Raw genomic sequence first — 49,967 nt, forward strand, 5'->3', positions numbered from 1 at the left:
ATCTCCTCAGCAATCTCACTACCACCCGGCTCACGAGTTTCAACAACCTCCCGATCCGTTACCGTCGCCAACTTCTTAATCAAAGCCTCGATCACAGTCGTCTTACCAGCACCATCCGGCCCCTCAAAAGAAATAAAAAAACCAGCCATACATTTACCTCCAGAGTGCGGAGAACAACGGGTTGATGGCATTAATTTAAATGGAAAGATTGGTGCGTGTAACGCAGCAAGATTTTCACTTAAATTATTTGCCATCAGTTGTTCGCAGCACGTTTCAATTCGGAGTGCGGAGAACAACGGGTTGATGGCATTAATTTAAATGGAAAGATTGGTGCGTGTAACGCAACAAGATTTTCACTTAAATTATTTGCCATCAGTTGTTCGCAGCACGTTTCAATTCAGAGTGTGGAGAAAGTCGGGTTGACAATGAGCATTAAGAAAGTAATGAAGAAGTTCGTACTTTGAACTTATTCATTACTGGCTTAAGCGGAATTGTCAGACTTTCGTAGCACGTTTCAAATCTAACTTTACATTTCCTGTCGTCCTTCGACAGCGCGTTGTAGCGTCATTTCATCTGCATATTCAATGTCAGATCCAACGGACAAGCCGTGAGCCAAACGGGTTACTTTAATACCAGCAGGTTTGATTAGGCGCGCCAAGTACATCGCCGTGGATTCGCCTTCAGGTGATGCGTTAGTTGCGATAATGACTTCGTTAACATCTGTTTTTTGCAAACGTTTAATTAATGGTGCAATATTCAAATCCTCTGGTCCTTTACCATCCATCGGTGATAAAACACCATGCAAAACATGATACAGTCCTTGATAGTCGTTCATTTTTTCCATGGCCATAATATCTTTAGGCTGCTCAACGACCAGAATTTTAGACTGATCACGTGATTTATCCCGACAAATCTCACAAGGATCTTCATCGGTAATATTGCCACAGATTGAACAGTAATGCAGGTCGCGCTTGGCCGCTAATAAACTATCCGCGAATTCTTTAACGTCTTCTTCATCCATATCAATGGTAAAAAAAGCCAAACGTGTCGCCGTTTTACTACCAATTCCGGGCAATTTCATGTAACTTTCAATTAATTTAGCAATTGCTTCTGGATATTGCATTCAATTCACGCTTGCTTACATGAGGCCACGAGTATATTTACCCATGGTCTTTTCTGTAGTGGTCTCAATTTCGGTCAAAACTTGATTAGTTGCTTGAATAATCAAGTCTTGCAGCATTTCTGGATCTTCTGGATCAATTACCTTCGGATCAATTTGTAGATCAGTAATTGCCCGTTTACCTGTCATGGTAATCTTAACTAAATCATCACTGGAAGCGGCCGTGAATTCACGGGTTTCCAATTCAGCCTGTTCCTTTTGCATTTCTTTTTGCATCTTTTGCATTTTACGCATCATACCGGCCATATTACCTGGATTTGCTCTCATTAATTATCGTTCCTCTCATTTTTAAAAATCGTGTTCTTAATCATCAATATTGTTTTATTATCCCACATTTAACTTAGAAATTAACACTTAATTGGACTCAACTTTAACAATTTGATCACCAAATAATTTCGTTGCTTCAGCAATAATTGTCGGTTGCTTAGGCGCTACCGGTTGCGCGTCTGAACTTGATGAATCTGATTTATTTTGATGCAAGGTCGCAATATATTCTTTGCGGATCTTGGGCCATTGATCTTTCTGAACCAAAATAATATCGGCTTCGTTTTTCATCAATGAATTTAATTCGCTCTTGAGCGCGTCTTGTAACTCATGATCGGTATTCGCTGTCCGCAAAGTAAACTCATAAGTGAACGCGACAACAATTGCGTCGGCACTAGCAGCTACCGGTTGGGAAACCTTCATCATCGCTCGCTTAGCAGGTGGCAACTTTGATAACAAATCTGGCCACACATCACGCACGGCGGTCAAACTTTCCTTCGTGGCGTTTTCCAGAACGTGATAAACCTGCTTATGACTGACTTTACTTTCAATCTTGTGGACAGGACTCGTTACTGTTGTTCTAGCGGAATTAAATTCGGCAGCAGCACTATCATTCTTCGCTAACTTAGTGATTTGTTGCTTTAATTCAGCCACTTGACTTTGTAACTGGGTCACCTCAGCACTATTATCCGGCGCCGCTTGAACCTCAGTAGTCGTAGTCGCCGCGTTTGCCAATTTAACCGTCATCACTTCAAGGAATAATTCACTATGAGCACTGTTCTTTAATTGCAATTGAATTTCATTCGTCATATCAATCATGCGATACAATTGTTGACTTTGGATTTTCTTCGCCGCTGCAATTAAGTTATCTGCCAATTGACGATAAGATAACTGAGTCAATAATTGTGCATCGTTCTTCTGCAACAAGAGATCCCGCAGCAACTCAATAATTCCTTCAATCAAGCGGTTAGCCGAACAACCGTTAGCAAACAGCGTATTGATTGTCTGCAACGCAGAAGTAACCTCTTGATTAAAAACCGCCGTTAAATAGTTAGCTAATTGCTGATCGTCGGCGTCTCCCGTAACTTCCAATGCGTTCTCAAGACTGACATGATCGTTACCAAACGAGAGCACCTGATCAAGAATACTTTCTGCATCCCGCATTCCCCCATCGGCAGCGCGGCTAATTACCGCAATGGCCTTGACATCATAACTAATTTTTTTCTCATCAAGAATCCGAATTAATTGTTCTGAAATGTCCTCTGCAGAAATCCGCCGAAAATTAAACCGTTGCATCCGCGAAATAATCGTGGCCGGCACTTTTTGAATTTCAGTAGTTGCCAAAATAAACACGACATGAGCTGGTGGCTCTTCCAATGTTTTTAAAAGTGCGTTAAAAGCACCTGTCGATAACATATGAACTTCATCGATAATATAAACTTTATACTTAGCTTGGGTCGGTGGATATTTAACTTTATCGCGGATATCGCGAATTTCATCAACACCGTTATTGGAGGCCGCATCAATCTCAATAATGTCAGTTAACCGACCTTCATTAATCGCCACACAATTCTCACAATGATTACAAGGCTCACCATCTTGGCTGTCCAAGCAATTAATCGCCTTGGCAAAAATCTTGGCACAAGAGGTTTTACCCGTTCCCCGCGGACCAGCGAATAAATACGCATGGCTAATTTGATCAGTCGTAATTGAATTTTTTAGTGTTTGGGTCACAATTTTTTGTCCCACAACCTGTTGAAAATTCAGCGGCCGCCAAACACGATATAATGCTTGATATGCCATAAAACTCCTTCTTTTCAATGCAGAAATAACTTGATTTATGATAATTAACTTCAAAAATCTAATTTAAATAACCTGATTTAACTTTAACAAAAATAGCCCCTAATTACCAATTGACTTTAGGATCTAATTATAGTCACAAATCGCACTCAACCGTTAATTTAACAACTTTTATTACCACTGCATTGCATTAAGATAATCAATAAATTTAATTATTAGCAAAAGCATTTAGGCATGACTATCTTTCAGTACTCAACAATATTAAACGAAAGGAACTGAGATTTCTCCCAGCTCCCTTTTAAACTCATATCAAGATGTAGTGGATTGTCGTAGTGCAAAAATATCTGGCGCTAAAAACATCGCTATTAATCAAAATAGTGATAACTAAAACTGTTTTATTGCGGTTCTTCGCGCTTGCGCAAAGGTTGCATACGAAACGTGATGGATGTCGTGGCGGCGAAGAAATACTTAGCGCTGGAACGTAGTGGGCGTCGATTTGAGCCGATTAAAATCCCAATCGTCTCAAATACGAGCCTTATTGTAGTCGATAAATCGTCAACAATAATGTCACTACTGAGCGGTATTTCTTCGCCGCCACTAAACAAACAAGAGGGCAACCTTTGCGCAAGCGCTGAATTAATGAGTGATTAAATTACCCCTAAAATTTTGAGAAGTACAAACTTGAGGTTTAATCACACCACCACTCGTTTGTCAGTGCCGGAGGGAAATCGCGGTCAGCCGCGGAATTGTTGTTGGTGATTTATCACTTACAACAAAGCTCGTATTTAAGACGAATTGGTTTTTATTCGGCTTAAATCGACGCTCGCAGCGTTCCACCAGCGTATTTTCCGCAGGCACGAAGAACCGCAACATCACAGTTTTAGGACTTAGCATTTACAAGGAAGTTGTATTTAAGATGAATTGCATTTCATCCGGCTCCAATCAATGCCCACAGCGTTCCACCGCGTATTTCTCGTAGGCACGAAGAAGCACAACATAACAGTTCTAGGGTTTGTCATTTTAATGACGCTCGCAATATTTCACCGACATATTTTCCGCAGGTACGGAGAACCACGACATCACAGTTCTAAGACTTACTTAGTTATTGCTTGGGCCCGACCGTTGCCAAAGTCTCGTCAACTAATTCCTGCAAGCTAGTAATACCATATTTAGTCATGGCAGCTGGTAAGGCGGCAATAATATCGGTGCAGGCTGTGGGGCAACCATAATTAGCCGCTCCGATTTGAACAGCATTCGCGCCAGCAATTAACATTTCCAAAACATCTTCTGCCGTAAAATTACCACCGACACCAATAATCGGCAAACGCGACTGTCGACGAACCTGACGAATCATCCGAATAGCGACTGGATGCAACGCTGTCCCTGACAAACCACCAGTACCGTGTGCTAATAATGGTTGCCGTGTTTTTAAGTCAAAACTTAAGCCAGTCAGCGTGTTAATCATCGTGAAACCATCAGCACCGCCACGTTCTGCTGCAGCAGCAATCACCGTCACGTCGGTAACATTAGGCGTTAACTTCATCAAGACCGGTTTATTAACTGCTAATTTTATTTTATGCGTTAATCGCTCAACTACTGCTGGATCCGTTCCAAAAGCTAAACCGCCTTGAGAGACATTGGGACAAGAAATATTGACTTCCAAAAAAGCCACATTAGGTGCACTGGCCATTTTTTGAGCAACAGTCACATAATCTTCCTCACTGGCACCAGCAATGCTCCCAATAATCGGTAAATCCGGATAGTTAGCTGCTAACCAAGGTAATTTTTCATTAAGGACAGTTTCAATACCAGGGTTTTTCAGACCGACAGCATTTAGCCAGCCGCCAGTCGTTTGCGCCGTTGTGGGCCAGGCATTACCTTGACGTGGCTCGAGCGTGGTAGATTTGATAACTAACGCACCTAATGCGCCTAAATCTAATTTCTGAGCCATTGCTTGACCATAAGCGGCTGTGCCACTGGCTGGCATAATTGGATTTTTCAAGGTAATTCCCGGTAATTGCACAGATAAGTCTGTCATGACCACTAACCTCTTCTAAACTAAATTTTGAGTAACAAAGGATTGCGCTTCAAGAACTTGTAAAATTGCTGCGACAGTATCTAACGATGTGAACAATGGTAAGCCGTGCATAATTGCCGCGTTACGAATCACAGCACCATCGGCTAAACTTTGATGCTCATCTGAAATTGTATTAACAACTAATTGAATCTTGCCAGCAGCAATTTGTTCCAGAATGCCATCTTCATGATCAATTCGGCCCACTTCAGTAACCCGCACTTGATGAGCTTGGAAATATTGAGCGGTGCCACTCGTCGCAATAATCTGATAACCTAATTCTCGGAAACGTCGGCCCAGATCGAGTGCTTCGGCTTTATCGCTGTTTTTAACCGTAAAGAGAACAGTGCCATGCGTTGGTACATGAGTTTTGGCTGCCTCGAACGCTTTATAAAGTGCCTTAGCCATATTCGTATCACTACCCATGACTTCACCAGTTGATTTCATTTCTGGCCCTAACAAACTATCCACATCAGCTAATTTTGAAAAGGAAAAAACAGGCGCCTTCACATGCACCATTGCTCCCGGTTGGACTAAGCCGGTTTGATAGCCTTGATCTGCTAACGAAATGCCTAAAATTGCTTTAGTCGCAACTTGAGCCATTGGAATATCGGTTACCTTGCTTAAAAATGGGACCGTTCGGCTGGCACGGGGATTAACTTCAATCACATAAACTTGGTCATCATGAATAACAAATTGAATATTCATCATCCCGATACAGTTCAGCTCCTGAGCTAACTGTTGCGTGTACTTAACAATTTGTTCCTGAACACTTGTTGATAAAGATTGTGGCGGATAAACTGCCATCGAATCACCAGAATGTACCCCAGCGCGTTCAATATGTTCCATAATACCGGGAATCAAAACTGTTTCGCCGTCACAAATTGCATCAACTTCACATTCTTTACCGACTAAATATTGATCGACTAAGACAGGATGATCCTGCGAAACCTGAACCGCGTTGTGCATGTAGTAGTCTAAGTCACTGGCTCGTTTAACAATTTCCATCGCTCGACCGCCTAAAACATAACTTGGGCGCACCAAAACTGGGTAGCCAATTTCGGCAGCAATCGCCAACGCGCCAGCGGCATCAGTCGCTGTACCACCATTTGGTTGGAGAATCTGTGCTTGTTTAATCACTTGATCGAATTCATCACGATCTTCGGCACGATTAATGTCCTCAACACTAGTTCCCAAAATTTTAATTCCCCGTGCCGCCAATGGTGCAGCTAAATTAATCGCCGTTTGGCCACCGAATTGGACGATCACCCCTTCTGGATGTTCCAAATCAACAACGTTGAGCACATCTTCCAACATTAGCGGCTCGAAGTATAATTTATCAGAAACAGAAAAATCCGTTGAGACCGTTTCTGGATTACTATTCATAATAATCGCTTCATAGCCAGCTTTTTGAATGGCCTTAACTGAGTGGACGGTGGCATAGTCAAACTCCACCCCCTGACCAATTCGAATTGGTCCAGAACCAATTACTAAAATTGATGGTTTATCAGAAACGCTACTTTCGTTTTCTTGCTCATAAGTCCCATAAAAATACGGCGTCGTGGACGCGAACTCTGCCGCACAAGTATCGACCATCTTGTAAACAGGTAAGAGCTGATGATCTTGCCGGAATTGTCGCACTTGATCAGCTGTCATCTGCCATAACTTTGCAACCACCGCATCAGGATAGCCATTTTTTTTAGCCGTAATTAGCGTGTTTAAATCTCGCGGATTATTCCTTAATGATTGTTCCAATTCGATGATGTGCCATAACTTATCTAAGAAAAACAAATTAATCTTCGTTAATTCACTAATTTCCTCAATTACATAGCCACGTCGTAAAGCTTCCGCAATATAAAATAGCCGGTCATCTTGCGCCTGAATCAAGCCACGACTTAATTGTTCCTCAGAAATGTCATGCAATTCCGGTTTGTCCAAGCCAACTAACCCAATCTCTAACGAACGAACAGCTTTAAACGTTGCTTCTTCAATGTTACGACCAATCGCCATTACTTCACCAGTGGCTTTCATTTGCGTACCTAATCGACGATCAGCATGACTAAATTTATCAAAAGGCCACCGCGGAATTTTACAAACGACATAATCTAAAGCCGGTTCGAATTCTGCATAGGTTGTTTGGGTGACGGGATTTTTAATTTCATCAAGTGTTAACCCGACCGCAATCTTTGCTGCCATTTTGGCGATTGGATAGCCTGTTGCTTTAGAGGCTAAGGCACTAGAACGGCTAACGCGCGGGTTGACTTCAATGATGTAATATTGATAACTATCCGGATTTAGCGCCAATTGAACATTACAACCACCTTCAATTTTTAAAGCCCGAATAATCTTCAAAGAGGAATCGCGGAGCATTTGTACTTCACGATCTGATAAAGTTTGTACTGGTGCGTAAACAATTGAATCGCCAGTGTGAATACCAACCGGATCGAAGTTTTCCATGTTACAAACAACCATGGCATTGTCAGCCGCGTCACGCATCACTTCAAATTCGATTTCCTTATAGCCGGCAATACTCTGTTCGATCAAAACTTGAGTGACTGGCGACAAGCTTAACCCGTTTTCAGAAATTCCAACTAACTCAGCTTCATTATTCGCAATGCCGCCACCAGTACCACCCATAGTAAACGCCGGGCGCACAATGACTGGATAACCTGTTTGGTTGGCAAATTCCAAGGCATCGGCAACGGTATGCGCAATTGCCGACTCAGGAACTGGTTCACCTAATTCATTCATTAATATGCAGAATTTCTCGCGATCTTCGGCTTGATCAATCGCCGTTAACTTAGTACCTAACAGTTCAATCTGCAATTCGTCCAGAATGCCGGACTCGTTTAATGCCATGGCCATGTTTAAGCCCTGTTGCCCACCCAACGTTGGCAAAATCGCATCCGGTAATTCTTTGCGCAAAATCTGAGCAACAAATTGTAACGTAATCGGTTCAATGTAGACCTTATCTGCAATTTCTTGATCGGTCATAATCGTCGCTGGATTAGAATTAACCAACACCACTTGATACCCCAATTCTTTAAGGGCTAAACAAGCCTGAGTACCAGAATAGTCGAACTCGGCAGCTTGGCCAATAATAATTGGGCCGGAACCAATCACCATAATTTTTTTGATATCTGTTCGTTTAGGCATGTTAATTTAGCGCTCCTTTAGTTGCGGATTTGTGAACATCAATCAGATCCATGAATTCATCGAACAAGTGGGCTGCATCATGAGGACCAGGTGCCGCGTCAGGATGATATTGAACTGAGAAAGCTGGATATTGGCGATGCCGTAAGCCCTCAACCGTTTGATCGTTAATTTCTTCGTGTGTTACTAACAGGTCAGTATTATTTAACGATTCTCGGTCAACCGCATAGCCGTGATTTTGTGAGGTGAAATCAATCCGACCAGTGGCAATTTCGCGAACAGGATGGTTGAATCCCCGATGACCAAATTTCATTTTGAATGTGTCGGCACCATTAGCCAGCGCGAACAATTGATGCCCCAAACAAATTCCAAAAACTGGCACAACTCGTTCAACTTCGCGAATCATCGGCAAGGCTGCGGGTACATCTTTAGGATCCCCAGGACCGTTAGACAACAACACCCCATCAGGAAATAATCCTAAAACTTCGGTGGCTGTTGCTGTTGCCGGTAAAACCGTCACGTTACATTGACGCTGACCTAGTTCACGCAAAATCGAATGTTTCAAACCAAAATCGATTACGACAATTCTGCGGCCCATCGCTGGACTGGGATAAGGTGTTTGCGTTGTGCTCGTTGCAACCTGATTAATCGGCAAAATTGTTGTTTGTAACTTGGCTACCGTTTCCGCAGTTGCTTGATCAACCAGCGTCGCTTTCATTGTCCCTTTTTCACGGATGTGTTTCGTAACTGCGCGCGTATCAATACCACTAATTCCAGGAATACCTTCGTTTTTTAAATAATCGTCTAACGATAAGTCCGTCCGCCAATTACCGGTGCGACGAGCCAATTCATGAACGACAACCCCTTTACAAGTTGGTTTAATGGATTCACTGTCATCACGGTTGATGCCATAATTTCCAATCAACGGGTAAGTGAACATTAAGATTTCACCGTTGTATGATTGATCACTAATTGATTCTTGATAACCAGACATGCCCGTGTTGAATACCAATTCACCGACGGCAGCCACATCCGCGCCAAAAGCCTCACCTGCGTATTGTTGACCATCATCTAAGACTAAATATCGCTTCATGCTCTTTGCTCCTATCTCACGTTTAATGATGGTTTCTTAGCTAAAGCCCGCTAAGAAACCTCCTGATGTTCGTGGCGGTGTCCATTCAACTTAGGCGAAGTTCGCCTAGTTGAAACATGGCCCTATCTCACGTTTATGATAGTTTCTTAGCAAAACCCGCCAAGAAACCTCCGATATTCGTGGCGGTGTCCATTCAACTTAGGCGAAGTACGCCTAGTTGAAGCATGGCCCTATCTCGTTGTTGAAGCTTGGTGCTGTTGATATACGATTTTGCCGGCAACTATTGTCATGACGACTTGTCCGTAAACTTGTTCGCCAATAAATGGTGAATTTTTGCCTTTTGATTGCATATCTTCAACTTTAATTTCGTACGGCTGCGCTAAGTTCAAAATCACCAAATCTGCTGTCTGGCCAACGGCAATTTTACCGGCGCCTTGTAAATTAAAAAGTTGCGCCGGCTTCAAACTCATCCACTGTAACAGTTGCGTTAACGTACAAATTCCCGGCCGTACCAAATGGGTGTAGCATTCTGCAAAAGAAGTTTCTAATCCTGTAATGCCAAAAGCAGCAGTTAACATGGAACCGGTCTTTTCTGCGGCTGTATGCGGCGCGTGATCAGTGGCAATTAAATCAATCGTGCCATCTAACAAGCCATTCAAAAGTGCTTGCCGATCTTCAGGACGACGCAACGGTGGGTTCATCTTCAGCATCGGATTATCGTAAGTAATCATCGTTTCATCTAAGAATAAATGATGAGGACTAACTTCGGCAGTCACTCGAACACCGGCCGCTTTTGCTCGGCGAATCAAGTCAACACTCTGAGCGGTTGAAACATGGCAGACGTGATAATGAACACCAGTCTCGGCTGCTAAAACTAAATCGCGCGCTAATTGCGCTGTTTCGCTAATCGTCGGAATGCCAGGTAATCCTAATTTATCTGCGACTGGGCCAGCATTCATGACGCCGTTTCCTTTTAAAGCGGCATCTTCAACATGAGCACAAATTGGCAAAGCAACAGCTTGAGCAGCTTGCATCGCATCATACATTTCTTTAGCCGTTTGAATGCCAGAACCATCGTTACTAAACCCGAAGGCACCGGCGTTTTTTAATTCTTGAAAATCAACTAACTGACCTGCAACACGGTTCATGGTAATCGTGGCGTATTGCTTAATGTGGACGACACCATCGTCATGATTTAAAACCAGCATCTTTTTGAATTGTTCAACATTATCTGGTACTGGTTCAAGATTAGGCATGGCACACACTGTCGTAAAACCACCATGGGCAGCGGCTAAACTTCCTGTTCTGACCGTCTCCTTATCCGTAAAACCCGGTTGGCGAAAATGAACATGAAGATCAATCAAGCCCGGCGCTAAGACTTGACCGGCTAAATCGATGACTTGATCAGCCCCATTGATTTGATCTTGTAAGTTCTGCCCAATCGTGCTAATTTTGCCAGCATCCAACAAAACATCTGCTTGAATAACTTCTGTTGGTAACGCAACATAACCGTTTATCAATAATGTCTTCATTTTGATCCTCCTAACTCAAAGGGCGTAATTAATTGCCGGGCTGCTAAAATATCTGTTATAATCGCCATCCGCATCAGCATGCCGTTCGTCATTTGTTTAAAAATCCGTGAATGTTTACTCTCAACCAAATCGCTGTCAATCTCCACACCGCGATTCACGGGGCCCGGATGCATGATAATCGCCTGTGGTTGCAAACGTGCAATCCGTTCCTTAGTCAATCCAAAAGCTTGATGATATTCAACCGTATCAAAACCATCTTCCGCAGTTTCACTCAAACGCTCGTGTTGGACTCGTAATAACATGATCACATCAGCGTCCATCACCAATTGATCTACGGTAACGTGAGGACCAAACTCATTAAATTCATTGGGAAACCAAGATTCTGGCCCGGCAAAAGCAACTTGCGCATCCAATTGCGTTAAAAGTTCCGCGTTGGAGCGTGCAACGCGTGAATGGGCGATGTCACCAATAATTCCCACTTTTAGACCGGCAAAATGACCGAACTCTTGATAAATCGTCATCATATCTAGTAATGATTGCGAAGGATGTTCGCCGGAACCATCACCAGCGTTAATTAAACTCAAATCCAAATCTGCGGCTAAAATTGGTGTATAGTAAGCATTCTGTTGATGACGAACAACGGCGAGATCGACGCCGATGGCTTGAATTGTTTTCAAGGTATCAAGTAAACTCTCGCCTTTAGTCATAGAGCTACTACTTGGTTGAAACGAAATCACGCCTAATCCTAACCGTTGTTCAGCCATTTCAAAGCTAGTGTGCGTGCGCGTACTATTTTCGAAAAACAAATTCATAGCATACACAGGCCGCTTTAATTGAATTTGTAACCCATTTTGAAAAGCCGTGGCTAATTTAATCTTATGTAACACGGCGGCTGCATCTAATTGCTGAACACTGACTAAATCATGATGACTATTATTTCTGACCATTTCCAACACCCCTTCATGATACGAAAAAAACACCTAACCACTTGTTTGCAAGTAAATTGCATCCAAAGAGGCTAGGTGTTTTTAGTACGCCAATGACAACCTAATCTGTTCCTCTCTGGAAACAATTAATTAGTTCTAATAATTAAATTTATTCAGGTAGTTTATCAATCGTGACGCTATCAACGCCATCGACTTCACTGACTTCAACGTGAATTTGTTCATCCAATGAAGTCGGAATATTCTTACCAATAAAGTCTGGACGAATAGGTAATTCGCGATGACCGCGGTCCACTAAAACAGCAAGCGAAATCTTAGCAGGACGACCAAAATCCATTAGCGCATCCAATGCAGCTCGAACAGTTCGACCGGTAAATAAAACGTCATCAATCAAAATGATATGTTTACCAGTAATATCAACAGGAATATCAGCCGCTTTGACGTCTGGATCATTGGCCACACCAACAGCATGATAATCATCACGATACAATGTAATATCTAAGCTGCCAACTGGTACTTTAATATCTTCCAACTGTTCAAGACGTGTTGCTAATCTCTGGGCAAGATAAATCCCCCGCGTTTTAATCCCAACGAAAACCAGATTGTCGACACCTTTATTTTGCTCGATGATTTCGTAAGTGATCCGCGTTAAAACGCGCCGCATCGTCATTGCATCTAAAATTTCTCTAGCCATTAAACCACACTTTCTCCCAAACTTTTAGGTATAAAAAAAGCTCTGTCTTTTCCAATGAAAAGCTACAGAACGGCCATTAATTCTTGATCCATCCTTACTAGCCTCACGGGACTAAGTTAAAGGTATCTCTTAACTTGTCCCTAAGTCTAGTGGAATCTTGTCAGCATGTCAAGTGTAAACGCAAACTTTGCTTGGATAATGCTAACAGTTAGTTCGATACACCGCGAAAAATACTAAGTTCTAGAACTATTATTGTTGCGGTTCTTCGTGCCTACGGGAAATACGCTGGTGGAACGCTGCGAGCATTGGTTTGAGCCAAATCAAGCCCAATTCGTCTCAAACTCAAGCTTTCTTGTAAATGGTAAACCATTAACAAGAATTCCGCGGCTGACCGCGATTTCCCTCCGGCACTGACGAAAGAGCGTTAGTGCAACTAAACTTCTAATTTATACTTCTAAAAATTTGAAGTGTTCTAGTCACTCGTCAATTCAGCGCTTGCGCAAAGGTTGCCATCTTGCTTGTCTAGTGAGGGAAAATAAATACCGCTCAGTGGTGAGATTGTTGTTGCAGCTTTAGCTGTTACAACAAGACCTGTCTTGGAGACAATTTTGGAAAAATTGGCTTCAAGCAGTGTCCACCACGTTCCAGCGAAAGTATTTATTTTCCCTCACGGTACTCGCCACGTTTTATTAGCAACCTTTGCGTAAGCGCGAAGAAGCATAATACAACAATTTTAGTTTCGACTGTTTTAATTAGCAACGCTCACTACGTTCCAGCAACAAGTATTTATTTTCCACCGCGTCACCTTGCACGTTCTGTATGCAACCTTTGTGCAGGCGCGAAGAACCTCAACACAGTTTTAGTGCAAAATCTTGAGTCACTATCAGTTGAGACACGCATCATAATTTTGGGCAAAAAAAATAAGGCACATGATCCAACAACCTTAGTGCTGCTTCCTTCCGGATCTGACACAATTCGAGAGCGGATCATTGCCCTAGCCTTTCGGCACTTATCATTGTACAAAACTTTAACTAAAAAAGCTAGTTATTTCTTTAGTTTTTTGCGTGCCTTCTGGCTGGCACGAATTTGCCGGAAGAAGTCTTGTAGCATTTGCTTTGACTCAGTTTCATTAATATGGGCAAATACTCGCGGTTGATGATTAAACCGTTTATCTGACAACAAATCGACTAAACTACCCGCGGCTCCTGCCTTTGGATCTGATGCAGCATAATAAACTTCAGCAATTCGACTATTAATAATTGCACCTGCACACATTGGACACGGTTCTAAGGTCACAAATAACCGCGCTCGTTCTAGCCGCCAACTACCGACAGCCTGACAAGCTTTTTTAATCGCCATTAATTCTGCATGGTCTGTAGCATCCTGGCTAGTTTCCCGCAAATTGTAAGCTCTAGCAATGATTTGACCATCCCGTTCAATCACAGCACCAATGGGAACTTCGCCAATATTTCCGGCCAATTGGGCTTGCTGCAGGGCTTGATCCATGTACTCTTTTTTTTGCGCTGACGTCAGCGCTGCAAGTGTTGCCAATTTTGACTGACCTTTCTCAAGAAAAATGTTAAACTTAATTTAAAGATGGTGATTTGATGAATAACAATGAATTGTTAACGCGGATTCGCAACGCGTTTCCTAATGCAAAACCGCTCAGTGGCCCTAGCACAGATACACCAGAGGAAAAAGTTCTCTCTTTTGCTGGCGCGTGGCTAACCTTTCGGAAAAACGATTTAACGGCTGAACAACTAGCAATTTTACAAACATTAAGTGATCAGAATTTCGATGACCAACGTTCTACTAATCCTTGGTATCGTTTTTTGACGCACCAAACTAGTGACACACCGCAAACTAATGATCAAGATAAACAAGTCCGTTTAATTCAAGCACACTTTACTTTTCATGACACAACCAACACTGATGAGTTAACAGAATCGCTTAAAAGCCTCTTTAATCACATTATCACGAGTTTCTTCTTGAACGCCAGTACTTTGATCATTGTTCAGTCAAAGGACGTTCAATCGCTTTCTAGCGCCGAATTGGAGAGTATCTTACAAACAATTGAAAGTGACTTCTTCGTTAAAGTGCAACTTTTCTTAGGCAATTATTGGCCGGTCGATCAACAACTCCCCCTAATCTTTAATGAAGAACAAGCTGTTTTCGCGAAGTCGACTGTACCAGTCAGCACGTTATCATCGCTTGCCTTAGATTATTATGCGCGCCCGCAATTGCGTAAATCATCATTGGCGCAACAGCTAACCGCGACAATTCGCCAAGAAACCGACATTCAAGACGTTATCACTGCTGTCTATCAGAATGCTGGTAATTTAAGTTCGGCGGCCAAGCAACTTTTCATTCACCGCAACACCTTGCAATATCGATTAGAACGTTTCCGGGAAGTCACTGGTTTTAATCTGAAAAATATGGACGACTTAGTCTTGTGCTACTTACTGATTACCTCGTTTACCGATTAAAATTGCGACCGTGCCTGTAAAATATAATAGCCTTTATCACGTTTGATTACTTCGACGTTAGGGTACACCGTTGCTAAATTCTTTTTGGCGGAAGGTGCACCCTGTTTTTTTTGCAAGACGGCGAAGAAGCTGCCGTCGACCTTTAAAAACTTTTGACTGGCTAATAAAATTTCAGCGACCACTTTTTTGCCGGCGCGAATGGGTGGATTGGTGATGATGAAATCAAACTTGGCGTCAGCCGACAAAGCTGCATAAGCATCACTGGCCTTAACCGTCACTTGATCAGCCACTTGATTCTTGACCGCGTTGTCGCGTGCCAAGTCTAACGCCCGCTCGTTAACATCGACCATGGTGACTTGCGCGTTAGGAAATAACTTTGCCAAAGATAAACCAATTGGCCCATAGCCACAGCCTACGTCGAGAATTGAAAAACTTTGGTCAGCCTTTGTTTTAAGCACTGGCAAAATCACCTTCAATAAAACCAACGTCCCATAATCAACCCGTTGCCGTGAAAAAACGCCGCTGTCTGTCGTCAATGTTAAACTTGCGTCTGCTAAATTTAATTGCACTTCTTGCAATTCGTGTGCCAAATCTTCGTTATCTTCAAAATATTGATGTGCCATTTTATCTGCTCCAACTTATTCTCAATTTCCCAAATTTCATTAAATCATGATTTAAAGCGGTCCCTAGTAGTAAGTCCATTGCTTCATTTTACCGCATCGTGTGTGCAGTTGCTATGAAGAATTATTGTTAGGTTGAGTGATGCCGCAATGCTGACCAAATTTTTAACAACAAAAAAGACAACCACTTCATTTAGGGTTGTCTCACTATGAAAATTATTGAGAAGATAAGCATTGCTACTGGAGTTGAATCGTCGTTAAATGGCACTAAGATCAACAGACCCGGTGCCATCACAATCGAGGTTCGCTATTTCTTTAAGGCGGTTATAATCGGTTTTTTCTTGTTTGATCAGCAGATAGAGCATGATTGACACTAACGCTTGATCATCCTCGAATGTTTAACACGCAACGTATATAACTGAAAGCCAAAGAGCCAGCAAACCATTATCACAGCTGCAATGATCAGTGCCGGTCTCAGTGTAAATTTCCAAAAAGCAAACCCGATAATCAAAAGTAATATTGGACTCAAGCGTTTAAAGCGTTGCAATTGTTGTTGTGGACTAAGATCGTGCCATAATTTCATTTCGTTGCCTCTTTCTGTGATTGGACAGTCACGGTCACGGCCAATAATGCCCTATACGGTTATTTTTTCAAGCTACTACTGCCAATGATTAAACTTTCAGAACGCATTAAAGATCAAATTAGTTACGAAAGAATTTAACTATCACAACAGTGTACGGTAAACATAATATTAGACAAGCAATGATTGGAATCGAAATGGACAACCATAAAGGAAAGCCCGCCCAAAATTGTTTCAATGATAACCCAATTATCATGACGATGGCATAGCCAATGTATGCGATCCACTTGAGCATCTACCCACCTGCTTACTGGCAGTAACTTAATTGAGTGACTTTTTGCACAATATCATATCTTCATCATACAATTTAATAAAAAATAGTCAATCTAAGATTTACCAATTCCAACTGTTCATATTCAATTTTTATTTCTTAGCATGAATTTACCTTGAAACTGGCTTTGATGGCTGACGCTAACACAACATTATTAGTTTCCACTACTAATCTTCAACAACCAATTTATTCAGTTTTTCATTCTCAACCGAGTGTTCACCTTGCTGTCTGATCAAAAAATAAATCAAACTGATTTGTGTTGTTAATCAGTAAGCGTGATGCAGCTTTTCTAATCTTTATAACGCACTAGCTTGCAAGTTCAATTGTTTTAGACCCGACGCTCCCGATTCTCCTGATTATCTAAGTAACTTAAGTGCAATGTAACCACAAATAAATGTGATCATCATAAAAACGACTGTCACAAGTATGACCAACAATATTTTTTGACCACGCGCAGAATTATTATTCTGTTTTTCTTCAACGGGTAATTGCTGATTGTCTAGAAAAGCAAGAATTTCTTGATAGGTTCGTAAATCATTCAGCTTCTTGAGATTCTCAATCCTAAATGCCGCGAACAGCAAAACAGCAATAAGCGGCAACATGATCAACAAAGCCCACCAATCAAAGATTAAGATAGCAGGTATGGTTAGTACTGCCAGCGACAGCATTGCACCGAACATCACCGCACTCCACTGTTTCAATGCAGCATGATTAAGCTCATGTTTCATCATCTTCACATCTCCTTTAACTAATTCATCTAAGGAAACATTAAAGACTTCACCTAATAGCAACAGATTTTGAACATCAGGGTAACTGCGTTCATTTTCCCAATTCGAAATCGTTTGCCGCGATACAAAAATCTTTTCAGATAAATCCTCTTGAGAAAGGTGCTGCGCTTCTCGATGTTTCTTAATTTGAAAACTCAGATCCATTTCTAACATCTCCTTTAATCTCAATTTAGTCAAAGTTCGATTAAGCCGCTAGCAAATGTCGTTGTCATTGCGCAAAAAAGTATGTCAAAAGTTTTTGACAATCTGATCATGACCGTTATAGCGCCTCTCCGTACGGAAAATCTTAACGGCATTCTATTTAGTTGACTGCTACAATGATAAAAAAAGGGACCTGCTTTTTTGCACGTCCGAAGTAACACCACGATTAACCGGTGAAACTGTCTATTTCTCTTTAGCCTGATTCACGGTGACGTTTAATCATCATGAAATCAGCTATTGATTTGCTTAAATATTTGCTAGTATTTGTGAACAAATCTCCAGCCCAAATTGATGTGAATCATCGCCCCAGTTACGCTCGTCATAATCTTCTAGATTTGCTAGTGAATCCGCAGTAAATAAAATTTGCGCAAAATCAACATTACGAAATTGTGCACACGCCGCTAAAGCCGCACATTCCATCTCGACAGTTGCTGCACCTAATTTGCGAAATTGCGTCACCTTTTCGGAGGTCTCTCTGAAAAATCCATCCGTCGTCCAAGTGATGATCTCATCACTTGTCATCCCTAAATTAACAATTTCCTTTTCAATTCGCGTTAAAAAGGCGGACTCGAGGTTAATCAATCTACCGGGTTCGACATAGTGAAATGACGTCCCCTCGTCTCTGATGGCACGAGTGGGAACCAACATTGTGTTTTCCGGTAGGTCCTCTAAAGCACCGGCAGTCCCAAATGCCAAGACATTTTCAACACCGTAAGCAATTAACCAATCAAGTAATTGCGTTGCTGCAGGCGCACCGAGAGGAGCTTGACAAAGGGTCAGTTTTTCATGACCAATCTCAACTTCATAAACATCAGGACAAAAAGAAATAGATTCGAAAGTGCCCAAGATTTTGTGAGCGTGCTGACTAAGAAAAAGGTCAATTTTGTCTTTAGAAACAAACGCATAAAGCAATTTCGAATGAAACTTAAACGGTGCGCGTTCGTGATTAGGCTCGAGTACAGCATGAGGGTCACGATCAAAATTTAGAAAAAAGGGTTCTTCAAACATTAGACTTCCTCTACCAATCAATTTAAATTTTAGCTGGGTATATATGAGATACAAAATAGCAGCGGGACATGATTCTGATTTCTGTTCGCTTTTTGCGCTCTGATTTAAAATGTGCTCAAGCCAACTGGGTGTCGCGTATTTAAGCGTGAATCTTGCTGCACTGATATGCATCAATCTTCCCGTTTAAATACGAACACCCAACCCGTTGCCTTTGCGCTCTGATTTTGAAACGTGCTACGAAAGTCTGACAACTCCGCTTAAGCCAGCAATGAATAAGTTCAAAGAGCGAACTTTTTCATTGCTTTCTTAATGCTCATTGTCAACCCGACTTTCTTCGCGCTCTGATTTAAAACGTGCTTAAGCCAACTGGCGACAGTGAATTTAAGCGTGAATCTCACTGTGTTAACACGCATTGATCTTCTCGTTTAAATTCATACCGCCAACCCGTTGCCTTTCGCGCTCTGATTTTGAAACGTGCTGTGAAGTAACTGCTGGTACGTAATTTAAGTGAAAATCTTGGTGTGTTGACACGCACCAATCTTTCCACTTAAATTAATACCAGCAACCCGTTACTTCTCCGCGCTCTGATTTTGAAACGTGCTGCGAAGCGCAGTTAGTTCCGGTTAAGTTCAACCAGTTTAAATCTTAAAACCAAGATTTTAACTGGTTGAAACTTAATCCTCACTAACTACCCGCGCTTCTCCGCGCTCTGATTTAAATCGATAACGCCATCTACTGTTTCCAAGAAATCTGGTCGGGCGAAATGATGGCTGACGACAATTAACGTAATATCTGTCATTGCTAATAGGGCTGACTCAATATCATAAGCGGATTTTTGATCTAGAGATGCGGTTGCTTCGTCGACTAACCAAATACGCTTGTTCTGGTAAACACCGCGGGCAATGGCAATTCGTTCTCGTTGTCCGCCGGAAATATGACGGCCTGATTGATCGATCATCGTCTGCAATCCATCTGCAAAGATCGACATTGTTGCATCAATGCCACTAAATTTTAACGCGCGTTCCATAAGTTCGTCATCCTCATCTGCACCGAGCGTAATATTGAAATTTAACGAGGCCGAAAAAATATGCGGATTTTGAGTAATATAAACAATATTCTCATTTAAAGTTGCTGAATCAAGCTTCGAATATGCGACACCGTTAAGATAAACTTGACCGACTAACGGAGCGATGCGCCCAGTTAAAATGTTCAAAATTGTACTTTTGCCAACACCGGACTTCCCAACAATGGCATACTTATTATTGGTCGCGAATTGATAAGTTAAATGCTCAATAATCGGCTGTTCTGAATGATCATATGAAAAACTAACATTAGCTAATGAAATTTCACTGGCGATATTCTCATTAAAACTTGTTTTGACAAAATTTGTATGCTGGAGATCTGTAAAAGTATACTTGGCAAAAATTGGCTCTACCGTTTTCATCTCAATCACATTGGCCATTAAACCGGTCAAATTAGCAAAGATTGTTGCCGAAAAATATCTGGCCCCATTAATGACGCCGACAGGAACGAGTCTCGCGAAGAACAAAAGACACGCGTGCCCCATGACAATTACCTGGCTCGTTAAACTGATAAAGTTAGAACTCCCCATCATCAACCCACTGACTTTGGCTTGATGAACCTTCGCCTACGCTAAATCTTCAGAAGACTTATTCGTGATCTTTTGAATGACACTCTTGCGATTAAGTTGCATCAAATCATCGAAGCCGGCAAAAATATCCGTGAATTTCGCCGTGAAATGCTCAGCAACTTTCGTCGAATGCAACGTTACCGCATTCATTTTAGATGTAAACAACTTGGGCACGGTAAGCATCACCACCAACAACACGCCAATGGTAATTATCATCGAATAATGAAATTGAATGATGACCCCGATACTCATCAAAATCGTTATCGCCTGCGAAATAACCAAGGCCAGCGTTTCAAAACCATAATCGTTAATAGTACTGATATCATTCGTCACCCACGAAATATAAGTGGCAACGTCAGTGTGATGAAACTGTTGATAATCGGTTTTAATCAAATTAGCCGTTATCGCGTTTCTAATGTTCGTATCCATCGTTTGGACAGCGCGTTCAAGTGCAGCTTGGCTGGCCGCGATCTGAATACCCCAAATAATATTTGTGCCCTCTAGAATAATCAACCACATGATGACCGCTTTCGCATCGAACTTGACGATACTAGTCACGATATTCGCACTTCCCAAGCCATACATTGTGACGCATGCAGCACCTAACACTTGCCAAAAAAGAACCAATAAATTTAACTTTGGCTCTTGTTTAAGACACTTCCATAATGACATTAAATTCCCCCGATACCAAATTGAATAACTAAACTTATTTCAGTATACGGTTTTGTAAATGAATGGACAAGATATTATTAAATAAAAATTAGCATTAAATTATAAAAAATTGAAATAGGTGGATCATCATGTTACGATCACTTTGTCGTGAATAGGAATTGTCGTAAAAACTTTGGCACCAGTTGGTTTGCTTTTTAAAATGTATTTAAGACAACTGGTCACAGTAAATTTAGTCATTAAGAAAGGACATCAGTTAATGAAAGTTATAGCCGTTTGTGGCAGTTTGAAATTTAAAGATGAAATCATGAGAATCACTGAAGCATTAACGCTACAGGGAAACTGCTTGTTGAGCATTATCTATCCCACTAAAGCCAACTTTGATGATTATTCCGAAGCAGAAAGAGCGCAGTTTGCAAAAATGCATCGAGAGCGAATCAGAATAGCAGATGCGATTTTAGTTGTGGACGTCAATCATTATCTTGGTAAACAAACTCAAAATGAAATTGAATTTGCAAAAAGATTGAACAAAGAAATTATTTATTATACAGACTGGGACAACGCGTTCGTTCAACGGCCATGACTATCTGTAAATATAAACTGACCTCTCCAGAATTGCGGATAAAAAGATGGTAAGCATTTTAAAAGTCTCTTTTAATTTCGTCTAATTTTAATTTATCCATTAATCCGTTTGATGCCAACAGCCACAGTGAACGATCAACTTTCGGCCACTCTAGCTTATTTCGATTGCATGCCTCTAAGATTTCTCGTTGAGCGGTACTAACATATTTAGTATAGTTTTGTTCATAGTCAGTTGCGTAAAGTCCCCCCGAACGGAATAATGTCCTGGCATCATGAACATCAACAGGTACTAAGACGTTTTCCAAATGTTCCAATCGACTTATAAAAATCAGCGAACTGCATGCTCTAACTAGCATTGCCGAAATTTTCGGTCCATATCCCTTAAACGCCTGGATCTTCTTTAACAATGTAACTGCATCATTCGTACTGTTGAATACATTCAGCGGCTCGCCTTTGTATATTTTACAAAGTGCCTTACTATTTTCCAGCCATGCTTTCGCCATTGCGTTTGGATATCTTGATCCTAATGGTGTAAGTATCTCTCGTTTAATTGACTGTTCATCCATTGTAACAATCTTATTTGGAACAAAGTATTCTGGATGTGTATTGTATAAATTGAGTGCTTTACTATACATCGCACTCGATTTTAGTCCGTGATCATTAGAAGCTACAAAAAATAGAAAGCGGGCGTGTTCAATCGAACCTTTTTCTACACAAGCTGGAATTTGATTCTCTATTAAATCCATTTTTGCTTCTGTTATACCACTATCATCCGTACTATCATAAATCTTGTCAGCTCGTCGAACGACTTCGTCAATTCTGTTCGTATCAACAATTAATCTATTTTTCTCGAATTTCTTTAAGCGTGAATTAACAGTATCTTACGCATTATCAAATTGCTGTTCAGCATTAATTACAATGAAACTTTCGTCTTTTGAGGCCTTATCACAATAATAATCATTGATTTTCTTCAAAAAAGCGCGACTTTCTGGAGTAACCGAACAAGACTTGCTAGTCTGGTATTTAGATGTTTCAGTTGAAATTTTAAAGTAGAAGGTTATATCGGGAGTTTGAAATAGTTCGTTTATTTCTGCAACAAAATCATCATCAATACTATCCGTGTTCGTCAACTCTGCTTTTCGACCAACTAGTGCTGAATTTATATCATGATCCCGTATCACAATCTTGTTCTTTTTGAGAGCTGATAACGTAACACGACTATCCGTGAATAACTTATCACTCGCAGAGCAGTACGCATAAATCCCTTCATCTTTTTCATCACGTAATCTCTTTAAAATTGAAGTTTTCACGGCACTATTAATTCCTTCAAATGCAATCAGCATAATATCATCTTCTTATTCTCTTTGCTACTTTTCAAGTTCTTAATAACTTTTTCACCAAATTAGGTACAGAGATTAGAATAACCATTTGCCATATTAGATTAATAAAAAATTTAGTTCTACTAAAGCAATTGGCATTACAAGGTCTCTCGTCAAATAAATTGTCTTGATAAAGCTCAAAATACTTTAAAATAAAAACTACCTTTCAAATCAAATACTTTTAGTCCGGTATTCAGATAAAGTCGGGTAATAGTCTATAACGTAATCAATAACCTGAGTTTTAACTCAAGTTCGTGCTGCGTATCGATTTAATATTTCTAAAGACGGCATAGAGTCCATTCGTTTAAATCAGTCACTTGGTCGAGAAAGTACACACTTGATTTCGTGTGAAAATAAAATCCTTCCAATTAGAAAAATCCGCAAATTTCAGGTTATTCACCGCAAAAACTTGCGAATCTTTATTAGCGTTTAAACTTACAGCCACCATTCTGGTGTGAGTTCTCCCATGGTCATGACTTTACCAGATTCATAATCCATCAATACTTCAATCTTTTGATACTGCTTTTCCATAAGTTGCACCATAAATTCCCGACAAGCACCACAAGGAGCACCACCTTTGCCATCTGACATCACGGCCAGAACACGCGTAAATTCATACTCACCGTTAGTAATCATCGTCATCAAGGCATTTTGCTCCGCACAAACACCTAGTGAACAGGATGTATCGATACAAACACCAGTATAAATTTGACCCGTTGTTGATAAAACAGCCGCTGCTACACCGCCAGCCTCCATGTGATCCGAAATTGCATGAAAGCCTTGAACGTTTTTAGCAGCCGCGTACATATCTTCCCATTGTTGATCCATTTGCTAACCCTCATTTCTTATCTGTATAATAATTGCCATATTTAATGCCATCATGTCCGATTAATTTTTCTGTTGCCAAATTAAATCCCATTTTGAAGTGCTGAAATTCTTTCATAACCATAATTCAGCAACAACATCTTAATGACAATCGGCGTTGACTCAAAGTTGGTAAACATCAAGCCTGTTTATAATTCGTTTAGCCCTCTTTAATCTTCTCTTGAGTCGCTTCAATTAATCTAAATTATACCTGAGTGATTTTTGAATAACAAACACAGTATGTCATCATGCTCACAATGACATACTGTGTTTGAAGGAATGACTAATATTTTCAAGAGCAGCAAATTCCGTTGTAGCATTACTTCTCTCATTATCAACCACAAGTTGATTGGCAAAAGCAACAAATAATCGTACGTTAAATACAAGGAGATGAATAAAATGCTTATTCAAACTATTTTAAAAACTAATCGAATTAATCATCATTTTACTCAAGAACAAATCGCGGAGAAATTACATATTACGACCCAAGCCATTTCTAAATGGGAGAATGGACAATCTATTCCATCAATTGACAACCTTGTCTTATTATCCGACCTATACAATGTTTCAATTGACGAATTGGTTCAAGGTAGCCCATTTTTTAAAAAACCAAGAATTGTTGGCAAAACTTTCAATTATAAAAAAGGGATTCTATTTCTCATTAGCTGGATTTTAATCGCTTTATTTTTAACTGGTTTTGGTTATCAACCACTCTGGGTCTTTATTTTAGTCATGTTAATTGGCATTGTCTTAGTCTTACCGACTATTTTTTCAGATTACTGGATTATTGATCAGAAGTTTATTGAGATTCATCAATTTGATCATCATCCATTGCTAAAAATAATTGAATTAATTACTGGACTAAAAAATCCACAACGAATCCCCTATACTGAAATTGATACCTTTGAGATTATTTACAATTCAAAAGTGAGATTGTCACCCTTTGATCTCAATCCAGATTACTTCTACGTCGCCGTCAATTACCACAATCAAACTATCGACCTGAATTTAGATACTTCACCAAAAGAGTTCTTACCCCAATTTGCATCCTTTTTGTCACGCCAAGGTATACAGATCGTCGATAAATCGAATATCATCACGTTATTAGTTACTGACACCCCGCTATATGAACAACTAAGTACTCAAAAAAACAGCGATTAATCCTGCATTATTTTATTGGTGTAACCAATTATTATTTTTAACATTTAATTTAGACGTTAAACCCCCGCTATTGATTGCTAGCGAGGGTTTGTTAAACATAACGTTAAAATGATTTTTTTAATAAATCTTGCGCACAACGCATACATAATATCGGAGCATTTTCAAATTCCAGTTCTTTGCGTGGCCTGTTTTGCATTTCCGTTGATTGCGGTGGAAATTTCCACTTCGTCCAAACCTCTTCATAAGATGAAATTGTTTTACCACAATTATCACATTGGAATTCTTTGGTTGTTGAATTATACATTTTAGTTTTTCCTTTCAATGCATATAGTGAACTGCCGCGAAAACTTTGTAGCAAACTTCATCATTTCTTGATTCGTCCGCGCCAAACAACCTGAATCATGGCAATGATCAGAAAGAAGATAGCGAGAACACCTAACGCTAGGATGCGGTTACCAGAGGTTTGAGTTTTGATTTCGCGCAAACGCTTATACACCAGTGCCTTTAAGGATAAATTCATGATGATAATCTTTCGTGACAGTCATTTCAACGGTCATCGAGCAACCAAAACTTGAAGTCTGTCAAGGCGTGTGTCGCTATCTGTAAAAATAGATAGTGATTTTTTACAATACATTGTCATATATTTAGCCATTCTTGCAACATTATAGTTTGGTCAAATTTTTGAAGTAAACTGTGATCGCTCGTACGTTTGATAAAAATTAAATTGATATTACTACCACCAAGAATGCTACTAACAATTTTTCGCGTATAGATAGCTTTTATTATGAATAACAATTACTTTAAAATATTTTAAGGTAGTTTTTATTCAGGTTGCTTCACCAACTGCTAAGCACTTGGTGAAACGCTGTTTGATTTCTTGGTCAACTCGATGTTCAATATCAATCACAGTTCCTGGATAGTCTAAAATAATCCTATTTAAAAGGTCAGCATTATGGCTATCAAGACCTGATAAGGCTTCATCTACAACTAAAATTTGTTTGTGATACAACAATGCGCGCGCAACAGCAAGACGCTTGATTTCACCACCAGATAATTGATACTGGCTCGAGTCCAATAATATGTCTAGAGAAGCTGAATCAGCAAACTTGTTCAGGCCAACTCGTTGTAAAATAGTGATTAAATCAGCATCAGGATTTTTATCGCCTAGAGTTAAATTGAAACGTAAAGTATCTGCAAAAATAAAAGGTGCTTGTTCCACAACTGCAAAATTCGTCTTAAAATTAGAGGAAAAAATTTGTGAGTAACTAATCGTGCCTGCTTGAATATCTAGCTCGTTCATCAGTGCGCGTATCAATGTAGACTTGCCAGAACCGGATTCTCCTTGAATTAAGATACGATCCCTGGGTGCAATACTAAATGTTAGATTGGAAAGCAAGGGGTGTTGATCATAACCTATTGTCACGTTGGCGGCGTCAATTAGATCTCGTTGTTCAGGGACAATGATTGGTGATGTTGATACTGGTTCACGCGTACTATTATCGAAAACACGAGTGAATAAAGGCTCAGTTGCTTGCATGCGGTTATAATAAGTTACAAGTGAAATCAGTGGTGTTACAACACGATCTGCCGCCATATAAACTGTCAGTAGAGCACCTAGAGTCATCCCACCATTCATTACAGCAATAAAACCATAACCCAATGATAGAATTGTTGAAATATTGTATAAAGTACGTACACTGATACCAGAAATTTCTTGACGCAAATCCATTGTGAAATAAGCATCTTCTTCACTTTTTAAAACACGCTGGTGCCGATTAAAAATTATTGGAATAGCATTATAATGTTTGACCAGCTTACGCGCATTTAAATCGTCCTCTAAATTGTCAGTATAACTTTGGTTGGTTTGTTGCCATTTTTCTGAACCTGTCTTTAACCCCTTTGCAGTTAATCGTGGAACAATTGTCGGCAAAAAACCTAAGCCTATGAAAACTAAACCTACTTGCCAATTAATACTCAAAAGAAAAACTAAAGTAATGCCACCCTGAAATAAACAATAAATAAAATGAACGGCACTGTACACAAAATCAGTTTCGATCTTTTTTATATCATTCAAAATAGTAGCAACGTATTCACTATTGCGAACGTTGTCGTTGCCATCCTTATATGCATGCTGAAATACTTTTTGCTTGAGTTCTATATTGATTTTTTCTCGCAAACGACCGTAAAAATATGCGTAGGGAACTTCAGCAATATTAATCAGTAGAAGTAAAGCGCCCCAGAATAACAATATTTGTGGAACCTGCCCATAATGTTTCTCAGTAATGGAATTTGTAAACAGTCCCATATAGTGTGGACCAACAATTCCATCCAACGCAATGATTAATGAGCTAAGCAAAGTGCCTAATACAAATATTGTCTTGCCTCGAAATAATCTTAGTATTAATTTAATCATAATGTTCACCTGTTCTATTGTTGTTATACTCGTGTGGTCAGAGCAACGAAAAGAAAGCTAGTTAGAAATTATTAAGAACTTGTCTTGACTCCACGTCAGGTGGTCTTCAGAATATGCCAAAAATAGATTCATTGCTATTTTGCAATTGTAAAAGAATGTAGTTTATTTTTTGTAGTAATAAGTTTTCGAGACTATTCTTAACATCAACTCAACAATTAAAATCTCTCAAAGGAACCATACTTTCGTTCATAACGCAGCGCGGCATTAAAAATAAGTAAGCCAACGCCGAAAAAGATCACGTTTACAACGAGATAGGCCAACACAGTTACTAATGTTATCTTCTGGTCAAGATATAAATCACGCACAATCTCAATTCCTAAGCCAAAAGGTAGAACGGCTTGAATCCATGATGTATACGGAATGGCAACATTGGCAAAGATTAGAATGACACCTTGAAGCACCGTGGCCCACTGCCCAATATTCTTAAAAACCAGTGAACCTGCTCCTAAAACGAGTCCCAGACCAAACATCCCTAGATTAGCGATACAAGAAACTAACATAACCAAGAACACAATCTCAATAATAGTGAGCACTGATCTGCCAACAATTATTGCAGTGGCAATACCGACTAACAACAAATAACCAAAGGTAATTAAATTACTAACCCAACTTCTAATCAACGTCAAAAACCATAACGGGAACTTAGACTGCATTTCCGTTTCTAAAATTCCAGCACGCGAATCAGTTTCGATGGTTTGCATCGACAAATCCATTGCCATAACGCCTGCATTCCAAAACATAAAGCCAATTAAGACAAGCAAAACACCATCATGAGTATGATAACTAGAATTAATTTCAGAAACATCGGCAAAAAACAAAACAGCAGCATACGCAATCGTAAAAATAACAAAATCACTCAATGTTGCCAGCAAATATTTACGGCGTGTTTTAACTTCCATCGCAAGTTCTATTTGCATCATATGTAAAACCGTATTCGCCCTAATCATCTAATTACCCCGATTAAATAACTGTTCATAAACTTCTTGCAGCTCAGCTTCACTAAGAGACTGATCCAGTGTTTTCAAAATATGTCCCTCTGCAATCAAAATATATTGATTGGCAACATTGGCAAGCAAATGCGGATCATGAGAAGAAATAATAATTTTTTTAGTTTCGGTGTTACCAACGGTGCGAATTAAATGCATCAATTTAACCTGAGCGTCAATATCAAAACCATTCGAAGGCTCATCAAGTAATAATAAGCGCGCATCAAGCGCAACCGCCACCATTATTTCTGCTTTTTTCTTTTGACCTGTTGACATTTGATCAATATCTCGATCAAGCAAATCTTCAATCTGAAAATCTTTCGCAATCCGTTGAAGTGATTCTAAGGCGCGCGTTGGTGATACTTGACGCAATGCAGCAAAATAACGCAGATTATCCTTAATCGAGAGCTTATTTCTCAACCCTCGCTCGCCAGTGGGCACATAATAAGCATTGTCTCTTGACCACGAACTGTAATCATCGACCTTAGAAGTAGCGCTATCTTCAAGAAATAGTTTGCCAGAATTAGGCGTTGTGATCCCACTCAACAGACGCATCAGCGTTGACTTTCCCGCGCCGTTTGGACCAATCAAGCCAATTATTCCCGGTTGGTTCAGTAAAATTTCAAAATCTGCACGATATAAAACCTGACGATGACCATAATATTTATCGATTTCTTGACCAACAATTTTCACAGTGTCACTTCCTCAATCCTCAAATTATTAATTCACGAACTAAATTAAAACTAAATTAGAATCAAATTAAATTGACATATATCTTATATTCTATACTAAAACGTCTAAAATGGATATCACTAAAAAGATTGTGTGTATGTTTGACCCAAAACATAAAAGCCCCGCCCAATCACAATTGAATGTGACTGAACGAGGCATCATTTGTTCAACTAGCGATCTTTTCGCTTAAGCGGTACATTGGCAATCGTGTCATTTACTCAACCTTTTTGCAAGATCATCTTTGTTAATGGAAAAGCCACTGTTCGAGTTGTTATCAAAGTTGTTATTTGTTTCATTAGCAAAAAAACAAACGCAAGTGAACCATTTTTGTATCTTGTAGAAAGCTCAATCAATAGATCCATTAATTCAGACAACATTTATTTGTCCCGATAAGCTAACTAGTCAGAAGTTTTACCGAGATTATTTTGCACAATCGCAGCTTTTGACAACACATTACTCAAACAAAAAAAGCACACCATCATATTGTCAATGATGATGTACACAAAAAACTATTCGATTTGTCTAAAAACTATTCAGCTAGTTCAAGCGTCTGAAATTGCTGTAACAATTGATACGTCGCCTGATACGCACCGCAAGCATCCGCTGGCACGCGATAATCGTCGGTCACAGTCTGTAGCCGTTTAAATTCAGGCGTAAGATCAGCTTGGAGATCATGCTGTAACTTGGCGACCATCGCAACGAATAATTCACGTACCTCAGCCAATTCGGGATGATGTGCACCGTGAACCTTAACGATCTGAGTTGTGAAGAAATTTAATTTAGGAAATTCTGCTTCGATAAATTCTTGATTGTCAATTTGTGCTGCCATATGAATTGCCTTCCTTCTTTGAATTGACTACAGCATAACGCCAATCCACCAAGAAATAATTGACCCACATCAAGTTAACGATTTTTTAGTTGCTTTTCTAAATCGGCTCGACTGTTACGCTCATCTGTTGCGATTATTCGATCAATAATTAAATATAAGTTTTCATATTTTTGGTACTCAGTATTGTGGTCAGACATGTAAAAACTATTTCTCTTTAGAATTCAGTTTAGAAACACTATCAACACTATCATTCCAAAGTTCGTCTGGACTATATCTATCATTACTAGCTATGATCACTGTCCCGTCATCCATAATTCTGGGATTTGCACCTTGCCACATTGCGGTTGGGCGCAAGATTAAATTTAGTCTCTTCCCCTTACCTTTGCTTGGACTCCATGCGTCTAAATAATTTTTCATATAATGACTCCTTAAATATCTCTTCTCTCCGTTATCAAATGTAATCTCCAAAATATTACTTGCGTTACTAACTTTGACGGCTTTAGGTACAGTATTTTCAACCATATTGATTCACTCCTTAATTACTCTGAATTATTGTTTTTTTATTTTTACTTATCCATCTTTGAAGTGCTGAACTACTTAGTCCATTTTGTGACGACCATTGAATCATTTGAAAGTTTGAACCATTCTTGAATACAATAAATGCCGGAGTTTGACTAAAACCATATTTACGTTTAAATGACGACCATTGGCCGCTGTGATGATGCAACGCAGTTATATTAATAAAATACATATGATCGACCACCTTTTCCTTCCTTCTACATTTATAGAGCATCGCATTGATTCGGCTATCACTAATATAATTTTAAACTAGAAAACAGTTACCACTGTTAACTTTCTGTGATATCATTTAATGAGAGATATCACAATCTAACCCAGAACTATAATCACGCTAGTAATAAAGAATATTAGGTATTTATAAAGATGTTTTCTCTTCATATCCGATCACTCCTTCTCAACAAAAACAATTTACAACTAATACTGTCTTCTAAATCGATTTGTCCGTTTTTCTTGACACTAATATCTAGGGAGGTACGATATGAGTAATTATGGGAGCACATTTCGTAGAATAAGACTGGGCAAAGGGCTGTCACTCGAAAATGTATCAAAGGGAATTATGTCTAAGCAAGGATTATCTAACTTTGAAACAGGAAAGACTGACATTCGGATATCATTGCTAATAGATTTATTAAACCGTCTACAGATCTCAATTGAAGAATTTGTTCATGATTGTGAATTTCAAGATAGTCATCAACAGTCTATTGAGAAGCTACGATTACTTTACCTGCGACATAACACTGATGGTTTAGCATCATGTTCAAAATATTTTCAACAAAAATTCCTTACGTCAAACAATAAACAATTCTTGCATCTATCAATTATTGCTGACATTTTACTTAGCAACTTACAAGATAGAACCATTCCGATAGCTGATACATTGATACTGGTAGATTATTTAAAAAAAATTGAAACATGGGGTGTATATGAAATTGAACTTTTTGGAACGACCTTAAGTGCCCTTCCTATTCGTAATGTAAAGCAAATCGGTAATCTTATTTTGAAAAAAATCCCGACAATTGACGAAGCAAATACTTTTTCAAGATATCAAGCGTCCTACCTATTTTTCAATATTATTTCTTATCTTTTTGACCATAACGATATTCAAGATGTTCCTCAGATGCTTCAATTAGTCAACTCGATACACAATTGTAATGACTTACACTCTTCTTTTCTACTTACCTATTATCATGAGCTTTTTGATTACTTTATTGGCATTGTGCCTTCAAGCGATAAATGCTGGCATTGCATTCTAATTCTTAGAGATTTAGGTAACGCAGAACTTCTCGACGTTTATTCTCGCGATTTAAAGAAACGTGAGTTACAAAGAAGTTATTTCCAAAGCTCAAGATAAATTAACCAAAATAACCCCCACAATCTCAAAAGGGGCAATAGAACTCTCAGTTGAATGCTAAAAACTTCATAATGCAGCTTTTCGTCAGAATTGTGGTTTCCATTCTGAAATTTTAAAAGGAACCACTTATGGAGTTAACACTCACAAAAATAATATCATGAACTTTTTTTGTTAACATTTTCTCCATAAACCAAATGTTTTTCCAACTCAAGACATAGTTAATCGTGACAAAAAGACGTTAGTAATTATTTAAACATCAATTTAACAACCCACAATAAAAAAAGTTTCTTTAGTCAATACCAAATAATCGACCGGTAGAAATTGGCCTAATAACATTTTTAAAATCGCATAAACAAATTAAGCCTCATCCAATCACAATAAAATGTGACTGAACGGGGCTTAATTTGTTCAATTGGCTATCTTTATTGTTTAACAGTATTTACTTTCCAATGTAATTTGAACCAATCTAGCTGGTTATTCTCAGCCGATTCAATGAGATTTTAAAATCAGCATGATATAAAACCTGATGTGATACACAAGATTGGTCGATTTTCCAATCAACAATTCTCAAGGTTCTTCAATTAGCACGAATAACCAATGACGGTGCAATCATTGCGCTCAATCATCTAGAGAGATAATCTTCGAGTACAAATCTTGTAATTCTGGATCCAGGTGATGCGTTACTTCTAATAGAGTTAAGTTATCATCTAACAACAATCGCCGATCGATTGCTTGTGCTGTTTTGACATCCAAAGCAGACGTGACTTCGTCTAGACAAGCGATTGCTTTTGGCGCGAAGAAACTTCTGGCCAAACCCAGTCTTTGTTGCTGACCGCCAGAAAAATTACGGCCATTTTCCGAAATTAGCATTTCTGCACTACTTACAAAGTCGACACCGGCTAAACTCAACGAATGATTTACACTCGTCATATTAGGATGGTCAGCCCAAATCGTCACATTATTGACAACACTGTCATTAAATAAATAGTTGTCTTGATCAACATAATGAGAAATCTGACTAATTTGACTGCTACTAAGATCACGCAATTCAAAATTATCAATTTTAATACTGCCTTGATAGCCTCGCAATTGTCCATTAAGAATCTTCAATAACGTACTTTTACCTGAACCACTATGACCAATGATGGCTGCCTTTTCATTCTTTTTAATTGTAAAGTTAAGCCCAGAAATAATTGGCTTCCCATCGATTTGATAACCTAAATCTCTTGCCGTAATTTGATGCGCGAAATTTAGTGTTGTCTGGTGCTGGTCGCTCATACCTTCTGGTTGAAAGCCATCAATCAATGGGTCGGTCGCTTTAATTTGAACCTGCTCTTTACTCAAATGTTTCAGACTATTGAAAATACTTGCAGCAATACTACCAGTAGAACTAATCGCGCCAAGAGGAATACGGCCCATAATTGCTAAGACACTCGTTACGACATCAACTAGCATTTGACAGATAAGACTAATTAAATTAATCCCAGTATCCACCTGATCTTCAATACGCGTATAATCAACTTTACTCGTGGCATATGAACGAGCTGCAATATCGGTTCGACTTGGCAATACCCTTAACTTATTCGCATTAAAGAAAACATTAAAACCATTTAAGATATTCGTAATTTGATTCGAAAAGACGCCATTAGCCTTAGATAATTCATCCGTTGCCAAACTTAATTTTTTGCGAAACTTCTTAGGCAGTGTCAACATCACAACTGCCAACACCAAGGCTGTTATCAATAACAGGTAATGATACATAGCTAATGCAATGGCCGCAAAAATAACCGTTGAGAAATCACTAACGAGACCAAAGAAATTGTGAAATGAGTTGTTCTCTATTATTTCTGCATCGTTAACATAATGTGAAATATATTGGCCAATATTTTTTTGATGAAATTGATTAATATCTGACTGAGAAATTTGTGTAGAGATATCTTTTTTCAAATCAATCGACATGTTTTGAATTAATTTCTCTTGCGAAATATCTTGAAAATATTCGCTAGTCATGACAACCAACCAAGTTAACAAATTAATCCCCAGCCAAAAGAATAATTTAGGTAAATTCTTTTCAAAAATAGCATTCGTTGAAAATGTGAATAAAACCGACGTGATCGTGTTTAACAAAGTATTGAGAATCAGCCAGACGATATTTAATATTGTTGACTTGCGATGATGATGCAAATATTTCTTCATAAGTTATTCTCCATTAATTATTGTCTAATTTTAAAATTCTTCAATAAACGGTTAGTTAAGCATAATAATATTCTAATAAATAGCAATAATCAACATCAGATTAAAAGACATCGATTTTGTCATATTTGGGTTAAAATACTGTTGTTAAAACTTCTATTTCAGAAATATTGGAGGTAAATTCTTATGAATCAGCTACTTTCTTTAAATTGCCTGAAGCCGCTTGAAATTACTAATGAAGAAAAAACTAAAACTCGAAAATGTGCCTTTTATCCAAATAAACAAGTTCCATAACAAAAACTCGCAAAATGCACTTATCATTCGACATTAGGAAGATGAGTGCATTTTTAATTTAATCAAAAATAAGGTTGTCCCTAATGACATCTTTAAAATCGTGCAAATTAAAAAAGCCCCACCCAATCACATTTTACTGTGACTGCGTGGGACTTAATTCGTTCAACTAGCTATCTTATTATTTGTAAGAAACAGTTGCGCCGACTTCTTCAAGCTTAGCTTTGATTTCGTCAGCTTCTTCAGGAGTAACGCCTTCTTTAACGATTGAAGGTGCTTTGTCGACAACGCCTTTAGCGTCTTTCAAGCCTAAGCCAGTGATTTCACGGACAGCCTTGATGACCTTAACTTTTTCTTGGCCAACTTCAGTTAATTCAACGTTAACTTCTGTAGGTTCTGCAGCAGCAGCAGCGCCGGCAGCACCAGCAGCAGCTACAGGAGCAGCAGCAGAAACGCCAAATTCTTCTTCGATTGCTTTAACTAAATCGTTTAATTCCAAAATTGTTGCATCTTTTAATTGATCAACAATTGCTTGTGTATCTAAAGCCATGTTATTTTCCTCCAAATAGAAAATTATTTTTTTGTTTGATTATGCATTATGCAGCTGGTTCGTCTTTAGAATCAGCAACAGCCTTAACAGCATATGCGACGTTGCGAACGGGTGCTTGTAATACAGAAAGTAACATTGATAACAAACCTTCGCGACTTGGCAATGAAGCCAATTCGTTAATCGTTGCAAGATCTGAAACTTTGCCTTCAATGATACCGCCTTTGATTTCCAATGCGTCGATGTCTTTTGCATACTTAGCCATAATACGGGCTGGTGCAACAACATCTTCATATGAAAATGCAATTGCAGTAGGACCTGCAAAAGTGTCGTCTAAGCCTTCGTAACCAGCCTTATCAGCGGCACGACGAAGATAAGTGTTCTTAAGAACCTTCATCTCAACACCTGCTTCACGTAATTCCTTACGTAATGCAGTAGCTTGTTCAACGTTTAAACCTAAGTAGTCAATAACGACAGCTGATTTAGCACGGTTGAATTTTTCAACGATCTCATCAACAGCTTCTGCTTTCTTTGCAATAATTGCTTCGCTCATTTAATTTCACCTCCACATACTAATTGTATCTTCTCACCAAACCAAATAAAAAATCTCTGTGTCCAAAGACACAGAGATTAACTTATCAGTTATCATCTGGCCTCGGCAGGATATTGAGACTTACGTCACCTGAGTCTTAGGTAGAAAATATTCTTAAATTAAGATAGCACTTAAAATCGATTGTGTCAAATTGACTCAGCGATTGATTAAAGTGTATTAGTATCGACGGCTAAACCAGGACCGAATGTTGAAGTTAACGTTACACTCTTCATGTAGTTGCCTTTAGCAGCTGCAGGACGTGCACGTAAAATAACATCGTTAAATGCCTTGAAGTTTTCCAACAACTTGGCATCATCGAAACTAACCTTGCCGATAGGTGCATGGATTAAACCAGCTTTATCAACACGATAAGTAACTTGTCCAGCTTTAACATCATTAACGGCCTTAGTAACGTCCATCGTAACGGTACCTGTCTTAGGGTTAGGCATCAAACCTTTAGGGCCCAAGACCCGACCTAAACGACCAACTTTAGCCATCATTGGTGGTGTTGCAACAGCGACATCAAAGTCCAACCAACCATCTTGAATCCGTTGTACTAAGTCGTCTGAACCAACAACATCAGCGCCTGCTTCTTCGGCTGCTTTAGCTTGAGGGCCTTCAGCAAACACGATGACACGTTGCGTTTTACCAGTACCATTTGGTAAAACAACGGCACCACGAATTTGTTGGTCAGCTTGTTTAGGATCAACAGAAAGATTGTAAGCAACTTCAACAGTTGCGTCGAACTTAGCATAGTCGATCTTCTTTAACAATGCGACTGCTTCATCAGCAGCGTATGTTTTATTCTTTTCAACTTGCTTTAATGCTTCAGTATATTTCTTGCCATGCTTTGACATTAATTTTCCTCCTTGCAAATGTGGTCAAATGGACGATTTTATTTGTCCTCCCACTTGATTGAACAACTTTCGCTGTTTATCCGACTGTCAAGTAGCTTAGTCGACTACTTCAAAGCCCATGCTTCTTGCAGTACCTTCAACCATGCGCATTGCTGCTTCTACATCAGCGGCGTTTAGGTCTTGCATTTTGGTCTCAGCGATTTGACGAACTTGATCTTTCGTTACCTTAGCAACTTTTTTAGTGTTAGGTTCGCCTGAACCGTGTTCAACACCAGCAGCTTTCTTCAAAAGAATTGCAGCTGGTGGTGTCTTTGTAACGAAGTCGAATGAACGGTCTTCGTATACAGTGATAACAACAGGAATAATCATACCTGCTTGATCAGCAGTCCGCGCATTGAAGTCTTTTGTAAAGCCCATAATATTAATACCGGCTTGACCTAATGCTGGACCTACTGGAGGGGCAGGTGTTGCTTTTCCTGCAGGGATTTGTAACTTAACAACGTTTGCTACTTTTTTTGCCACGAGACAAAACCTCCTTAGTCCGTGTTGTGGTTATGATGGAGATGTTAATTTCTCCTCCCACATGTATCAAAACATACTTGAATAATATAGCATACCTCTTGACAATCGGCAACTAATTTATGCTAATTTGTCAACTTGGTCGTAATCTAATTCTGTACTTGTTTCACGACCGAACATATCAATGTTAACCTTCAACTTCAGCTTTTCTGGATCTGCTTCAGTAATCTTACCAGTCAAGTTGGCAAAAGCGCCCTCGACAATCTTAACTGTTTCGCCAACAGAGAATTCAACGCCACTGTGACGTTTGCTAATTCCTAAGCTGTGCAAGATCTGTTCAACTTCACCATCTAGTAATGGCGCAGGCTTACTACCAGCACCGTGACTGCCAACGAAACCAGTTACACCTGGTGTGTTCCGGACGATGAACCAAGCTTGATCAGTCATCACCATTTCCACTAACACATAGCCAGGAAATGTTTTTTGCATTTCAGTTTTTTCTTTACCGTTTTTAATTTCATGTTCTTCTTGTTCTGGGACAATGACGCGGAAGATATTGTTCTCCATACCCATTGATGTTGCTCGTGATTCAAGGTTTGCTTTAACTTTATTTTCGTAACCAGAATATGTATGTAATACATACCAGCTCTTTTTGAGCGATTCAACCATTTGTGATCATCCTTTTTTTCAAAATAAAAAAACCTCGCACACAACGAAGTTTTTCCTCAATAATCTTATTCTAACAGACTCCAAGAAATAATCAATCAATTAACAAGTTACTTCAAAATAAAACGCGTAATCCCTTGATTTAAAACAAAATCAGCTAAAGCAAAGAATAATGCAAATAGAATTGATGTTGAAACAACAACCCAACTATCATGACGTGTTTGTTTCATCGTTGGCCATTCGACCAATTTCATTTCTTGTCCAACACTACCGAAGAATTTAAATAGTCGTTTCATGTTTACTGCTCCTTACTAAATTAGGATTAACGTGTTTCTTTATGCAATGTATGTTTACCGCAGTGCTTACAGAACTTACGGACTTCAAGACGTTCGGTGCGTTGCGTGTTTTCAGCAATCATATAGTTCCGTGAACCACAGACAGTACACGCTAACGCTACTTTTTTACCAGACATAGTTTACCACCTTAATTAATATGAATATTGTATTATAAGCGCGGCCAGAAAGCAAGAACTGCCCGTATTTTCTCAAGGATTGATTGCTGCAAATGCGACGCCATGTGCTCGCAAATAAATAACCTTAGCCATTCGTGTTTGACGTTTAAACTTGGCTTCAAAACTTAAGGCATCATGTTTGCTCGCGAATTCTTGTTGATATAATAATTTAACTGGACGTCGTGTTTTCGTGTACTTCGCCCCTTTACCGGCATTGTGTGTCGCGACTCTTTTGGCGACATCATTGGTTGAACCGGTGTAAAGTGTGCCATCAGCACATAAGACAACATAACAATAATACATCCTTTTAACTTCTTTCAGATCCATAAAGAATTTGTTGAACTTCTGGTTGGTACTGATTATCATCAGTATAAACAGTTAAAGGTGGTAAAATACGAACCCCATTAGGTCGGCCATCTTTGATCGCATCAATTAAAACCATGTTAGCTTCTCGACCGACTTTGGGATAAATAAATCGTAATTTTTTCACCGCAAAACGATTAGCTTGTAAAGCCGCCATAATCTCGTCTAAGCGCTCGGGACGATGAACCATGTACAAGTGACCATTTGTCTTCAATAAACGGCTACTGACGTTTAAAACTTGGTTTAACGTGGTCATGAGTTCATGCCGGGCAATGGCATAATGAGGATTGGGGTTTTTGACACTGTCAGGATGATCTGCAAAATAAGGTGGGTTACAAGTAACGACATCAGCAAAATCTGCACCCAGTCTTTGAGGTGCCTCTTTCAAGTCAAAGTTATCGACCACGACTTGGTTCGTTAATTCATTCAAGATTACCGAACGCTGTGCCATATCGGCGAGCTTTTCTTGAATCTCGACCAAATCAACTCGTTGTTGCGTGTGGCGACTTAAGAATAAACCGACTGCTCCATTCCCTGCGCATAAATCAACTAAGCGGGTTTTCTTGGTCACATGAGCAAAGTCTGCCAGCAGCACCGCATCCAGCGAGAATGAAAAGACGGCATCGCTTTGAATAATTTTCACACCGCCATTAAATAATTGATCCACTCGCTCGCTCATTTGCTCATCCCTTCTGCCGCCTTAAAAGTCACGGTAATAAATATTATTATACCAAATGATCTTTTTTTGATATAATCTTTTCGTTACAGATAATAAAAAACTAGGTGAAAAAATGTTTTATAAAATTATTCGACCGATTGCCCGCTTCATTGTCTGGGTATTAAACGGACACACCCACGTGATTGATAAAGATAAGTTACCTGAAGGTTCTTACGTGCTAGTTGCACCGCACCGAACCTGGTGGGAACCAATCATCTTTGCTTTAGCGGCCAGCCCGAAAGAATTCTCGTTCATGGCTAAAAAAGAATTATTTAAAAATCCAATTCTTGGTTGGATCTTGCGTCACGCGCATGCTTTCCCAGTTGATCGTTTTAATCCTGGTCCTTCTGCGATTAAAACGCCTGTCAGAACCCTTAAACAAGGTAAATTATCTTTAATCATGTTTCCCTCCGGTACGCGTTATTCTGCGGAACTAAAAGGTGGTGCCGCTTTAATTGCTAAATTGGCCAAAGTACCATTATTACCTGCTGTTTATCAGGGGCCGACAACTTTTAAAGACTTCTTGAAACACAAAAAGGTCACCATCGGGTTTGGTGAACCAATTATGGTTGATCGTAAACTCAAGCTAGATGAAGCTGGCTCTGACTTAATTAATCAACAAATGGAGACAGCTTGGCATGCCATTGATCAAAGAATTGATCCTAACTTCAACTATCAACCTGATCAAAAAAAGCTCGACCAAGAAAAGGCCGCCAATAAATTAAAATAATAATCACGAACAGGACTCGCAAACAAATTGTCTACGGGTCCTGTTTTTTGGTTGGAATTATTTGAATGTCGTTCTTGGTCAAAAAGACCTAGAACTGTTATGTTGATGTTTCTCCGTGCCTACGGGAAATGCGCTGGTGGAACACTGTGGGCTCGACTTTAAGCCAATCTATGATTGTCTTAAAGCTCGACCTTCTCGTAAGCGATAAATCGCTAACGAGAATTTCACAGCTGACCGCGATTTCCCTCCGGCACTGACAAACAAGCTGATATGGTGTGATGTAACCGCAAATTTGTGCTTCTAAAAATTAGAAGTGATTCAACAACACGTCAATTCAGCGCTTGCGCAAAGGTTGCCCTCTTGCTTATTTAGTGGTGGAAAATAAATACCGCTCAGTAGTGACATTAATGTTAGCAATTTATTGCTTACATTAAGGCTCGCATTTGAGACGATTTGTATTTTAATCGGCTCAAATCGACGCCCACTACGTTCCAGCGACTAGTGTTTATTTTCCACCACGATACCTCGCACGTTCCATACGCAACCTTTGCATAAGCGCGAAGAACCACAACACAACAGTTTTAGTTTGCTACCTGAAGAACAGATCCAGTTCGCCAAAGCGAAAGATTAATTCTGCCCCTGTTGCAATTGATACAATTGATAATAATGACCATGTTTGGCTAATAATTCATCATGACTGCCCATCTCAACAATTTTGCCCGCGTCGAGCACGATGATTTGTTCTGCATCGCGAATTGTCGACAAACGGTGAGCAATTGCGATTGTCGTCCGACCTTGGCGAATTCGGTGGAGTCCTTCTTGAATGAGCGTTTCTGTTTCAGTGTCAATACTAGCCGTTGCTTCATCCAAGACAAGAATTTTCGGATCGGTCACAACCGTCCGTGCAAACGAAAGTAATTGGCGCTCACCACTAGAGAACTTCGCGCCGCCTTCAATGACACGAGCATGATATTTACCTGGTAATTTTTCAATAAAACGATCAGCCTGAACAAATTTCGCAGCATCATAGACTTGCTCGTCAGAGATATCTTGATTAAACAAACGAATATTTGAAGAAATATCGCCGTAAAACATAAATGAATCTTGCAAAACAAGTCCAATTTTTCGCCGGATTTCAGACATAGGATAGTCCTTAATATCTCGATCATCAATCAGGATCTGGCCCTCATAGAATTCATAGAAGCGCATCATCACATTGATAATCGAACTCTTACCAGAACCAGTGTGTCCGACAATTCCAATCGTCTCACCCGGATTGGCAACAAAAGAAATATCATTAAGAATTTTATTTTTTCCATCATACGAGAAAGACACGTGGCGAAATTCAATCTTGCCCATTTTAATTTCACCGTGCGCGCCTTCATTCTGTGCTGGTGCATAAGTTTGATCGTCCAAAATTCTTAAAATCCGGCTGCTAGCTACAACACCATCCTGCAAACTGGATAATGAATCCATCATGTCTGACATGGGATTGAAGAAATTCGAAACATAAGTGGTAAAAGCGTAAATCACACCAGCTTCGACAAATTGATTCTGGGCAACTAACCCAAAATGCGTCAAAACGGCCACGATTGCTAAGGCATAAAGTAAATTAATCAGAGATGATAATAATAATGAGTTGGTGCGAATCATCGCCTTACGAGCGTTTAAATAGTCTTGATTAGTTGCCTCAAATTCATCGCTTATCCGCTTCTCCTGACGAAATTCTTGAATGATGTTGATGCCCTCAATTGATTCATTCAACTTGACATTCAGTTCACTTAACTTCTCACGCATGTGACGATAAACCCGCGAACTGTAATGCGAATAATACCAAATCGCCAATAATAAAATCGGCAAAAATCCGAGTACAATCCATGCTGAAACTGAATTAGTCGTATACATGGCAATAAACGCCGTGATAATGGCGAATAAGCCCGTTAATACCGAGGCAAATACCGCCAAGAAGTCCATTAATGACATGGTATCGTTGGTCACCCGCGACACAATCGAGCCAGCAGGTGTTAAATCGAAATAACGCATGCCTAAAGTATGCAACTTCTTAAATAAAACAAGCCTGACATTTTCCAACGTTTTTTCAGAACCCATTGAATACAGATAGTTGCTGAAAAACTGCAGAATTGCCTTTAAAACAGTTCCTAGAAAGTACAGCGCGGCAAAATCAAGAATAATATTGAACGCCGTATTGCCCTTATTCAAGAAGTGATCCATGAAGTATTGCAGTAACCGTGGTAAAAGAATATTGATCGTTGCCAAAAATGCAGAGAAAACCAAAGCAATTAAAAAATAACTTTTAAATGGCAATGCATATTTCATAACACGGGCAATAATCTTGACCTGATCTTTCGTCGAAATGCTTTGTGTCCAAGCTGATTGGTGCGTCTGGTTTTCTTTATCAGTCGAATTAGTCTCTGCCATCTTGATCAGCCCCCATTTCTGCAGAAATTTGTTGCCGCTGCCACATTTCTGCGTACCAACCATCTAAGGCGAGTAGTTGTTCGTGTGTGCCGCGTTCAACAACACGGCCATCGTCAATCACGAGAATTTCACTCGCGTTAACAACGGCGCTTAAACGATGTGACGCAATAATTGTGGTTTTGTTGTGACGTTCTTGCTTCAAGTTCTCCAGAATCTGCATTTCCGTTTTAGCATCCACTGCCGAAAGCGCATCATCAAGAATTAATATCTCCGGCATCGTAATCAAGGCTCGAGAAATTGCCAAACGTTGCTTCTGACCGCCAGATAACGAGACCCCTTTTTCACCAACCAATGTGTCATATTGATTACGGAAATTCTGAATATCGTCATGAATTGCGCCTTGTTGCGCAGCCGCTTGAACCTCGAGATCACTCTTATCCATTGCGGCGAAGCGAATATTATCGCGCACGCTGCTGGAGAACAAGAAGTTATCTTGCGGCACATAACCAATAGCTGATAATAAACCTTCCAATGTATAATCCTTGACGTTCTTACCGCCAATCATAATCGTGCCGTCATAATTATCGAATTCACGCAATAATAATTTGATGATGGTAGTTTTACCAGCACCAACGCGACCAACTAAGCCCAGCGTGCCACCAGCAGCCAAATCAAAATCAATCTTTGTTAATGCTGGTTGTTGGTCGTCAGGATACGTAAATTGGGCAACATGATAATCAATGCTACTACCGGCCAAGGCCTCGATCGCACCAGGCCGTTCTTTAATCAAACTTTGTTCACCCAGTAATTCCGCCACACGATCATAACTCGCATTACCACGCTCAATCACATTAAATAGACGGCCAATCGCAAACATCGGCCAAACCAAAGCCCCAATATAACTGACAAATGAAATCAATTGTCCCAATGTGATCACATGCGTTGTAACTAACCAGCCACCGTAGGCGATTGTAATCGCATAAGTTAAGCCGATAATAATACTTGTCGTCGGGTCGAAAAGCGAGTCAATCCGATAAACTTTACGATTAATTCTAACCGTTTTATTAATAATTTTTTCAAAATCGGCAACATCTGGCTGATTTTGGTCGAATGTCTTAATGACTTTAATGCCACTAATTGATTCTTGCGTTTTATCGTTCAAGCGCGAAAAAGCAGCCTGTGATTCACCAAACGCCTGATGCAGACGACGGCCTAGAACACGTGCAGATACAGCCAACAATGGCATTGGAATTAAGGCCACTAAGGTTAGCCGCCAATCCACAAAAACCATCATCGCGATAATCGTCGTACCACCTGTCAAAATCGAATCGAACAGCGTTAAAATTCCGGCACCAGCTACGTTTTGAATGGCATTTAAATCATTGGTCGCGTGAGCCATCAAATCACCGGTGCGATGGCGCTGAAAGAACGTTTCGTCCATTTTCATGAAGTGCGAAAACAGGCTCGTCCGCAATTCACGCTCCAAAGTTGCGGCACCACCCCAAATCATATTCCGCCAACCATAACGACTTAAATACTGTACCAACGCGGCTAGCGCTAACAAACCAACCCAGAGAAACAATAATTGCAACGTCAACTGACGATCATTCATTAGATCAGCAAGAACACCGATAACACGTGGCGGAATTAGTCCCGCTAAATCCGCCAATAATAAAAATAGTACCCCAGCAATGTAGCGCTTCTTTTGTTGCTTAAAAAACCAACTTAACTTGATAAAAATCCCCATAATTTAACCTCGTCATTCTATTCATCTAGCTTGATAATAAACCACTAAAATACAAAAAAAGCGGGTATAAAACACCCGCTTAAACACATGAATAGACGATATTATTTGCCGTTTTTAGACTGTTGAGCCTTCATGGCGGTCATCATTTGATGCAACTTCTTTTCAGAAGGTTTTTGCCCCATTTGAATCATCATTGTCCGCATCATATCTTCATTTACAGGTGGATTATCTTGAAAATACTTCTTCATATAGGCGCGTGCACCGAAGAAACCTGCCACTGCGCCACCAATTACACCAAGGATAATTAAGAAAACTGCTAAACCTACACTCATCTTCACGAAACTCCTTAAAATAAATTCTGCTACTATTTTACCCATGAACCCACAAAATATGCAAGTCAATCCGCTAATATTATGCGAAATATGTTAACACCATAGCGGTGAAAACTTTTATGATTACGATGATGCGTACTTCCAAAAACATACCGATAGAATGCTGTGAGTGTTAATCAAAACTAAATAAAAAACTTTATTCAGAAGTACTAAGTCCTAGAACTGTTATGCTGCGGTTCTTCGTGCCTGCGGAAAATACGCTGGTGGAACGCTGTGGGCTCGACTTTAAGCCAATCTGCGATTGTCTTAAAGCTCGGCCTTGTCGTAAATGCTAAAGCATTAACGACAATTTCACAGCTGACCGCGATTTTCCTCCGGCACTGACAAACGAGATGCAGTGGCGTGATTTAACAGTAAATTTGTGCTCCTGAAAATTAAAAGCACTTCAGCTTACACGTCAATTCAGTGCTTGCGCAAAGGTTGTCATCTCGTTTGTTTAGTGAGGGAAAATAAATACCGCTCAGTGGTGAGATTGTAGTTGCAGCTTTAGCTGTTACTACAAGACCTGTCTTGGAGACAATTTTGTAAAAATTGGCTTCAAGCAGTGTCCACCACGTTCCAGCGACACGTATTTATTTTCCCTCACGGTATCCGCACGCTCCATAAACAACCTTTGCGTATGAGCGAAGAAGTACAACATAGCAGTTTTAGTCTCCGCTATTTTGATTAGTTCCAGCGCCAAGTATTCCTTCGCCGACACGGCACGCACCGAATCCCGTTAACAACCTTTGCGTAAACGCGAAGAACCACAACATAGCAGTTTTAGCTACCACGATTCCGAATTACCGGCAACGCAAAAATACTAGAAACAAACTACCGATGACTTCAGTTAGACGTACGTTATTCGTTATCGCGCAAATCTTTCTCTTTTTGAATTCGACGCACTTTTTGAGGCGTCACTTCTTTGCCGTCTTTATCAAATACACGTAAATTCTCAACCTGCGTCCGAAAACCAGCCCGGAACTCTTTTAAATAAGCCTTGCGTAAATCTGCACGTTCAGCTGTTTCTTTATCGGTAAGCTCGCCTTTTTTTGCTTTAGCAGCTAATTCATTTATTCTAGCAATTAATTTCGGATCGATTTCTGACATTAATAACAACTCCCTTGGTCTTATTAATAAATAACAAACATACACGAACATAAGTTTGATTTTTACAAATACTTATGCTAAATTAATATTAACATACTATTGAGGTGTCATATGACTAAAACGGTTAGTTCTAAACAATTGGAAGTGCTCCAATATATTTACGATACGGTATCCGACCGTGGCTATCCACCAACTGTTCGCGAAATTGGCGCGGCGGTCAATTTGTCATCCACATCTACTGTACACGGTCATCTATCACGGCTTGAGAAAAAAGGGCTGCTTGAACGAGACCCTACGAAACCGCGCGCAATCGAAGTAACACCTGAGGGCCTAGACGAGCTGGGTATTAAGAAGCAAGCCATTCCTGTTTTAGGCGTGGTCACTGCCGGTGAACCAATTCTTGCTGTTGAAGAAGCTACCGACTATTTCCCATTACCACCTGAATTAAATATTGACGATAATAATTTGTTTATGTTAACGATTCGTGGCGAGAGTATGATTAACGCTGGCATTTTGAGCGGTGATCAAGTGATCGTTCGCCAACAACGCGACGCTAAGAATGGTGATATTGTCATTGCCATGACCGAGCAAGACGAAGCGACTTGCAAACGATTCTTCAAGGAAGACGATCACATTCGCCTGCAACCAGAGAATGATACGATGGCGCCAATTATTTTGCCGAATGTAACAATTCTTGGGAAAGTCGTTAGTTTATACCGTTCTCACATTTAGCCTAAAGTTAAAAGTAAACCTAATAATCAAGATTCGAGATACAATCGAAACTTCGCCATTATACTATTAGTTTTATAGATCTGGTAAATATTAACGTAAATTGTGCAGCTGTTTAAATCTACTAAACAAGAAAGGAACTGGGGTTTTTATCCCAGTTCCTTTCTTGTTGTATATCGCATTAACTTTAATCACCAACAATTGTACTATTGTCGGCACCTTGTTCACCAAGAACCATTTCTAAGTTCTTGATACGTTCATCTAGTGGTGGATGATCATCCATCATTCTTGACCACCAAGAACGCTTCCCCGCTTTACCAAAAAGTGGTTCAACCAAACAGAGTTGCGTCGTATTTGGCGATAAAACTTTCGCATTCGGTACTGGTCCTGCTAATTTTTTGAAGGCTTTAATCAGGCCCATGGGATTACCTGTTAATTCCGCACCGGAAACGTCGGCTAACGCTTCACGTTTTCGAGAAACGAATTTCTCTAACAAATAACTCAAAGGAATGCCTAATACAATGATAAGACCACCGATTGCCATCATTGCTAGTCCAATTAATTGCGTGTAGTTCGAGTCACGATTGTTGTCGTTACTACTACGGCGACCGCCAAAAGCATACATCATGCCTTGACCAACATGAACTAAACCGTAACCCAAAATCGTAATGAAACCCACTAAGGCAATTGATAATGTACTGATCCGAATATCATAGTTCTTAATATGGCTCATTTCATGGCCAATAACGCCTTCTAGCTCTTCGCGATCCATTATGTCGACCAAACCTTGTGTCACCGCAATACTGGCCTTATCAGGGCTCATACCCGTAGCAAAAGCATTAGGCGATGGATCAGGGACAATATAAACTTGGGGCATGGGCAAACCGGCTGCTAGACTCATTTCGGTTACAATGTTATAAACTTTTTTGTAGTCGGGATTAGTCGTATCCTCGCTAATTTTTGAGCCTTTATTCATGCGCAAAATATTTTGGCCATTTTGCCAATATTGAAAGGCAATATAAAACCCAAGAATAACTTCAAGGATGCCTAACCACAACAATGGTTGATAAGGATTTTCTGTATCTTGCAAATTACCAAACACGACCACTAAAATTACAAAAATAATATTGATCATGGCAAAAAAAGCAACAATTGCCCACAGTGAACGTTTCTTATTCGCTTGAACCTGTGACTCAAGCGTATCTAAATGATTGTGCATACGAAATAACTCACCTTCTGTCGTTTAATATTGAATTAATCGACGACTAGAACTTAACTTCAGGTGCAGTCTTAGTTGCTTCTTCAACCGGCAATTGTTCTTTCTTAGTGAAATGAAACATACCAGCCAAAATATTAGTTGGAAAGACTTCGACTTTATTGTTGTAATCACGAATTGTTCGATTGTAATTCGTCCGTGATGCTGCAACGCGGTTTTCAGTACTCGTTAGTTCTTCTTGTAATTGACTGAAGTTTTGTGCAGCTTTCAAGTTGGGATAATTTTCAGAAACAGCAAAGAGATGACCTAAGACAGAACTCGCTTGAGCGTCGGCTTTGGCTCGGGTGGCGATTGATTGACTTTCATCACCCATCACACTGGCTTGCTTCTCCAAATCATCAAGCGGATTAGCTTGTGCTTGACCGTTTGCTACACCGCGTGCTTGAATGGCATCCATTAGAGTGTCATGTTCGTGCTTAGCATAACCTTTAACCGTATTAACCAAATTAGGAATTAAATCAGCACGACGCTTCAATTGAACACCAATTTGGCTTTCAGCTTCATCAGTTAAGTTGCGCGCTTTAACCAAGCCATTATATAGACCAGCAATCAACACAACCAAAACCACGATCACAATAAGTGTAATAATCATATGAGCTTCCTTCTTTCATTTCTGTATGCTTCTCATTCTAACATGTTATCGGTGAATTAACCTCTTTAAAGACAAAGATACTCAGTAAGTTAATAAAATACCGTTGTCACAATTAACCTAACTTGATTTAATGGGTCAAGAGATGCGAATTCTGTCAATTCGTTGACAAATTAAGTGCGGCCAAAAACTTGGTCACCGTTCGGTAATAGCCAGTTTTATCTTTGGTGATTGATTCAGCGTGATCGGCTCCTTTAACAATCAACAATTGATCGTGCTGGTTATTCTGCTTGTGCGCCGCATAAAGTTCTTTAACCATCGCCGTTGGTACGAAATGATCATCGCCGCCGTGAATAAACAACGTTGGCAACTTCGACTTCTTTAAGGCTTGCACGGCATTCGCTTGGCCTAAGAAATATCCTGCCCGAATTCTCGTTACTAAACTAGTCACTGGAATTGAAACCAACGGCGGAATTTTCGGAAACATTTCCTGCTGTTGATAAGTTAATTCCGCCTTAGCGGTCGTGTAACCACAATCCTCAATGACAGCCTTAACTTGACTGGGCAGTTGTTCACCGGAAGTCATCATTACTGTTGCTGCACCCATGCTGACACCAAATAGTACAATCTTTGAATTAGTCCCATTCTTTTGAATGATTTGTTTAATCCAGCCCTGGTAATCTTTACGTTCAGGCCAACCATAGCCGATATAATCGCCTTCACTGGCACCGTGACCACGAGCGTCAGGCAATAAAAGATTATAGCCTAACTGCTTAAACAATCGCGCATACAGCCCCATTTCTTGACGACTACCCATATAGCCATGTGCAATAATCACTGTTTTATTAGCATGATTATCAATATAATCAGCCTTTAAAGCTAGATGATCAGCAGATTCTTGCGACCAGACTACCTTCTTCGCCTGATTTTTAAACCAATTCAGATCAGCGTAATTAGGATCTTTTTTCTGCAAAGGTTTGGCCTTGGCAATAAAAGATTTAGGATGATTACTCACCGCATAATTGTAGAAATAGTTACCAATCCCTAATTCAATCACCGAACCCACCACGAAAAGAATTGCGACGATAATGATTATCTTCTTCAAAAAATCTCCCCACATCTGCGATTGGTCAATGCCGCATGACCGCGTTTAATTGCACCTTACTTCATTGATGAAATGACTCATTATGATTTATTTAGATTACCTTATCTGATTAACAATTTCAATTCACGCAACTTCCAAATTTACTGCGCTTGTAATTGTGATTAAGAACAGAGAAACTATAACTGTTATTTTGCGGTTCATCGTGCTTGCACAAAGGTTACATACGAAACGTGCGGGTGCCGTGGTGGAAAATAAATACTTGTCGCCGGAACGTAGTGGGCGTCGATTTGAGCCGATTGAAGAACAAATCGTCTCAAATGCGATCCTTAATGTAGGCAATAAATTGCCAACATTAATCTCACTACTGAGCGGTATTTATTTTCCACTACTAAACAAGCAAGAGGGCAACCTTTGCGCAAGCGCTGAATTGACGTGTGGTTGGATCATTTCTAAATTTTTAGCAGTACAAATTTGCTGTTAAATCATACCACTACATCTCGTTCATCAGTGCCGGAGGAAAATCGCGGTCAGCTGATCGAGTAGGAAGTAATTGTAAATTACCGTCCTCTCACACCACCGTACGTACGGTTCCGTATACGGCGGTTCAATA

50 protein-coding genes, 1 other RNA gene and 1 other annotated feature (1 of these 52 only partly in view) are annotated in these 49,967 nt (G+C 39.8%); of the genes, 8 read left to right on the forward strand and 43 right to left on the reverse strand.

Going from position 1 to position 49,967, the window contains the following annotated elements; translation table 11 throughout:
- The 4 genes from tmk to dnaX all read right to left on the reverse strand — a co-directional run.
- On the reverse strand, positions 1-149 hold the 5' end (the start) of the coding sequence (gene tmk / locus EKM65_RS03935) for a dTMP kinase (protein WP_125605707.1). The gene continues 478 nt to the left of window position 1, outside the view; 149 of the gene's 627 nt are visible here — the first part of the coding sequence; the start codon lies at positions 147-149; its stop codon lies off the left edge, out of view.
- 377 nt (positions 150-526) lie between these two features.
- Positions 527-1,123, reverse strand: a complete 597-nt coding sequence (gene recR / locus EKM65_RS03940; protein WP_125605709.1) for a recombination mediator RecR — start codon at positions 1,121-1,123, stop codon at positions 527-529.
- A 15-nt stretch (positions 1,124-1,138) separates the two neighbouring features.
- Positions 1,139-1,447 (reverse strand): YbaB/EbfC family nucleoid-associated protein, encoded by a 309-nt coding sequence (locus EKM65_RS03945; protein ID WP_125605711.1) that lies wholly within the window; start codon positions 1,445-1,447, stop codon positions 1,139-1,141.
- Positions 1,448-1,534: 87 nt separating this feature from the next.
- Positions 1,535-3,247, reverse strand: a complete 1,713-nt coding sequence (dnaX, locus tag EKM65_RS03950) for a DNA polymerase III subunit gamma/tau (RefSeq protein WP_125605713.1) — start codon at positions 3,245-3,247, stop codon at positions 1,535-1,537.
- A 447-nt stretch (positions 3,248-3,694) separates the two neighbouring features.
- On the opposite strand from dnaX, the gene EKM65_RS03955 reads away from it, so the two are divergent.
- Positions 3,695-3,895, forward strand: coding sequence for a hypothetical protein (locus EKM65_RS03955; protein ID WP_125605715.1), 201 nt, complete (start codon positions 3,695-3,697; stop codon positions 3,893-3,895).
- Between the two features lie 451 nt (positions 3,896-4,346).
- On the opposite strand, the gene EKM65_RS03960 is transcribed toward EKM65_RS03955, so the two are convergent.
- From EKM65_RS03960 to tadA, 8 genes are all read right to left on the reverse strand, one after another.
- The gene (locus tag EKM65_RS03960) at positions 4,347-5,282 is read right to left on the reverse strand and encodes a dihydroorotate dehydrogenase (RefSeq protein ID WP_125605717.1); all 936 of its coding nucleotides are present in this window, start codon (positions 5,280-5,282) and stop codon (positions 4,347-4,349) included.
- A 15-nt stretch (positions 5,283-5,297) separates the two neighbouring features.
- Positions 5,298-8,474 (reverse strand): carbamoyl-phosphate synthase large subunit, encoded by a 3,177-nt coding sequence (carB, locus tag EKM65_RS03965; protein ID WP_125605719.1) that lies wholly within the window; start codon positions 8,472-8,474, stop codon positions 5,298-5,300.
- 1 nt (position 8,475) lies between these two features.
- Positions 8,476-9,564: a carbamoyl phosphate synthase small subunit gene (locus tag EKM65_RS03970; protein ID WP_125605721.1), complete on the reverse strand. Its 1,089-nt coding sequence runs from the start codon at positions 9,562-9,564 to the stop codon at positions 8,476-8,478.
- Between the two features lie 230 nt (positions 9,565-9,794).
- On the reverse strand, positions 9,795-11,096 hold the full coding sequence (locus EKM65_RS03975; RefSeq protein ID WP_125605723.1) for a dihydroorotase: 1,302 nt from the start codon (positions 11,094-11,096) through the stop codon (positions 9,795-9,797).
- The gene (locus tag EKM65_RS03980) at positions 11,093-12,043 is read right to left on the reverse strand and encodes an aspartate carbamoyltransferase catalytic subunit (RefSeq protein ID WP_125605725.1); all 951 of its coding nucleotides are present in this window, start codon (positions 12,041-12,043) and stop codon (positions 11,093-11,095) included. The genes EKM65_RS03975 and EKM65_RS03980 overlap by 4 nt, the downstream gene beginning before the upstream one ends.
- A 148-nt stretch (positions 12,044-12,191) precedes the next feature.
- Entirely contained in the window at positions 12,192-12,734 is a 543-nt protein-coding gene (gene pyrR, locus EKM65_RS03985) for a bifunctional pyr operon transcriptional regulator/uracil phosphoribosyltransferase PyrR (protein ID WP_125605727.1), read from the reverse strand.
- Positions 12,735-13,641: 907 nt separating this feature from the next.
- Positions 13,642-13,740: signal recognition particle sRNA small type (ffs, locus tag EKM65_RS03990), an RNA gene on the reverse strand.
- A 38-nt stretch (positions 13,741-13,778) separates the two neighbouring features.
- Positions 13,779-14,285 carry a tRNA adenosine(34) deaminase TadA gene (gene tadA / locus EKM65_RS03995; protein ID WP_263853607.1) on the reverse strand — a complete coding sequence of 169 codons (507 nt, stop codon included), beginning with the start codon at positions 14,283-14,285 and terminating at the stop codon, positions 13,779-13,781.
- Between the two features lie 56 nt (positions 14,286-14,341).
- Between tadA and EKM65_RS04000 the strand changes: the two genes are divergently transcribed.
- Positions 14,342-15,220: a PucR family transcriptional regulator gene (locus EKM65_RS04000; protein WP_125605729.1), complete on the forward strand. Its 879-nt coding sequence runs from the start codon at positions 14,342-14,344 to the stop codon at positions 15,218-15,220.
- Here EKM65_RS04000 and EKM65_RS04005 read toward each other — a convergent pair.
- From EKM65_RS04005 to EKM65_RS04025, 5 genes are all read right to left on the reverse strand, one after another.
- On the reverse strand, positions 15,217-15,843 hold the full coding sequence (locus EKM65_RS04005; RefSeq protein WP_125605731.1) for a class I SAM-dependent methyltransferase: 627 nt from the start codon (positions 15,841-15,843) through the stop codon (positions 15,217-15,219). The genes EKM65_RS04000 and EKM65_RS04005 overlap by 4 nt on opposite strands.
- A 1,264-nt stretch (positions 15,844-17,107) precedes the next feature.
- On the reverse strand, positions 17,108-17,683 hold the full coding sequence (locus EKM65_RS04010; RefSeq protein WP_164506807.1) for a helix-turn-helix transcriptional regulator: 576 nt from the start codon (positions 17,681-17,683) through the stop codon (positions 17,108-17,110).
- 303 nt (positions 17,684-17,986) lie between these two features.
- Positions 17,987-18,748 (reverse strand): nucleoside phosphorylase, encoded by a 762-nt coding sequence (locus EKM65_RS04015; RefSeq protein WP_125605798.1) that lies wholly within the window; start codon positions 18,746-18,748, stop codon positions 17,987-17,989.
- A 688-nt stretch (positions 18,749-19,436) separates the two neighbouring features.
- Entirely contained in the window at positions 19,437-20,363 is a 927-nt protein-coding gene (locus tag EKM65_RS04020) for an ATP-binding cassette domain-containing protein (RefSeq protein ID WP_125605735.1), read from the reverse strand.
- Positions 20,364-20,396: 33 nt separating this feature from the next.
- Complete coding sequence (locus EKM65_RS04025; RefSeq protein ID WP_125605737.1) at positions 20,397-21,071, reverse strand: ABC transporter transmembrane domain-containing protein; 675 nt, start codon at positions 21,069-21,071, stop codon at positions 20,397-20,399.
- Between the two features lie 256 nt (positions 21,072-21,327).
- Here EKM65_RS04025 and EKM65_RS04030 point away from each other — a divergent pair, with 256 nt between their 5' ends.
- Positions 21,328-21,651, forward strand: coding sequence for a P-loop NTPase family protein (locus EKM65_RS04030; RefSeq protein ID WP_125605739.1), 324 nt, complete (start codon positions 21,328-21,330; stop codon positions 21,649-21,651).
- Between the two features lie 58 nt (positions 21,652-21,709).
- Here the strand turns inward: EKM65_RS04030 and EKM65_RS04035 are convergent, their stop codons facing one another.
- The 3 genes from EKM65_RS04035 to EKM65_RS04045 all read right to left on the reverse strand — a co-directional run bounded on the left by EKM65_RS04035 (position 21,710) and on the right by EKM65_RS04045 (position 23,857).
- Positions 21,710-22,396 (reverse strand): hypothetical protein, encoded by a 687-nt coding sequence (locus tag EKM65_RS04035; protein WP_125605741.1) that lies wholly within the window; start codon positions 22,394-22,396, stop codon positions 21,710-21,712.
- Between the two features lie 135 nt (positions 22,397-22,531).
- Positions 22,532-22,993 (reverse strand): hypothetical protein, encoded by a 462-nt coding sequence (locus EKM65_RS04040; RefSeq protein WP_125605743.1) that lies wholly within the window; start codon positions 22,991-22,993, stop codon positions 22,532-22,534.
- Between the two features lie 471 nt (positions 22,994-23,464).
- Entirely contained in the window at positions 23,465-23,857 is a 393-nt protein-coding gene (locus EKM65_RS04045) for a cytidine deaminase family protein (protein WP_164506808.1), read from the reverse strand.
- A 435-nt stretch (positions 23,858-24,292) separates the two neighbouring features.
- On the opposite strand from EKM65_RS04045, the gene EKM65_RS04050 reads away from it, so the two are divergent.
- Positions 24,293-25,054: a helix-turn-helix domain-containing protein gene (locus EKM65_RS04050; RefSeq protein WP_125605745.1), complete on the forward strand. Its 762-nt coding sequence runs from the start codon at positions 24,293-24,295 to the stop codon at positions 25,052-25,054.
- Positions 25,055-25,157: 103 nt separating this feature from the next.
- On the opposite strand, the gene EKM65_RS04055 is transcribed toward EKM65_RS04050, so the two are convergent.
- The 6 genes from EKM65_RS04055 to EKM65_RS04080 form a co-directional block, all read right to left on the reverse strand.
- Positions 25,158-25,358 carry a hypothetical protein gene (locus tag EKM65_RS04055; RefSeq protein WP_125605746.1) on the reverse strand — a complete coding sequence of 67 codons (201 nt, stop codon included), beginning with the start codon at positions 25,356-25,358 and terminating at the stop codon, positions 25,158-25,160.
- A gap of 522 nt (positions 25,359-25,880) precedes the next feature.
- Complete coding sequence (locus tag EKM65_RS04060) at positions 25,881-27,467, reverse strand: ATP-binding cassette domain-containing protein (protein ID WP_125605748.1); 1,587 nt, start codon at positions 27,465-27,467, stop codon at positions 25,881-25,883.
- A 215-nt stretch (positions 27,468-27,682) separates the two neighbouring features.
- Positions 27,683-28,474 carry an ABC transporter permease gene (locus EKM65_RS04065; RefSeq protein WP_125605750.1) on the reverse strand — a complete coding sequence of 264 codons (792 nt, stop codon included), beginning with the start codon at positions 28,472-28,474 and terminating at the stop codon, positions 27,683-27,685.
- Positions 28,475-29,206 (reverse strand): ATP-binding cassette domain-containing protein, encoded by a 732-nt coding sequence (locus EKM65_RS04070; protein WP_125605751.1) that lies wholly within the window; start codon positions 29,204-29,206, stop codon positions 28,475-28,477.
- Between the two features lie 568 nt (positions 29,207-29,774).
- Positions 29,775-30,074: a hypothetical protein gene (locus tag EKM65_RS04075; protein ID WP_225420389.1), complete on the reverse strand. Its 300-nt coding sequence runs from the start codon at positions 30,072-30,074 to the stop codon at positions 29,775-29,777.
- A gap of 204 nt (positions 30,075-30,278) precedes the next feature.
- A complete protein-coding gene (locus EKM65_RS04080; RefSeq protein WP_125605753.1) occupies positions 30,279-30,596 on the reverse strand; it encodes a hypothetical protein in 318 nt (105 codons plus the stop codon).
- 535 nt (positions 30,597-31,131) lie between these two features.
- Between EKM65_RS04080 and EKM65_RS04085 the strand changes: the two genes are divergently transcribed.
- Positions 31,132-32,004, forward strand: a complete 873-nt coding sequence (locus EKM65_RS04085) for a helix-turn-helix domain-containing protein (protein WP_125605754.1) — start codon at positions 31,132-31,134, stop codon at positions 32,002-32,004.
- A 618-nt stretch (positions 32,005-32,622) separates the two neighbouring features.
- Here EKM65_RS04085 and EKM65_RS04090 read toward each other — a convergent pair.
- The 10 genes from EKM65_RS04090 to EKM65_RS04135 all read right to left on the reverse strand — a co-directional run bounded on the left by EKM65_RS04090 (position 32,623) and on the right by EKM65_RS04135 (position 39,222).
- Complete coding sequence (locus EKM65_RS04090; protein ID WP_125605756.1) at positions 32,623-34,200, reverse strand: ATP-binding cassette domain-containing protein; 1,578 nt, start codon at positions 34,198-34,200, stop codon at positions 32,623-32,625.
- Between the two features lie 469 nt (positions 34,201-34,669).
- On the reverse strand, positions 34,670-35,038 hold the full coding sequence (rplL, locus tag EKM65_RS04095; RefSeq protein ID WP_125605758.1) for a 50S ribosomal protein L7/L12: 369 nt from the start codon (positions 35,036-35,038) through the stop codon (positions 34,670-34,672).
- A 46-nt stretch (positions 35,039-35,084) separates the two neighbouring features.
- Positions 35,085-35,588: a 50S ribosomal protein L10 gene (rplJ, locus tag EKM65_RS04100; RefSeq protein ID WP_125605760.1), complete on the reverse strand. Its 504-nt coding sequence runs from the start codon at positions 35,586-35,588 to the stop codon at positions 35,085-35,087.
- Positions 35,589-35,626: 38 nt separating this feature from the next.
- Positions 35,627-35,747 (reverse strand) — a sequence feature (ribosomal protein L10 leader region).
- A gap of 47 nt (positions 35,748-35,794) precedes the next feature.
- Positions 35,795-36,484: a 50S ribosomal protein L1 gene (gene rplA, locus EKM65_RS04105; RefSeq protein WP_125605762.1), complete on the reverse strand. Its 690-nt coding sequence runs from the start codon at positions 36,482-36,484 to the stop codon at positions 35,795-35,797.
- Positions 36,485-36,580: 96 nt separating this feature from the next.
- Positions 36,581-37,006, reverse strand: coding sequence for a 50S ribosomal protein L11 (rplK, locus tag EKM65_RS04110; RefSeq protein ID WP_125605764.1), 426 nt, complete (start codon positions 37,004-37,006; stop codon positions 36,581-36,583).
- Between the two features lie 117 nt (positions 37,007-37,123).
- Entirely contained in the window at positions 37,124-37,672 is a 549-nt protein-coding gene (nusG, locus tag EKM65_RS04115; RefSeq protein WP_125605766.1) for a transcription termination/antitermination protein NusG, read from the reverse strand.
- A 107-nt stretch (positions 37,673-37,779) separates the two neighbouring features.
- Positions 37,780-37,965, reverse strand: a complete 186-nt coding sequence (gene secE / locus EKM65_RS04120; protein WP_125605768.1) for a preprotein translocase subunit SecE — start codon at positions 37,963-37,965, stop codon at positions 37,780-37,782.
- Positions 37,966-37,991: 26 nt separating this feature from the next.
- Positions 37,992-38,141: a 50S ribosomal protein L33 gene (gene rpmG / locus EKM65_RS04125; protein ID WP_083479494.1), complete on the reverse strand. Its 150-nt coding sequence runs from the start codon at positions 38,139-38,141 to the stop codon at positions 37,992-37,994.
- Positions 38,142-38,213: 72 nt separating this feature from the next.
- Positions 38,214-38,507 carry a GIY-YIG nuclease family protein gene (locus EKM65_RS04130; RefSeq protein ID WP_125605770.1) on the reverse strand — a complete coding sequence of 98 codons (294 nt, stop codon included), beginning with the start codon at positions 38,505-38,507 and terminating at the stop codon, positions 38,214-38,216.
- Positions 38,488-39,222 (reverse strand): tRNA1(Val) (adenine(37)-N6)-methyltransferase, encoded by a 735-nt coding sequence (locus EKM65_RS04135; RefSeq protein WP_125605772.1) that lies wholly within the window; start codon positions 39,220-39,222, stop codon positions 38,488-38,490. The genes EKM65_RS04130 and EKM65_RS04135 overlap by 20 nt, the downstream gene beginning before the upstream one ends.
- A 112-nt stretch (positions 39,223-39,334) precedes the next feature.
- Here EKM65_RS04135 and EKM65_RS04140 point away from each other — a divergent pair, with 112 nt between their 5' ends.
- The gene (locus EKM65_RS04140; RefSeq protein ID WP_125605774.1) at positions 39,335-39,991 is read left to right on the forward strand and encodes a lysophospholipid acyltransferase family protein; all 657 of its coding nucleotides are present in this window, start codon (positions 39,335-39,337) and stop codon (positions 39,989-39,991) included.
- Positions 39,992-40,618: 627 nt separating this feature from the next.
- Here the strand turns inward: EKM65_RS04140 and EKM65_RS04145 are convergent.
- The 4 genes from EKM65_RS04145 to EKM65_RS04160 form a co-directional block, all read right to left on the reverse strand.
- The gene (locus EKM65_RS04145; protein ID WP_225420390.1) at positions 40,619-42,430 is read right to left on the reverse strand and encodes an ABC transporter ATP-binding protein; all 1,812 of its coding nucleotides are present in this window, start codon (positions 42,428-42,430) and stop codon (positions 40,619-40,621) included.
- A complete protein-coding gene (locus tag EKM65_RS04150) occupies positions 42,417-44,177 on the reverse strand; it encodes an ABC transporter ATP-binding protein (RefSeq protein ID WP_125605778.1) in 1,761 nt (586 codons plus the stop codon). The genes EKM65_RS04145 and EKM65_RS04150 overlap by 14 nt, the downstream gene beginning before the upstream one ends.
- A gap of 101 nt (positions 44,178-44,278) precedes the next feature.
- On the reverse strand, positions 44,279-44,509 hold the full coding sequence (locus tag EKM65_RS04155) for a YneF family protein (protein ID WP_125605780.1): 231 nt from the start codon (positions 44,507-44,509) through the stop codon (positions 44,279-44,281).
- Positions 44,510-45,409: 900 nt separating this feature from the next.
- The gene (locus EKM65_RS04160; protein WP_125605782.1) at positions 45,410-45,658 is read right to left on the reverse strand and encodes a DUF896 domain-containing protein; all 249 of its coding nucleotides are present in this window, start codon (positions 45,656-45,658) and stop codon (positions 45,410-45,412) included.
- Positions 45,659-45,769: 111 nt separating this feature from the next.
- Here EKM65_RS04160 and lexA point away from each other — a divergent pair, with 111 nt between their 5' ends.
- A complete protein-coding gene (gene lexA, locus EKM65_RS04165) occupies positions 45,770-46,390 on the forward strand; it encodes a transcriptional repressor LexA (RefSeq protein ID WP_125605784.1) in 621 nt (206 codons plus the stop codon).
- A gap of 184 nt (positions 46,391-46,574) precedes the next feature.
- Here the strand turns inward: lexA and EKM65_RS04170 are convergent, their stop codons facing one another.
- The 3 genes from EKM65_RS04170 to EKM65_RS04180 form a co-directional block, all read right to left on the reverse strand.
- Positions 46,575-47,606, reverse strand: coding sequence for a M48 family metallopeptidase (locus EKM65_RS04170; protein ID WP_125605786.1), 1,032 nt, complete (start codon positions 47,604-47,606; stop codon positions 46,575-46,577).
- A gap of 46 nt (positions 47,607-47,652) precedes the next feature.
- Positions 47,653-48,255 (reverse strand): LemA family protein, encoded by a 603-nt coding sequence (locus tag EKM65_RS04175; RefSeq protein WP_125605788.1) that lies wholly within the window; start codon positions 48,253-48,255, stop codon positions 47,653-47,655.
- Positions 48,256-48,409: 154 nt separating this feature from the next.
- Positions 48,410-49,357 (reverse strand): alpha/beta hydrolase, encoded by a 948-nt coding sequence (locus EKM65_RS04180; protein ID WP_225420391.1) that lies wholly within the window; start codon positions 49,355-49,357, stop codon positions 48,410-48,412.
- A 244-nt stretch (positions 49,358-49,601) separates the two neighbouring features.
- On the opposite strand from EKM65_RS04180, the gene EKM65_RS04185 reads away from it, so the two are divergent.
- Positions 49,602-49,838 (forward strand): hypothetical protein, encoded by a 237-nt coding sequence (locus tag EKM65_RS04185; RefSeq protein WP_125605792.1) that lies wholly within the window; start codon positions 49,602-49,604, stop codon positions 49,836-49,838.
- Positions 49,839-49,967 lie beyond the last annotated feature (129 nt).

The organism is Lapidilactobacillus bayanensis (assembly GCF_003946695.1).
Classification (GTDB): Bacteria; Bacillota; Bacilli; order Lactobacillales; family Lactobacillaceae; genus Lapidilactobacillus; species Lapidilactobacillus bayanensis.

Bases quoted from the DNA above. Each gene is read 5' to 3' on its own strand.
- carB (WP_125605719.1), bottom strand. From the start codon at position 8,474: ATGCCTAAACGAACAGATATCAAAAAAATTATGGTGATTGGTTCCGGC.
- EKM65_RS03970 (WP_125605721.1), bottom strand. From the start codon at position 9,564: ATGAAGCGATATTTAGTCTTAGATGATGGTCAACAATACGCAGGTGAG.
- secE (WP_125605768.1), bottom strand. From the start codon at position 37,965: ATGAAACGACTATTTAAATTCTTCGGTAGTGTTGGACAAGAAATGAAA.
- EKM65_RS04055 (WP_125605746.1), bottom strand. From the start codon at position 25,358: ATGTATAATTCAACAACCAAAGAATTCCAATGTGATAATTGTGGTAAA.
- EKM65_RS03945 (WP_125605711.1), bottom strand. From the start codon at position 1,447: ATGAGAGCAAATCCAGGTAATATGGCCGGTATGATGCGTAAAATGCAA.
- EKM65_RS04000 (WP_125605729.1), top strand. From the start codon at position 14,342: ATGAATAACAATGAATTGTTAACGCGGATTCGCAACGCGTTTCCTAAT.
- EKM65_RS04065 (WP_125605750.1), bottom strand. From the start codon at position 28,474: ATGATTAGGGCGAATACGGTTTTACATATGATGCAAATAGAACTTGCG.
- EKM65_RS04015 (WP_125605798.1), bottom strand. From the start codon at position 18,748: ATGTTTGAAGAACCCTTTTTTCTAAATTTTGATCGTGACCCTCATGCT.
- lexA (WP_125605784.1), top strand. From the start codon at position 45,770: ATGACTAAAACGGTTAGTTCTAAACAATTGGAAGTGCTCCAATATATT.
- dnaX (WP_125605713.1), bottom strand. From the start codon at position 3,247: ATGGCATATCAAGCATTATATCGTGTTTGGCGGCCGCTGAATTTTCAA.
- EKM65_RS04050 (WP_125605745.1), top strand. From the start codon at position 24,293: ATGCTTATTCAAACTATTTTAAAAACTAATCGAATTAATCATCATTTT.
- EKM65_RS04140 (WP_125605774.1), top strand. From the start codon at position 39,335: ATGTTTTATAAAATTATTCGACCGATTGCCCGCTTCATTGTCTGGGTA.
- EKM65_RS03980 (WP_125605725.1), bottom strand. From the start codon at position 12,043: ATGGTCAGAAATAATAGTCATCATGATTTAGTCAGTGTTCAGCAATTA.
- EKM65_RS03960 (WP_125605717.1), bottom strand. From the start codon at position 5,282: ATGACAGACTTATCTGTGCAATTACCGGGAATTACCTTGAAAAATCCA.
- recR (WP_125605709.1), bottom strand. From the start codon at position 1,123: ATGCAATATCCAGAAGCAATTGCTAAATTAATTGAAAGTTACATGAAA.
- EKM65_RS04035 (WP_125605741.1), bottom strand. From the start codon at position 22,396: ATGGATTTAATAGAGAATCAAATTCCAGCTTGTGTAGAAAAAGGTTCG.
- EKM65_RS04060 (WP_125605748.1), bottom strand. From the start codon at position 27,467: ATGATTAAATTAATACTAAGATTATTTCGAGGCAAGACAATATTTGTA.
- EKM65_RS04175 (WP_125605788.1), bottom strand. From the start codon at position 48,255: ATGATTATTACACTTATTGTGATCGTGGTTTTGGTTGTGTTGATTGCT.
- rplL (WP_125605758.1), bottom strand. From the start codon at position 35,038: ATGGCTTTAGATACACAAGCAATTGTTGATCAATTAAAAGATGCAACA.
- EKM65_RS04075 (WP_225420389.1), bottom strand. From the start codon at position 30,074: ATGGCAGCACAAATTGACAATCAAGAATTTATCGAAGCAGAATTTCCT.
- EKM65_RS03975 (WP_125605723.1), bottom strand. From the start codon at position 11,096: ATGAAGACATTATTGATAAACGGTTATGTTGCGTTACCAACAGAAGTT.
- EKM65_RS04130 (WP_125605770.1), bottom strand. From the start codon at position 38,507: ATGGATCTGAAAGAAGTTAAAAGGATGTATTATTGTTATGTTGTCTTA.
- EKM65_RS04160 (WP_125605782.1), bottom strand. From the start codon at position 45,658: ATGTCAGAAATCGATCCGAAATTAATTGCTAGAATAAATGAATTAGCT.
- EKM65_RS04145 (WP_225420390.1), bottom strand. From the start codon at position 42,430: ATGGCAGAGACTAATTCGACTGATAAAGAAAACCAGACGCACCAATCA.
- EKM65_RS04045 (WP_164506808.1), bottom strand. From the start codon at position 23,857: ATGGATCAACAATGGGAAGATATGTACGCGGCTGCTAAAAACGTTCAA.
- rpmG (WP_083479494.1), bottom strand. From the start codon at position 38,141: ATGTCTGGTAAAAAAGTAGCGTTAGCGTGTACTGTCTGTGGTTCACGG.
- EKM65_RS04150 (WP_125605778.1), bottom strand. From the start codon at position 44,177: ATGGGGATTTTTATCAAGTTAAGTTGGTTTTTTAAGCAACAAAAGAAG.
- EKM65_RS04085 (WP_125605754.1), top strand. From the start codon at position 31,132: ATGAGTAATTATGGGAGCACATTTCGTAGAATAAGACTGGGCAAAGGG.
- EKM65_RS04155 (WP_125605780.1), bottom strand. From the start codon at position 44,509: ATGAGTGTAGGTTTAGCAGTTTTCTTAATTATCCTTGGTGTAATTGGT.
- EKM65_RS04025 (WP_125605737.1), bottom strand. From the start codon at position 21,071: ATGTCATTATGGAAGTGTCTTAAACAAGAGCCAAAGTTAAATTTATTG.
- rplA (WP_125605762.1), bottom strand. From the start codon at position 36,484: ATGTCAAAGCATGGCAAGAAATATACTGAAGCATTAAAGCAAGTTGAA.
- nusG (WP_125605766.1), bottom strand. From the start codon at position 37,672: ATGGTTGAATCGCTCAAAAAGAGCTGGTATGTATTACATACATATTCT.
- EKM65_RS04005 (WP_125605731.1), bottom strand. From the start codon at position 15,843: ATGGCACATCAATATTTTGAAGATAACGAAGATTTGGCACACGAATTG.
- EKM65_RS04030 (WP_125605739.1), top strand. From the start codon at position 21,328: ATGAAAGTTATAGCCGTTTGTGGCAGTTTGAAATTTAAAGATGAAATC.
- EKM65_RS04080 (WP_125605753.1), bottom strand. From the start codon at position 30,596: ATGGTTGAAAATACTGTACCTAAAGCCGTCAAAGTTAGTAACGCAAGT.
- EKM65_RS04040 (WP_125605743.1), bottom strand. From the start codon at position 22,993: ATGCTGATTGCATTTGAAGGAATTAATAGTGCCGTGAAAACTTCAATT.
- pyrR (WP_125605727.1), bottom strand. From the start codon at position 12,734: ATGGCTAGAGAAATTTTAGATGCAATGACGATGCGGCGCGTTTTAACG.
- EKM65_RS04170 (WP_125605786.1), bottom strand. From the start codon at position 47,606: ATGCACAATCATTTAGATACGCTTGAGTCACAGGTTCAAGCGAATAAG.
- EKM65_RS04135 (WP_125605772.1), bottom strand. From the start codon at position 39,222: ATGAGCGAGCGAGTGGATCAATTATTTAATGGCGGTGTGAAAATTATT.
- EKM65_RS04090 (WP_125605756.1), bottom strand. From the start codon at position 34,200: ATGAAGAAATATTTGCATCATCATCGCAAGTCAACAATATTAAATATC.
- rplJ (WP_125605760.1), bottom strand. From the start codon at position 35,588: ATGAGCGAAGCAATTATTGCAAAGAAAGCAGAAGCTGTTGATGAGATC.
- EKM65_RS04010 (WP_164506807.1), bottom strand. From the start codon at position 17,683: ATGGATCTGAGTTTTCAAATTAAGAAACATCGAGAAGCGCAGCACCTT.
- EKM65_RS04020 (WP_125605735.1), bottom strand. From the start codon at position 20,363: ATGATGGGGAGTTCTAACTTTATCAGTTTAACGAGCCAGGTAATTGTC.